Here is a 55,266-nt window from a genome sequence, read left to right as displayed (position 1 = left end):
AAAGGCAAACTGCTCGTCTATATACCGCTGTGAAATTTCGGGCCTGGTCATGAACTCGATAAATTTCAATGCCGCATCTTTGTTCTTGGTAGCAGCGGATACCGTAAAGGCCACATCAACGCCGGAGGTAATAGTATTTTTGCTTTTATCATTAGAAGAGGGAAAGGTCAGCATATCAACCTTCATGCCGGGGTTTGTTTTGAGAAATTCGGCGATTGACCAATTGCCGTTGATCATCATGGCAGCTTTGCCTTCCGCAAAGGCCTTGTTGCCGTCGTCATAGCTGGTACCCATAAAATCATTTCCACAGAGATCAAGAATCTGGATGTATTGTTCCAAAACTTTTTCATGGGTACCGGCAAAGCTTGTTGTACCCTTTGCACGGTCAAGACCAAAGTCCGCCGGGGCAAGTACCGGGGCCATGCTGTTCCAGGGTGGAAGGGTTGTCCAGTTATTCGCAAAGGTAAGCAGGAAGGGATTGACCCCCGCTGCTTTAAAGGCTTTCGCTGTTATAAGCAGGGCATCCCAGGTTTCGGGCAGCGCCACATTATATTGAGAAAAAATATCCTTGTTGTAGAGTATCCCTGAACCATTGGCCGCATAGGGGACACCGTAGGGAGTTTTGGACTTATCGGCGTGGAGGTCGTAGAGCATTTGTTGATAACTGCCGTTAATCCTGTCCAGGAAGCTCTGCCCGGAAAGATCCAGCAGGACCCCGGCAGAGCTAAGTTCCCGGTAGGTTGCATCGCCGCCCAGGGCGATCAAGTCCGGTATGTCATTTTTGGTTAAACGGCTTCGCAGTACGGTGCCCGCTTCAGGAGGGGACGAGAGGTTAATAGTAATATCAGGGTTTTCCGCATGGAAGGCGCTTATCAGCCCCTGATAGGTTGTCTGGTTTTCGGGCTTGGTCGAGAAGAGTTCCAGGGTGACTTTGCCGGAAGCGGCGCCTGATTGCTTAGTACAAGCGCTTGACAGCAGGGCCAGGATAACAAGTACGGGGAATAGTGCTTTTTTCATAAAAAATCATCTCCTTTGGCATAATAGTATGGGGCGCTTTCATAGGCGCCTTTATCTGAGGTAAGTATAGGTGATGTTCAAAATAATGGCAAGTGTTACGTAACACTTTTAGCTAAATATTGAAACAATAGACCAAAAAAGGGAAGAATGTTCACTTTTTTGCTACGCTGTCCCGGATGGTCAAGCTTACCGGCAGGAGAATCTGATTTTGTTCCGGCTTTTCTTTACGGATCAGGGTGAGAACCTGGTTTATGGCATGAAAGGCTTTTTGGGACACATCCTGCTTTACCGTGGTCAGTCGAGGCCGGGCTTGAAGGGCAAAAACATTGTCATCGAAGCCGGAAACCGATATATCCTGGGGTATGCGTACCCCGTTATCCTGAAACAGATTCATGGAATCAGCGGCCAGGTAGTCGGAAGCAAAAAACAGAGCGGAATAATGGCGGCCTCTTTTTTCAATAAACCGCTTCAGATCCCGATGGCGCTCTTCACGTAAGTAGTTTACATAAATATAATCTTCCGGCAAAAAGGATAGTCCATGATCCTCCATAGCGGTTTTACACCCCTGGAGGCGTTCATGGTCAACTCCGATAGGCACTTTCTGATCGGCTAAAAAGGCGATCCGTTTATGACCCTGCCCTATCAGATACTCGGTCATCATATAAGCGCCCTGCCAATCCTGCAGCCCGATATTGTTATACCGGGCGCCGCCGTCCCGCAGATACTGATCGATAAAAACCAGGGGGATGGTTGTCCCCTGCATAAAGATATGGCAATCCTCTGCGTTACCGCCAATTACAATGATCCCTTCCGTATTCCATGACCTCGCCATACGCAGACTTTCTTCCGCATCCGCTGAAATATAGAGCATCATAAAATAGCCCCTGGTGCGAATTTCATGTTCCAATGATCCGATAATCTCGCTGAAAAAGGGGGCCTGCATGGCATTGAGTTCATCCCGGCGGTTATAGATCATAACGATGCCGATAATTTTTGACCCATACTTGCCTAAGGTTCTCCCGCTCATGTTGGAGACATAATTATTATCTCTAATAGCCCGCTGTACCCGTTCCAAGGTCTCCTTCGTCATCTTCGTTACCCGGCCATGCAGCACATTGGATACCGTGCTGGGACTGACCTGGGCGATTTCCGCAATGTGTTTCATGGTGATCATCCTGTTACCGTACCTTCCTTCTCAGCATATTCCGTATCCCCCGGATCTGTTTGTCCCGGCTTATCACCAGAAGAACTATTCCCACGGCGCCGAAGATAACGGCATTGATTGTCAGGGGAAGCCCGTAGGCGATGATGCGGCCATGACCGGCGAACAGGGGGAAGATCCGGGGGGACAGGGCGAGGACCGGGAGGGCGGCGATGCAGGAAAAGAGGATTAGCTTTACTGCGTAGATCAGTGCGGCGGGGAGAGCCTTGTCCAGGGCTACCCGGGGATTGCGGCGGAGGAAGGCCAGGAGGAGGGCGGTGTTGACCGCGCTGGCCAGGGTCAGGGCCAGGGCGACTCCGGCGCCTTTGAGGGGGCCTACCAGGAGGGCGGCCAGACCCATGTTCACCGCAAAGGAGATGATCCCCGCCAGGGTGGGAGATTTGGAATCGCTCTGAGCGTAGAAGGCCGGCGCCAGGATGCGGTTTAAGGCGATAAAGAAAAGGCCCGGCATGTGGAAGCGAAAAGCGGACAGGGTGAGGGCCACGGATCGCTCATTAAAACTGCGGCTTTGGAAGAGGAGCCGTATCAGGGTTTCACCCTGGGAGAGGGAAAAGAAGGTGATAGGGATGGTGATCAGGGCGATGATATTCATGGCCGATACCAGCCGGTCATTGTAGAGTTCCCATTGGGAAGATTTGGCGTACTCCGACAGGTCCGGCAGCAATACGGTGCCGATGGATACGGCGAAGACCCCCAGGATCAGTTCCTGGAGCCGCAGGGAATACTGGAGGCTTGAAACCACCCCTTCCCCGGCATTGCCCGCCAATGCGGTGGATACCAGATCGTTGAGCTGGTAGGCCGCCATACCGATGATGGTGGGTCCGATAAGCTTCAGCACCTTCCGGGTACCGGGGTGGCGTATCGCCCGTTTCAGGCCGGTAAAAAAGAACGGGAAGCCCCGCTTGAGGACGAAGGGGAGCTGGATAGCGGCTTCCAAAAAGCCCCCGATGATGACGCCTATAGCCATGGCCCGGGCGGGGTTTGCGGTAAACTTGCTGAGGCCGTAGGCGCAGAGTATGGTAACCAGGTTGAGCAGTATCGGTGCGAACCCCGAGGGAGCGAAAACCCGGACGCTGTTCAGGATGCCCTGAAAAAGGGCGGCTATGGCGATAAAGCCCAGGAAGGGGAACATCAGCCGGGTTAGAAAGACTGTTTCGTCAAATTCTTCCATGCCGAAGATGGACACCACATACGGGGTTACCAGGATGCCGGCGATCACCGCCAGGGTTACGAAGAATGTTAAAAAGGTAAAAATACAGGAAAGGAAGTCCCGGGTTTCTTCACGCGTATCCTCCAGGAGATATTCCTTGAAGGTAGGGATGAAGGCCACCGCGATGGAACCTTCCGCAAAGAGCCGTCTGAAAAGGTTGGGGATCATGAAGGCCACCGAGAAGGCGTCGGACAGGGCGCTGGTCCCCAGGAGACTTGCCTTGGTCATTTCCCGGAGCAGCCCCAGAATACGGGAACCCAGGGTGAGGATAGACAGGGCCGAACCGTGGCGTAAGAGCGCCCGGGACGCCCCCTCTTTCGCATTTTGCAGCGAAGCTTCCCGCGCACCAAGCGGTTTCATGGCAAAAGATCCTTCATGTCCTGGGGCCGGTTGGTGATAATCCCCTGGCAGCCAAGGTTCAGCAAATGCCCGGCGAGGGTGGGATCGTCTATGGTCCAGGGTACAATAGGCAGGCCTTCCAGTTTAGCCATTTGGAAATAACTCAGGGGCTTAATCTGGGTGTGAACCGGCTTAACATAGTCGCAGGGGGCAAAGAAACGTCCCAAGCCGTAGCGCAGAACGAAGGGTACCTCGAAATTGGCGCTCCAGATGAGGGCGGCGGGGAATTGAGGACAGAGCCGTTTGAAGGCGGCAAGACAGAAGGGATTAAAGGACGACAGGGTTACCGCGCCCTTGACCCGGTCTCCCAGGGATTTGAGTTTTGCCGCTACCAGGCCGGGAAGCAGATCGTTCCGGGTTCTCCGGCTTTTTAGTTCTATATCGATATACATATCGGGGCAAAATTCTTCCAGAACTTCCTCTAAAAGGGGAGGGTGTTCCCCGGAAAAAGCGGGATCAAAAAAGGACCCCACATCGATACGGCGAATCTCTGCCAGGGTAAGCTCTTCGATATCCCTGCCATCGCCGTTATGCTCCGGGGGGGCGGTTCGTTCAAAGGTATCATCGTGGGCTACCACCAATTCACCAAAGGCGCTTGCCCCACCGCAGACATGAACATCCAGCTCCAAACCCGGTGCGCCCAGCTCACGGGCCTTTCGGAAGGAGACCATGGTATTTTCCGGCGCCAGGGAAGAACAGCCGCGGTGGGCAAAGACCAGGGGACGCGGCCTTTCGGGAAGCAGGGGGACGCGGCGCCTGGCACTCATGACTGTCCTTCGCCTTTCATCTTCGCCTTCAAAGCCTCCAGGGCGGCGTCGGCTTCCACCGCCTGAAATTGGCGTTCCGTATCCGCCTTCATTTCCTCCCCCGGCGTCTCACCCAGGGCAATCAGCATCTCCTGTTCAAGCAGATCCGGGTCGATACTCCGTTCCCTGGCCGCCAATCCGGGAAGCTGATCCCGCATACGCCTTATTTGAGTCTTTAGGTCCGTAATTTCCGTTTCTATGGCGGATAGTTCTTCCTGCGCCTTGTCCGCTTCAATCTGAGCCGCCAGGATTAGATCCTCTACACCCCTGGATTGAGCCAAACTAAGGCGGGATAGCCATTTTTCATGCTCCCGGCTCAATTCCTCATGTTTTTTTTCGGTAAGTTTCAGTGTGGTTATATAGTGGAAGATATATTCTTTGGCATCCGCAGCCCCCATGCCGCTTAGATCTTCGCTTAATTTTTCCATAAAAATCATTGTATCCCTGCCCGGCTCCGGTTTCAATGTTTCGGAGACGGTTTTTCTGCTAAAATCGTTATTTTTACCGGTAAAATTGCCGTGACTATACGTATGAGGAAAATAGAACCCAGGGATTTTATATTGTTGATGATCCTCCTTCTCATTCCCCTCCTGCTTGCCTCCCCGCAGGAGGCCGGCACTGCGGTGCGGCTGTCCCAGGGAACCCAGGGCCCCTATTCGATTGTTGAACGTTCCGATTGGTCCCGTTACGATAATGGAAAATATATCGGTCATGTATACCGGGAAGTCCGGGCCTCTATTATTCCCCAGAACAGGGGTGGGGCGGAATATCAATACCGGGGCAATTTTTTTGTTATGGAGGAAACGCTCCGGGATATGCGTCAGAGCGCCCGGGCGGTGGATGATGTGATTCCCGTTAGCTTTCGTGTGGAAGGAGCAAATGGGCTTATTATTGATAATGACCGGGGCTTCCCGGCGTTTCGGAATTTCCCGGCCTTTCCCCCGGACGCAATACGTCCCGGTGCAAAATGGGTTGCCCGGGGCAAACGGGCGGTGGACCCCCTGAACGAGGGAAATCCTGTGGTGGTGCCCCTTATTGCGGAATATGAGTACCGGGGGATCGAAGACTACCGGAATATCCCGGTACATCGGATTTTTGCAAAATATGCCTCCCGTTATGAAGGATCAAATTCCTTCGAGGGATCGGCCCAGGATTTTCAGCTCCAGGGTACCCATAATGTGGATATTCTGCTCCGGGTTTCCGACGGTATCCCCCTGATGATGCGGGACAACCTGGACGAGACCTACTCCTGGCCTAAGGGCTCTGCCCGGGGCGGAGACGCCGGTTCCACCATCCGTTTCCGGGGCTTCACCCTGACCTTTGGGGACGGGCTTGTTCCCCTGGACCGGGAAGCCCTGATTACCGCCGTGACTGCCAAGGAACGAACCCGGGCTGCGGATTCCGGTACTAATCGGCCCGTCGCTCCGGGTAGTGATAGGACCCCCGTTCCGGGTACTAATAGAACTGCAGATTCCGGTACTAATCGGCCCGCCGCTCCGAATGGTGATAGGATCGCCGATTCGGGTATTGATATGGCCGCCGTCCCCGAAGGGGTTAAACTAACGGTTAAGGACATTCGCTTTCAGCCGGACTCAGACGAAATGCTTCCCGCCGAACGTCCCCGGCTGGACATGATAGCCCGGGTGTTAAAGGAAACTCCGGACCGGATGTTCCTGGTGGAAGGACATACCGCCGCAATAGGAAGACCCACGGGCGAAATGGAACTTTCGGTACAGCGGGCCAGGCGGATGGTGGACGAACTAACCAGCCGGGGAATCCCGGCGGAACGGTTTATCTATAAAGGCTGGGGCGGTACAAAGCCTATCGGGGATAACTCAAACGACGAAGGCCGCAGACTGAACCGGCGGGTCGAAATCACTATCCTCGAGTAGGCCCTTCTAAAAATTATTCTTTAAATTCGCCAATCACCCTGAACTTCTGGTACCGCTTTTCTAACAGGGTAGGGATATCCAGGGCGGAATACTTCTTCACCGCTTCCAACAGATAATCGGCAATATTTTTCGCCGTAAGCTTAATATCGCTCCGGGCGCCGTCGGCGGGTTCGGCGATCACCCTATCGCAAATGCCGAAGGAGTGCAGATCCTCAGCGCAGATCTTCATCAGTTCCGCCGCTTCTTTTTCCCGTTCACCGTCTTTCCACAGTATTGATGCGAAACCCCGAGGGGAGATGACCGAGTAGAGGGAGTTTTCCAGCATGGCCAGATCATCGCAGACCCCCAAAGCCAGGGCGCCGCCGGAACCGCCTTCTCCCAGGACCACCGCGATGATTGGGGTTTTGGTTCCCATAAATTCCTGGAGGTTACGGGCTATGGCTTCACCCTGGCCCCGTTCCTCCGCACCGATGCCGCAGAAAGCGCCGGGGGTATCAATAAAGGTGATTACCGGACGGTGGAATTTTTCCGCCTGCTTTACCAGGCGCAGGGCCTTGCGGTAACCCTCGGGATGGGGCATGGAAAAGTTTACCCGTTTGAATTCTTCGATATCCCGGGCTCGGACCTGACCGATAACCGTTACCGGTTTGCCGTCAAGGTAGGCAAGGCCCCCCACTATGGCAGGGTCATCCGCATAGTAGCGGTCCCCGTGGAGTTCGGTAAACTCCCGGAAGATCAGGGGAATATAGTCGTTTACCGTGGGCCGTCCGAGACCCCGGAGTAATTCTAAGCGTCGTACAACCGTAAGGGCCATTATACAGCCTCCTTTTGTTGATGCATTGATGCATCCGGGAGATGCATCTTTAAAAACCGCGCCAATACTTCCCGCATCTCGTTCCGGGGAACGATGATATCCGTAAACCCGTGTTCCTGCACAAACTCTGCGGTTTGGAACCGTTCGGGGAGCTTCTGGCCTATGGTATCCTGGATAACCCGCTTCCCCGCAAAGCCGATCAGGGCGCCCGGCTCGGCGATGATGATATCCCCCAGGGTGGCGAAGGACGCCGTAACCCCGCCGGTGGTGGGGTCCGTGATCACCGATATGTAGAGCTGCCCCGCTTCGTTATGCCGGGCAACCGCGCCGGAGGTCTTGGCCATCTGCATCAGGGAGTAGATCCCCTCCTGCATACGGGCGCCCCCGGAGGTGGTAAAGATGATTACCGGTAATTTTTTCGCAGTTCCGTATTCCAGAGCCCGGGTGATCTTTTCTCCCACCACGCTGCCCATGCTGCCCATCATAAAATAGCTGTCCATGATGCCGATCACCGCAGGGTAGCCCTGAATGGTACACTCCCCGGTAACCACCGCTTCCTTAGTATTACAACTTTTCTGCAGGGCGCTGATTTTACTCTCATAGTCGGGAAACCCAATGGGGTTTTTTGACTCCATTCCCGCATCAAGCTCCTTAAAGCTGCCCTCGTCCGCGGTGCACCCTAACCGTTCCTGCCAGTTCAGGCGGGTGTGGTAATTGCATTTTCCGCAAACCCTGTGGGCTTTCTGAAAAGTTTCGATATCCACCACTGTCCCGCAATGGGGGCAGCTTACGTGACCGGAAGGAGCTTCCGTATTACTTGCCATTATGATCCTCCATACATTTCTACTATAGCAGATTCGGTATAAAAAATTAAGACCCCCCGGGTTGCGTTCTAGGGAACAAATAAGAACGAAGCGGTATCGAAACCGGTAAGGGTATATCCCTTCTCTTTAAGGATAATAATCATCTCTTCCACCGCGTCGGGTATCCAGGTACGGTTAAAAACACCGTCAGGTTTTTTTTCAAGATTGGCTTCCATCAATACATGGGAATCCCGGGCGTCGTGGAGTATGATAATACCGCCCCTTTGGCGTTCGATAAGGGCGATCATTTTTTTTACTGCCCGGTCCTTATCTGTTGCCTTTAAGACCGCATCGTATATCCGTGCGGTGCCCGGCGCCAGCGTATAACCTTTTTCCTGCCAGATTTTTTGTTGGCTCTTTTTATAATACCCTCCCTGGGGCCGGTATAGCCTGGGGTTTAAGTCCGCCCCCAGGGCGGTGACAATGGCCGCTTCCCCCCTGTCAAGGTTGGCGCGAAATTCCTCATCGTCCATAAAGGCCGCCCAGGTATCGCTGTATCCGTGATTGATAAGGTAATGCCCTTCGTCATGGATACGTTTAGCCAGTTCCGGGTTGTGTTCGACATTCTCTCCCAGCAGGGCAAACATTCCCTGGATATGGTACTTTCCCAGTACATCGAGAAGCCGCTCCGTTGTATCCCCATTGGGGCCGTCGTCAAAGGTAAAAATGACCAGCTTGTCGGGAATAGGAATCTGTTCGTTGGTCCGGTTCAAGGTTTGGCAGCCGGAGAAGATGCAGAGGATACACCAGGCTAAAAACCAGGGTGTTCTGTATATTTTTGTATTTAATACGATATACCGCATACGCTCATTGTTCATTTTATCGTATTTTTGAATAGCTCCAATTTCGTCCCCGGCGCTAAAGTAAAATTTTCTCCCTGCTTGACAAATGTTATCATTTATGATACAGTCAAATTAAGGGTGTGATGATATGTATGCTTATCGTAAGCTAATGTCGTGATGACATAAGGAGCGTACTATGACCGAACCAGGATATACGGTAACGGTGAGGAAGAAGGTACTTAAAAAACTAGCAAAGGCGCCGGAAGCCGTTAAGATCCTCTTTCGCCAGCTGGCTCAGGATTTAAAGGGGAAAGGACCCATTCAAAAGGAGTGGCCGAATTATTCAAAATTATCTGAGAAATCGTATCATTGTCATTTAAATTATCGTTATGTTGCTTGTTGGCAGCATGAAGGCGATTCGATAGAAATTGAGGTGTATTATGCAGGTACAAGAGAAAACGCGCCATATTGATGTAACCATTCCCGGAACGGGCATTGATAAATTAAAACATATTTTGGCTCAAAACATGCCGGAAGCGATCATTGTTGAAGATGATGACGATGTTGCGATCGAGTGGGAAAGTACTGAGTTGTATAAAACCATTAAGGCCAATGAAACTCCCGGCAAAGTGCTTCAGGCGTACCGGGAGCGTGCGGGTCTATCTATTGTGGAGTTGGCCAAGAAGACCGGTATTAAATATACGAATATTTCTGCAATGGAGCATGATAGCCGGGTTATCGGTTTGTCGAGCGCCCGGCGGTTTGGACTGGCTCTGAATTGCGATTACACCAAGTTTATTATTACTTAGACCCTCGGTATCTGTAACGATAATCATTTTTTAACCGGACTATTTCGCGGGATCAAACAGAACAGCGCAAATCTCATGGTGAAAATTCCGTACCCCAACGGGGATGGGCAGATCCCGGTATTTTTCCGGGGATAACTCCTCCAGCATTCTGATCCGGTATACATATCGGTCCCGGTGATTATAGGCAGTCCAGGGGTCCTTTTTCCCCAGGCCGTATTTATCGGTTCCTCCGATATGTACCGGAACAACTCCGCATCCCGATAGGAGGGATATCCGGGCGGCGCCCTTCTTGAGCGCCGGCTTGCCGGACCGGGGAGTCCGGGTCCCTTCGGGGAAGATGATCAGACAATTCCCCCGGTTCAGGGAATCAACACATTCCTTGAGCAGATCCTGGAAGTCAAGGCTGTTGAGGATATACAACTGCCGGACTATACCCCGCACAAGGGTTCGGGTCAGGGTTCCCCGGACTATGCAGTCCGCATTGGGGATCAGGGAGATAAGCATCACCACATCCAGCAGGGAAGGGTGGTTGGCTACCACAATTTTGGAAGAAAGGTGCCGGAAAGGCGCGGGATCTCCCGGGTCCACATCAACTACCTGTATGAAATGCATGATCCGGGTAAAAACCCGGAAGCTTGCGGAAATAAAGCGGCGGGCGTATTTCCGGAATTTTTCCCGGGGATGCAGGGTAAGCCGTAAAACCGGGAGAACAAGAATCATCAGCAATACGGAACTGAATCCAAAGATAAAAAAGGAGAGCCACTTCATGAGGACCCGGTATACGTAGAGGGGCCGGTTTTCAATCGGAGGCATTTCATCCATTACTGGTTAACTCCGAATTGAGATACAGGTACTTGAGGAAGCTCTCGGGGGAGGCGAAGGGCCCTTCCTTGGCAGCGGTTTCGTTGGTGTCCCCCAGGGCCGGCAGGGGAGTACCGCGGCTATCGCAGGAGAACAGAGCCGCAAAGGCAAGGGGACGCGCTTCAGGCGGGCGGAGTGTACCGTATTCCGCCGGTACCAGTTCGTCGGCGTAGGCCAGGACCGTTTTCCCGACCGTACCGGTTAAAACCGGGGCGGCGGCAGCCAGGAGGCCGGGATAAAATTGATCCCCCGAGGGGTAGATTGCGGAATAGCCCCCGCCAAGGTTTAAAGCCATAGAGGCCAGAGCCGGGGGAGTATTGAAGACCGAAAGGGAAAAAGCAGCGGGCATTACCGATCCATCCTCAATGATCATCTTATTGATTCGAAACTGTTGGCTTATTTCCCCGCGGAAGGAGAGGAAGAAGACCTTCACCCCTTCGCCCAGGGGCAGGAGCTCGTGCAAAACATGGATACACATCCGTGAGATCTGGCTTAAGCGGCGGCGGAACAGGGGCTCCGTATAGTCCAGGGAAGGGGCGTCCTTTGAAAGCGTAATTTCCCGCCTACCCCGGGCCCATTCCACCCAGGCAGCTTGGCTCTCCATTCCGGGAGCCCAGGCGGAAAACCTGGAAACCCGGATTTTGTCTATGGTATAGTTTTTTTGTTCCACCGTATTCCTCTCATGATAGGGAGTACGGTGGTCTTTGTCAATTTGACATTCATCCTGCTTAGCGGTAGTATGGAGAAATGGATAATACGGGAATGACGGAAACGCATATACCCCAAGCTTTTCCCCTGTCCCGGTTTACCCCATCCTCCAGGTCCGGAGATACGGTCCTGTGTTACGAAGGGAGCTGGCAGGGCGGTCCGTGTAAAACCTGGTCCGACTTCCTTGGAGAAACTGCGGCCATGCGCAGGATCATTGAAGCGGATGGCTCTCGGACCAGTAGATCCGCCACCCAATGGATACTCCACTGTGAAGATCTCTGGTACTTCCTCATTACCTTTACCGCCCTGCTTCAGTGCAGGAAAACTATTCTGCTTACCGCCAATATTTCGCCGGGGTATATCGCCGAGATCCGCGCCGGGGGAGCCGGTGCTCCACCCATCCCCTTCCTGACGGATCAGGATATTCCCGGCGATCCGGCCGGGCAAATCGTCTATGTCCCTTCGCTTTTGTCGGGCCCCATTGCGGCGGATCTTGCCGCAGAGGCGCCGCCTGCGATTATCGCCGATGAAACAGTAATTATGATGTATACCTCCGGGACCACCGGCCAGCCCAAGGTGGTGCAGCAGCGGCTCACGGAATTTGAAATCGATAACGCCTTCATCCTTTCCAAGTGGGAGGAGGAATTCCGCAAACGGAAACTTGTTTCCACCGTAAGCCAACACCATATCTACGGCCTCCTTTTTTCAATATTGCTGCCCTTTACCATCGCGGTCCCCTTTAGACGGAAGCGTATCGAATACCCCGAAGAATTTGAAACCCTTGCAGGCGGGTCCGGGGGGGCCGAAGATTCCTATATGATTATCACCGTACCGGCCTTTCTGAAGCGTTCGGTGGAAAGGGAAAACGCACCGTCCTTCAATCTCAGGTCCCCCTGGATATTCACCTCCGGGGGGGTGCTCCTGCCGGAGCTTGCCAAGCGGACCGATGAAGTCTTTGGGTTCTGGCCCCTGGAAGTGTACGGCAGTACCGAAACCAGCGGCATTGCCTACCGGCAGTCCCGGGACGGGCTTCAGTGGACCCCCTTTGATAACTGCCATGTCAGGCTGAATGAAGATGGCTGCCTGGTGATCCAATCTCCCTACATTAAGGATGCTGCGGGGTTCACCACCGGAGATCTGGCGGATATCCTTGAGGACGGCCGGTTCATCCTCAAGGGCCGGGCGGATTCCATCGTAAAAATTGAAGGGAAGCGTATCTCCCTTCCGGAGTTGGAAAGCCGGCTTCTCCGGTCCGGCCTGGTGTCGGATGTATGCGTCGTTCCCCTGGAGGATCACCGGCAGTACCTGGGAGCAGCGTTGGTGTTTAACCGGGAAGGGCAGGAAAAATTCCGTACCGCCGAAAAATATCTTGTAAACCGGTATTTTCACGAATACCTCCGGGGTTTCTTTGAAAACACGGTGATACCAAGAAAATGGCGCTACCCGGACAGCCTTCCCCTGGATGCCCAGGGAAAAAAGAAGCGGAATGAAATTCAGGCTTTGTTCACCGGGAAACCTGAACCGATAAAACAGGGCTTTCTCATCCCCGTATATAACCACGGTAAGACCCTGGCGCCCATCGTAGAAGAACTATCCGCCTTTGGGCTTCCCATAATTCTGATAGATGACGGCAGTGATGGTGAAACAAAAAAGCACCTTGCCAAGCTTACCGGCGGTTTCTCCGAAACGGTTCTTCTTACCCTGGAGAAAAACCGGGGCAAAGGGGCGGCTGTTTCCGCGGGTATTGAAAAGGCCCATGAACTGGCGCTGACCCATGTGCTCCAGATCGACGCCGATGGTCAGCATGATATAAGCCGGGCCGGGTTTTTTCTGGAACAGTCCCGGCTCCACCCGGAGGCGTTGATCTGCGGCTATCCGGAATTTGACGAATCCGCCCCGGCGAGCCGGCGTGAGGGCCGGAGGGTCGCCAATACCTGGACAGGGATCCTCACCCTTTCGGGGGATATCACCGATTCCATGTGCGGGTTCCGGGTGTACCCCATGAAGCCCTTCCTGGAAATATGCCGGCGCCGTCACCTTGATCAGCGTATGGGCTTTGATATAGAGATACTTATCCGTTTTTATTGGAAGGGAATTTCTCTGCTCTTTCACCCCGTTACGGTAAGTTACCCCAAGGACGGGGTTTCCAATTTTCGCATGGTGCGGGATAATATCCGCATAAGCTGGGTGTTTACCCGGCTCTTCTTCGGCATGATCCCCCGGCTCCCCCGCTTAATCCGCCGCCGGAAGGAAGGCCTTGAGTATTATGTTCGGGCCAAGCCCAATGGTAAGGATGAAGGTATAAAAGTATGAGACCCCAGGATTTAAGCGCGGAAGTCGAGTTCTCCGTGGAGTTTTATGATGTGGATCCCATGGAAGTTGTGTGGCATGGTAACTATGTAAAATATTTTGAAAAGGCCCGGTGCGCCCTGCTGAACAAAATAGGGTACGGGTACATCGAAATGAAGGCGTCCGGTTATGCCTTCCCCGTCACCGATATAGCCCTAAAATTTGTCCGTCCCCTTCGTTTTGGCGATCGGGTACGGGCCAGGGCCTATTTGGAGGAGTACGAAAACCGCCTGCGGATTAAGTATGAGCTTTCCAATGCCCTGACCGGGATAATTACCACCAAGGGGATGAGTACCCAGATGGCCTACAATATCGCTGCGGCGGATTCCTGTTTCCTTTGTCCTGGGATTTTAATAGAAAAAGTCGAAGCCCTGTTGAAAGCCGACGAAGGGGAAGGGCAGGGGTGAAAAATAGTTCCCGGCATTTTGTCGTTCTTCCGCTATGCCTTGCCCTGCTCCTGTTTTTTCCCCGGTCACACAGTCTGGGCGCTCAAACTACAGCGGAGGATGTGTTTCGTTTCCCCCTGAATGCGGAAACCCGTCCCCGGTTTGACCGGGCATGTGCGGCCCTGGCGGAACATCCGGTGATTAAGGGTACCTTTGTTCAGCAAAAAACTATCAACCGGCTTAACCGTTCCCTGGTGTCCTCGGGTAATTTTATTATTACTGCGGATCTGGGCATGGTTTGGGAAACCCTTTCCCCCTTCCCCTCAACCCTGGCGGTGGGCCCTGACTATCTTGTCCAGTCCACCCCTTCGGGGGTGAAGACCAGACTGGACGCTGCGGGGAATGAAATCTTCCTCCGTTTTTCCGACACCATTAGTGCGGTCTTCTCCGGTAACTCCCGGAAGCTCCTTGATAATTTTGAAAATTATTTTACCGAATATAATGGTTCGTGGACCCTGGGGATCATCCCCTCGGAAACTTCCATTAAGACCTTTGCGGCCCGGATAATTATGGAAGGGGATACGGTGATCCGCCGGATCACCCTCCGGGAACAGAACGGTGACAGTATCAGGTATGAACTTTCCAACCACAGTTTTCCCCAGGGGATAGATTCCGGTGAAAAAGCCCTCTTTTCCCTCTGACCGTTTCTTCAAACCCTGGCTCTGGCTTATAGTCCACGGGGGGATTGCCCTGGCCCTGGCGCTTTCGGTGCTTTTACAAAAACCGTTGGGGATAAACCGGGACCTCCTGGGTATACTCCCCGACACCGCTTCCCTTAAACCGGTTTCCGCCGCGGACAGACTCCTGGGAGACCGCAGTTCACGGGGCTTTTACATCCTTGCGGGGGCTCAGGATTTCGAGCGGGCAAAACAGGCCGCAGTATTGCTGTACCAGGGGCTTCGGGGCCCCGCCTTTGAGTCCCTGTCCCTGTATGTGGACCAGGGTGTGATGGACCAGGTCTTTCAATATCTCTACGATTACCGCTACACCCTGCTGGACGGGGAAAGCCGGGAACTGCTGGAATCCGGCCAGGCCCATATAATTGCCGAAGACGCCCTGGCTTCCGCCTTTGGGGCTTTCAATTTTACCGCCCTGGATACTCTGGACACGGACCCCTTCCTCCTTACAGACCGGGGACTGCGGCGCTTTATTTCAACAGCCCTGTCCGCCGGGGGAACCATGTCCCTTAGGGATGATGTCCTTGCGGCCCAACAGGGGGAAACCTGGTATGTCATGCTTCGGGGCGTGTTAAGCCCCCGGGGTGCGGCGATCACCAATGCCGATAGCGGGGTACAGAAAATCTACGCCCTCGCTTCCGGTATTGAAGCGGAAAATCCTGATCTGCACTTTGTGTATTCCGGTATTCCCTTCCACAGTTACGAAAGTTCCTCCTCCGCCCAGCGGGAAATATCCCTCATCTCCACGGTTACCCTGGTTTTGGTAGCCCTGCTTTTCCTCTTTGTGTTCCGTTCCCCCCTGCCGGTACTGGCATCCCTGGCCGCCATAGGGTTCTCGATACTTCTGGCGCTTATGACAGCCCTGCTGTTTTTCCGGGAGATCCATGTTCTCACCTTTGTATTTGGTACCACCCTGATTGGGATCTGTGTGGACTATTCGATCCACTACCTTGTCCAGCGTAACGGCATACTCCGGGGAATCGCCATGAGTCTGGTTTCCTCGGAGATCTGTTTTATCGCCCTGCTCTTTGCTCCCTTTAGTATCCTGAGGCAGTTTGCGGTTTTTTCCGCAGCCGGCCTTCTGAGCTCCTTTTTAACCGTAAGTTGTTTGTACCCCCGTTTTGGTAGTATTACTGCGAAAGAAAACCGGATCATGAAACTGCCGGTTCTCCCCAAGCCGGGACGCTTTTCCGGCGTCATCAGAAAAACCATTCTCATGGTCATCCTCTGTGTTTCTCTGGCCGTTCTTTTCTTTAACCGTGGTATGATCCGGGTGGAAAATAATATCACCGGGCTTTATACCATATCCCCATCCCTTTTGGAATCCGAGCGTATCGCCTCATCGGTGCTGAACATCGGTTCTCCGGGCTGGTACTTCATTGTATCCGGGGATACCCCCGGGGAGCTTTTGGAGCATGAAGAGCTGCTGCGGAACAGGCTGGACCGTGAAATTACCCGGGGCAGCCTGAAATCCTATATGGCTTCTTCCCTCTTTGTACCTTCCGTAAAAACCCAGGAGCAAAACTACGAAGCCGCCAAGTCCCTGCTTCCCCTGGCGGAGGATCAGTTTGAGTACCTGGGTTTTCCCCGGTCCGGCGCCATCCTGTTCCGTGAAGACTTCATTCAGAAGACAGGCCGCTACAGTGAAGTAGACGGGCTTCCCCCGTATCTTGCGGGAATACTGGAAAATCTCTGGATCGGTGAACTTGGGGGCCGGTACTATTCCTGTGTGCTGCCCCTCCATGTTTCGGTTGAAGAACCCTTCCGTGCCCTTGGGGATGAGCTTGATTTTGTATTTTTTGTAAACAAGGTGAAGGATATCGGAACCGGCCTTGATACCCTTACGGGGATCATGCTGGTCCTCCTTATCATCGCCTATGGTGTTATCGCCGTAACGGTACTCATCCTCTATCCCCGCCGGGACGCCCTGCGGATCATCGCAGCCCCCCTGTTGCCGATTCTGGTAACCGGGAGCGTCCTTGCTGCGGCGGGCATACCGCTGGGCTTTTTTTCGGTGGTGGGAATCGTACTGGTATTCGGTCTGGGGTTGGATTATATGTTCTACCGAACCGAAAGCCGGAATAGTAATACCGGGACCCTTACGGTTTGGGCTATCGTCCTTTCGTACCTTACCACTGCCCTGTCCTTCGGCGCCCTGGTATTAAGCTCCTTTCCCCCGGTTCATATCTTTGGGCTTACGGTGTTTTCCGGGCTTACCACCGCGTTTATCTCCGCCATGCTGATGCAGGGCAGGGCTTCTTCCGAAAACCATCGCACCTGAACCTTTTCGGTTTGCTTATCCCCAAGGGCCTTCTCCCTTGCCAGGGCAAGCATATACTGTTCATCTTCAATTTTCCCGAAATGCCAGAGCTGGAATTCAAGGGGCGCTTTTCCGGGGGGATTCGGATCATCAATAACAAACTCCGGGGTTTTCAGCATATCGAGAACCGAAAGCCCCCGGAGTTTTAGAAAGGATTCTTTCAATACCCAGAGGATGCAGAAACGCCGGGCCCTTTCCGCAGTATCCGCAGCAGCGGCGATGTACTCCAGTTCCCGGGGGAAGAAGAATTTTTTTGCTACCCCGAGGTGATCCTGCCGGGGATTGATGTATTGAATGTCACAACCAATGCGGCGTTGGGACACCAGGGACACCGCCACGGCCCGGTTGGAATGGGATATGCTGAAGTCCCCCGGGCGGTCGGTAAAATAAGGCCGGCCTCCGGTTTCCTGCCCTATCGATTCCGGGTCAAGCTCCCGTCCGGAGAGGAGCCCCAGGATACGCCGGGCTTCCCGGCTTTGCAGTTCCCGCTTCACATTTGACAGAAGGGATAATCCCAAGTAAAATGCCATAGTACGATTATTATATACTATTTGGGGCTAAAAATTCAGAAAAAATATCGGGGCGCCTTTTTTCCAGCTATCATCTTCTGGCTGGTTTCCTGCGCGACAACACAAAAGCCTAATCAGAATGTTTCTCCGGTGTATGTAACCAATAGGGTAACCTATACCCTGCTATCCCCGGATCATATTGAAGCGCCCCTGGATATGGCCCAGCAAATTTCCGGCGTCTACGGCGGGCAGGAGATGCTGTTGGACGCCTGGGTTCAGGCAGACCGGGGGGGAATATCCATAGCCCTGATCAACAGTTTCGGTGTCAGCATGGGGGATCTGTCCTTTACCGGGGACGCCATTTCCTTTTCGTCCTCCATGTTCCCCCCTTCCTTTAAGGCGGAATACGTCGCCGCAGATTTTCAGTTTTGCTTTTACCGCATCGACGCCCTGGTTCCGGCTTTGCGGGGGCTCAGCCTGGTGGTTGAGATACGGGATACTCCGGACGGTTCCGTAGAGGTCCGCCGAATTTTTGACAAAAAGAAACTGATCATCGAAATTGAAAAGAAACCAGACGAAGTGCGGTATACCAATGTATTGCGGGGCTATGCCTATACCCTGCGGGGGGACTTTAGGTGATCCCCGTTCAGAACCGCCGCCGCGACTTGCAACGAAGTCTCCCGCGCAACTTGCAACGAAGTCTCCCGCGCATATACCTTTCCCCGCCGGGGGTTCTTTGCTGTGCCGGCGCAGACCGGCAGGCCCTGTTTGACGCGGCGCTTCGGGGGGATAGCTCCGGCATCGGTGTGGTGACCATTGGCGCGGCGCCTCCCGCATTGGAACAGCGTTTCCTCGTGGGCAGGGTTCCCGAAGACCGCCTGAGTTCCGCCGCCGCAGTAGCTGCCTGTCTCGGGCTGGAACCGGATACGGCATTCCCGGCCCCCCGGATTTTCCGGCTCGCCGATGCAGCCCTGGAACAGATCCGCCCCCATGTGGAGCAGGCCCTGGCCGCCTATGGTCCGGGGCGCATCGGGGTCTGTGTAGGGTCCTGCGACAATGGTACCGAATGGTCACTCAAGGCCCACCGGTCGTTTTTTGCCGGGGGCTTCGCTGAAGGGTATGATCTGCGCTTTCAAGGAGCCGCGGGACCTGCGGAATATGTCTCCCGGAAATTCGGCCTTTCCGGACCGTCCCTGGCCTTTGCCACCGCCTGCGCTTCTTCCGCTACAGCGATCATCCGGGGGGCGGAGCTTATCCGCATGAAGGTCTGCGATGCCGTTATAGCCGGCGGGGTCGATATCGCCTCGGAAACCGTCCTCCTGGGCTTCAATTCCCTGGAGGCGGTTTCCGGCAGCCTCTGTAACCCCTTCAGCAGAAACCGGAAGGGTATCACCCTGGGGGAGGGCGCCGGGTTTTTTGTACTCTCCCGGGAAGCCCTTGAGGGGGGCATTGAACTCCTGGGGGCCGGAGAAAGCGCCGACGCCTATCACATGACCGCCCCTCGTCCGGACGGCCAGGGGGCAATCCGGGCTATGGAGGCAGCCCTCTCTGATGCGGGGATAGAAAGGGGGGACGTGGGGTACCTCAATCTCCACGGAACCGGTACTATTCAGAATGATCAAATGGAAGCCCGGGCGATTGCTTCGGTATTTTCCGGCGATAGTCCCCCGGCAAGCTCCACCAAGCCCCTTACCGGGCATACCTTGGGCGCTGCGGGAGCCCTGGAACTGGCCCTCTGCTGGATGACCTTGGCTTCACCCCTGGAACCGGCGCCTTTGCCGGTTCATGTCTGGGATGGGGAATACGATCCGGCGCTGCCTCCCCTGCATCTGACTGCCCTGGGCGATGGTGTTTCGAATTTAGGCGTATGTATGAGTAATTCCTTTGCCTTCGGGGGCTGTAATGTCAGCCTGATTTTGGCAAAATCGGAGGGAAATGGTGAGTGAAAAACAGGTCTTGGTTACCGGTGCAAGCAGGGGTATAGGACGGGCTATTGCCCTGGCCGCTGCGGAAGCGGGATATAGGGTGATAGCCCATTATAATAGGGGGGAGGATGAAGCCCGGTCCCTGCGGGAGGAGATCCTTTCCCGGGGCGGGGACGCGGAGATCCTTGGGTTTGATATTGCAAACCGGGAGGATTGCCGGGAAAAGCTCGAGGCCCTCACTGAATCCAGGGGCGCCCTTTGGGGCATCGTTTGTAACGCCGGGATCCACGCGGATAACGCCTTCCCGGCCCTCTCGGATGAAAACTGGGATTCGGTGATCCATACCAACTTGGATGGGTTTTACAATGTGCTGCATCCCCTGGTAATGCCCCTCTGCCGGAAAAAGCGGGGCCGGATCATCACCATCGCCTCGGTTTCGGGCATCATAGGAAACCGGGGACAGGTAAACTACAGTGCCTCCAAGGCGGGGATCATCGGGGCCACCAAAGCCCTGGCTGCAGAACTGGCCAGCCGGTCTATCACCGTAAACTGTATAGCCCCGGGAATTATTGATACTGCGATGATACAGGACGCGCCGCTGGATATGATTCTCCCCACCATTCCCATGGGCCGTGTCGGACAGCCCGGAGAGGTGGCGGCCCTGGCAGTGTTTCTCCTTTCCGAGGCAGCATCGTATATTACCCGGCAAGTTATTTCAGTAAACGGGGGCTTGATATGATGCCGAAACGAGTTGTAGTTACCGGCGGCGGGATAGTGAGCGTCCTTGGATCCGAATGGAAGGAAATACTGGAAGGCTTGCGGGCCGGAAAAAACTTTGTCCGTGTAATGGATGATTGGGAAAAATATAAGCCCATGAATACCCGTCTCGCGGCGCCCGTGGATTTTACCGCCCCGGATCTTCCGAGGAAGAAAATCCGGGGTATGGGCCGGGTCTGTCTCCTCGCTTTGGTCGCCACGGATCGGGCTTTAAAAATAGCGGGTCTTGCGGAAAAGAGTGAAACGGTGGCGGAGAAAGCTAATCTGCCTCCGGGACGCTGCGGGGTAGCCTATGGTTCTTCCATGGGCAGCATAGATTCTCTGTTGGATTTTTACAGCATGCTCATCTTGAATACCACCGCTAAGATGGGCGCCACCACTTATGTCCGGGCCATGCCTCAGACCTGCGCCGCCAATATCGAGGTATACTACGGGTTAACCGGAAGACTGATTACCACCAATACTGCTTGTACCTCGGGCTCCATGGCTATCGGCCAGGCCTATGAGCTGATTCAGCAGGGCAAGCAGGATATTATGATCGCCGGCGGAGCGGAGGAACTTTCCGCGGCGGATGCTGCGGTCTTTGATACCCTCTTTGCGGCGAGTACCAAAAACGATACCCCGGACTGCACCCCTTCGGCCTATGATAAAAACCGGGACGGTCTGGTTGTGGGGGAAGGCGCCGGGACCCTCATCCTGGAGGAGTACGAACACGCCATGAACCGGGGCGCCGCCATCTATGCGGAACTTGTTGGTTTTGGTTCCAACAGCGACGGGACACATATCACCCAGCCCAACCGGGTTACCATGGGCGCTGCTATGTCCCTGGCTTTGGCCGACGCCGGTATAAAAAGCGATAGTATCGGTTATGTGAACACCCATGGTACCGCCACCAGCGCCGGGGATATAGCCGAAACTTGGGCAACCTATGATGTGTTTGAACGGCCAATCCCCGTGAGTACCCTGAAAAATTATACCGGCCATACCTTAGGAGCCTGCGGCGCCATTGAAGCCTGGGTTTCGATTAACATGATGAACCATGGCTGGTTTTGTCCTAACATCAACCTCCGGGACCCGGACCCCCAATGCGCTCCCCTGGATTACCTTATGGAGGGTGGCCGGGAAATCAATACCGGATATATCATGTCCAATAATTTTGCCTTTGGGGGAATCAACACTTCTTTGATTTTTAAAAAAGTTTAATAGCCTGTTGTTCCGGGAGTTCCTCCTCCTCAAGCGCCAGTATATACCGGGCATAGCCGGACAAGAAACTGATCCTGTCGGAAACACCGATCTTATTAAAAAGGATACGCAGCCTGTTCTTTAGGGTACTCTCTGCAAGTCCATATTCTGCTGCAATGGCAGTGTATTTTTCTCCCTCCAAAACTTTGTTAAGCATATCCACATCCCGCCGGGTAAATTTTTTCGGGGAAAGGCGGATTACCGGAGTATGTTCTGCACCTAAATTTTTTTGCAGTTCCGGTAAAAAAAGGAGAAATCCGACGACGCAGAGGATTACAGTTGCTATGATGCTGATAAAACTCTTACATAAAAAGCTGATACCAAACCGGTATTGGGAGGCCAGGGCTGCAAGAAAAAGAAGAACCATGGCGAACCGTTTTGCCCTTCCCCGGGTTTTGAAGAATCCGCTCCTCTGGGCAAATGCATAAAAGATGGGGACGGTCAAAAAGCCGATGACACTATCCCCCGCAATTAAATTACAGAGTTCATAAATGAAACTTAGCCCTGCAAGAATTCCCCACACATGTTCATTGTTGAGCATTTCAAGAAACTGAATTTGCGTAGATATTTTTTTAAATAGTTTCATAAACGACCTAACATTACTATATAACAGTACACAAAGCAAGAATGAAATAAAAAAAACGCTGATTTTGGAATAGTACCAAGGTCTATGGAAATAGTACCAATGTTTTATCTTGCTCAAGCGATATTTGGGGGATAATAAAAAGGACAACCAGGGAATGGTCCCCTGCCAAGCCACACCAAATGCCGCCGTTGGCGGTTTGCAGGAAATCTTCCCTCCCGGTCATTTCCTCCGGTTCCGGTAATTTGCCGCCGGAACCGGAGGGTTTTTTTCAGAGCTCATGAGGTTGAAACGTACTTGTCTACTAAATCCCCTGACTAATTAGATTCGTAACAGGCGCCTCCTGTCAGAGAATGAGTATTTCACGTCTGATAGTACGAAAGAATTTTATTTCATATAAATAAATTATAACGTTATAAAAATAACTTAAAATCAATATAAATGGCTTTATTTGTCTAAAAATACCAATTATTAAGATATTTTTATATCTATTTCAATAAAATAAAAATAAAAATAATTTTTATTGACATATAAATAACCTTATGTTAGGATTAATTTATCTTAATTCTATAGGAATGGAAGTTGGAGCTATGGAAATCAATAAAGCAGAACTTGATCAGTTGGTAAAAAGCGCAATAGGGAATGGTCACGATAGTTTTAAGGTTGAAAAGCCTGTCTTCGTTGATGATTCTTCTATTGGAACAGCTCAATCGCTTATCGGCAAAGTAACGCCGCCGCCGCTCAAGAAGTTCAAAATTACGGTTGAGCGTGTTGAAGGAACCTGTGTTGCCCGCCATAAGGTTGGTGAAACATTCTATTTGGAGGCGGATAAAACACCCGGGGGAGTATGCATTCCGGCTTTCGCTGGGCTGCTGCCCTACATTAATGCAATGATTTGCAATGCGAATTTCTGGTGGGAGCCTACGAAGGGGAAAATTCGTCTTGGGTGTCCGGATCCCGATAACCATGTAACTTTCAGCATTGAGGTTATTGGATAGTCCTTCCGGGATATATCAATGAGGTTGGGATAGCAATGGCTGGTTCAATTGGGCTGCTTGAGGTAAGAGGGTTGTCCGCAAGTATATTGGTGCTGGATACCATGATGAAGACGGCGCAGGTAACTCTCATTGATATAAAAAAAGATATGGGCGGCGGACTGGTGACAATTGTGGTCAGAGGCGCCGTGGATGCTGTAAATGCCTCTGTGGAAGCAGGGTGTGCCGTATCAAAGCAGATCAGCGAATTGATAGCGTATAGGGTATTTGCCAATCCGCATCCTGAAACGGTGATGTATCTTGATGGATCCTACCGAAAGAAGCATGTTGCAATGGGGAAAGAGTCATATGGGATCATTGAAGTTTATGGTTTTGTATGTGCTGTTACCGCCGTGGATGCGGCCTTGAAAGCAGCTGATGTCCGTCTTGTGGGTATGGAGCGTACAAAGGGGAATACGGGCATTGAACTAATCGTTGCACTGAAGATTGCCGGATTGCCGGATGCAGTTTTGTGTGCGGTTCAGGCCGGGCTCGCAGCAGCAGGTTTGGTTGGTGATATTATCTCCAGCAAAATGAATGCCCGGCCGGATGAAGGGATTTATCGTATGATTACATATACAAATTTAAAGAGTGATTGATATGGGAAGCAGCAGTATGGCTTTAGGGATACTTGAGGTGCGCGGTATTACCGCATCGGTTGAATCGGCGGATGCCATGGTAAAAGCTGCGGCCGTTGAAGTGATTGGAACACAAAAGATTGGCAATGCTTTAATTTTTATTGCCATAAGAGGGAGTGTGGATGCAGTTTATGCGGCAATAGAAAGTGGTAAAGCGACAGCGAAGGAACTGGGAGAAGTCTATGCGTATACCGTTTTAGCAAATCCCTGTGAAGAGACAATCGCTATAATTGACAAGATATCCTGATAGATAGAGGAGGAAAGAAATGGCAAAAGAAGCATTGGGAATGATTGAGACAAGAGGGCTTACCGCGCTTATTGAGGTGGCTGATGCCATGGTAAAGGCCGCTAATGTAAAGCTTGCGGGGGTTGAAAAAATCGGATCGGGCTATGTGACCGTTATGGTTAAAGGTGACGTTGGGGCTGTAAAGGCTGCGGTGGAAACCGGCGCTGCCGCAGTAAGCGGATTGGGAGAACTCGTCGCTGCACATATTATCCCGAGCCCGCATAGTGATATTGAATCAATATTGCCGAAACTTATATCGGCTGAGATAAATGTAAAAGAAATCGGATAATTGAATGGAGGAAAAAGAAATGGCAAAAGAAGCATTGGGAATTATTGAGACAAGAGGGCTTACCGCACTTATTGAAGCGGCGGATGCGATGTTAAAGGCAGCGAATGTAGAACTCGTCGGTGTTGATAAAATCGGATCCGGGTATGTGTCGGTTATGGTTCGCGGTGATGTAGGCGCCGTTAAGGCTGCAACGGAAGCAGGTTCAAATGCTGTTGGAAAGCTTGGGGAATTAATCGCAGTTCATGTCATTCCCAGGCCTCACGGCGATGTTGAAAAGATCCTTCCGATAATTAAATAACGGAACAGGAAAGGAAGTATTCAGATGCAGCTCGGAAAGATTGTTCAACATGTTGTTTCCACAAAGAAAAATGAAAAGCTGACGGGATGTAAACTTCTGATCGTGCAAATGATTAAAGATGGTAAATTGACTGATCAATATACAGTTGCAATTGATAGCGTCGGTGCAGGTGTAGGCGAAGTGGTCATTGTTGCAACAGGAAGCGCTGCCCGTATCGGTACGGATCGTGAAGCAGCGCCGATTGATGCCGCCATCGTTGGGATTATTGACGAACCGGATAGCGTCCTTGTAAACAAAGCATGAAAGAAACAGCAGTTGCAATCGGTATTGCGGAATTCAGAACAATTGCCAGCGGTGTTGCAGGTATGGATTGCGCAGTAAAAAATAACGATATCATCCTTCTGCGTGCAGAAATGATATGTCCTGGCGGTTATCTAATCCTTTTTGTCGGTCGGTATGCGGCTGTTTACAGTGCGGTAGACTTGCTCAGGAGAAATTATTTGCTTAGTATGACCGGTTCGGTTGTAATAGGAAATCTGAGTGAGGGTGTCTTGGAAATTTTGTCACCAGGTAAAAGTGCGGAAGCTGTGGGGATCATTGAGACTGCAGATACGGTGAGCGCTATTTATGCGGCTGACGAAGCAGTCAAGACATCTGATGTATGGATTGAAGATCTACGGCTTGCTAACGGAATAGGTGGTAAGGGAATTGTGTTTATTGCCGGGGGTATTGCAGAGGTAGATGCCGCTTTGCAAAAAGCGACAGCATTGTGTAAAGAGAGGCAAAGTCTGATCGACAGCGCGGTTATAACGAACCCGCATGATTTGACTTGTGAGAAGCTGTTCAACAAAAATACACGGAGGATTAAAAATGTGTAATTTCGGAAATGACTACATTCGGTGCAAGGTAATTAATACAGGCAGGCTGATGTTTGACCGTCAGCTTACGGACGCCGGTGGGGGTAATATAAGCGTTAAGCACAATGGGCTTATTTATGTGACTCCCATGATGGCGGGGGAAAAATTGCGATGGCAGCTTCAGCCGGATGATTTGATTGCGTTGAATGCCGAAACCCTCGAAGTAGTTGAGAATGATCCGACTATGTTAACCCGGGAAAGCATGATGCACCTGGGAGTGTATAAGGCAGTCCCCGGAGTGGGAGCCGTCCTGCATGCGCATCCGCGGTATTGTCTCGTTTATGCTTCAGCAAATAAGACACTGGACGTGTATACTGAAAATTTTGAATACTTTGCCGGTGGGCCTATGGTCTGTATAAAGGAAGTTGCCGGAACCTCTCCGGAACTTGCAAAGGAAGTAATTTCCTACTTCTACAGCCGCCGTTCGGAAATCGCCGATCGCGCAATTGGAGCGTTGATCCCAAATCACGGTATTGTAATTGCTGCAAAAGATCTTGATGAAGCATTTACCCTGCTGGATAATGCAGAAGTAAATGCCATGGTAGGTTTATTCTCGAAACTGCTGTAGCATAGCAATGCGCCAAAAGAAAATCATGGCCCTTGATTATGGAGCAGGGAGCATGAGAAATATCATAGGAAGTTTTAACGGAAGTCGTCTTGACTTCAGCGAGATAATGCGTCAACAAAATTTACCTGTGAAGATTGGAGAAAATCTGTATTGGGATATATGGATGATGTACCGTTTTGCGCTTGAGTCAATATGTAAAGAGAGTGATGTATATTCTCTGGGTATAGATACTTGGGGCGCAGATTTGGGCTTGATAGATGGCCGGGGAAAGCTGCTTTTTTTCCCCCTCAGCTACCGGGACCCAAAGGTACAGTCGTCTGCTTCGGAAGTTTTTTCCGCCATATCTGATTATGAGCTGTATCAAAGCAATGGCACAATAATTGAAGATATTTGTCCGTTTGTTCATCTGAATTACTGGAAAAAACACGCTCCGGAATATTTTGCAAAAGCAGAAAAAATACAGTTAATGGCAAATTTAGTGGGGTTTCTTTTAAGCGGAGAAATTTCCTTCGATAACACAGCAGCAAGTCCATCCGGCATGTATGATTTACGGCAGGACGGATGGAATTATACCTTGATGGATAAATTAGGCATGCCTGATATCTTGCCTGAAACAGATCCCCGGCCTGATATTATTGGAAAAGTTAAAGCGCCGTTATCATCCGGAGAAATCCCGATCATGCGGATATGCGGGCATGATACTGCATCCGCATTGATGGCCGTACCTGCGAAGAACCGCGATCGCACAATATATATTAGCAGCGGAAGTTGGGTCATGACGGGTTGTTTCCTTCGCGAACCTGTTATTACCCGAGAGGCGTTTGAAGCTGGTTTAAGCAACGAAAACGGGTTTAACGGGGAAATAAATTTTCTGCGTTATTCTAATGGGCTTTATATTATCCAGGAATGTGCCAGAGACTGGCTTAATAAAACAAATTGGAATATTGATTACGATTATCTCGAAGAACAGGCTTTTGCGATGCATTTTGAAGGGATGATAGATCCGGACAGCGCGGAGTTTACATATCCGGGCAATATGTGTGAAAAGGTAAGAACCTATTTAGGTAAAGTTGGGTATTCGGGGTCGACAGAAAAAGAAAAAATTTATGCTGCGGTTTTAAACGGCATTGCCCATGTTTCAGCAAATACCATTCGTGATCTGAAACGAATCCTTGGAAAAGAATTTGATAGTGTTTATGTATTGGGCGGAGGATCGAAAAGCCCCTATCTTTGTCATCGGATAAAAATGGAAACTCATCTGAATATTTACGCCGGCCCTGTAGAGGCTAGTGCGACAGGCAATATTTGTACCCAGCTAATACGGCAAGGGGAGATCAAGAACACTTTGGAAGCAGCGGAATTATTGAATAATTCAATAATAATACAGGAATATTGAACTGTCATAATCCTTAATATAAAAGGAGGGGTAAGTATAGTAAGAATTTACGAGGTGCTCATATATATGGGCAAAAGTTGGGTAGAGAAAATGAGAGGAGAATTTTATGAGCGGGAAAAGAACATTATTGGTTATCGTTTCTGTTATAATGGCTGCCATGACGCTTATTGGCTGTTCAAAGGATAAGAGTAACAACAAACAAAAGAATGAGGGTAAAATAAAAATAGGAATTCCCCTTTACAACATGGGCCACAGATATTGGGTGGACTGGATTGATGAGATAAAAAAATTGGGAATAGAGAAGGGGTTTGAAATAATATCAACAGATTCTAAGGGTGATGCGGCAAAGCAGATCAGTCTGATGGAGGATATGATTTCCCAGGGCTGTGATGTCATTATCATTTGTCCGCTCGATCCGGGTGGGGTTAATGTTGCAATCAAAGAAGCGGAAGATGCCGGTGTACGTGTTATTTTAAGTGATCTTGAAGTTGTTGATAGGGATGGAAATCGTGTTGCTTCCGGGCTTGTAGGCCTTGAGACGTTTGAAACGGGTAAAGTCCAGGGCAGATGGGCTGCGAATTATGCGAAGAATAATTTTAATGGGAAAGCAAATGTCGCAGTGCTTTCCTATCCGGCTGAGCAGCCTTGTCTTGAAGCAGAATATGGATTTATTGAGGGATTGAAAGAAGGGCTTGGTGAAGCGAATGTAAAGACTATAGTACAGAACGGGCAGGCCGCAACCGAACAGGGAATGACGGTTACTGAAAATATTCTTTCATCAAATAACGACATAAATATGCTCTGGGGAGCCAATGATGAATGCGCAATTGGCGGTCTTGCGGCGATGGAGTCCAGGGGAATGACCGAAAAGGATGCGCTGGTTTGTGGGTTTTATACGATATCGGACGTTATGGAACTGATCAAGTCGGATAACTCCATGTTCAAGGTATCCATGTTCCTTCCTCCCCGTGCAATGGCCGATAAGGCTGTTGAAATGGCTCTTAAGGCAGCAAAGGGTGAGAAATTTGATTATGAGGTCAAGGTATCATTCGATCTGTGCGATAAAACAACCGTTGATAGCATGATGGAATAATGATTCTGCATTTACAGAAGGCCAAGCTTATTGGCCTTCTGTATTCTTGAGGGGGATATGGATATGGGAGTGGTGCTGCACGTAAAGAATTTAAGTAAATCTTTTCCCGGTGTAAAAGCTCTTGATAATGTATCGATTGATGTAAACGGCGGCGAGATTCTTGCATTGCTGGGAGAAAACGGAGCTGGGAAATCCACCTTCATAAAAATCGTTTCGGGAGCGTTTTATGCAGATTCCGGAGATATATACATTGAGAATAAGAAAGTTGATATCAGGAGTCCTGTAGATGCAGTAAGAAATGGTATAAATGTTGTGCATCAGGAACTGAATATTGTACCCTGGCTGGATGTAACGACGAATTTCATGCTTGGACGGGAACGAGCAAAACAATTTATTAATATTATAGATAAAGAGTACTCTTTAAAAAAAACGCAAGAGAGTTTAGATCGTCTCGGATTTAAAATAGATATTACAAAAAAAATGCAGGTACTGTCATTTGCAGAACAGCAAATGGTTGAAGTGGCGAAGGTGATCAGTACAAATCCTAAGGTCATAATACTGGATGAGCCTACCGCCTCGCTTGCACAAAAGGAAAGAGAAAATCTTTATCGTGTCGTTGAATCTATCAAGGAACAGGGAGTCGGAATCATTTACATTACGCACATCTTTGACGAGGTGTTCAGGCTGGCTGATCGGGTTACTGTGTTAAGGGACGGCAAATATATAGGAACTAAGGATCGTGCTGAAATTGACGAGAAAAGTCTTATAAAGATGGTTGTCGGACGTGAGGTCCATAGTATTCCACGGAAATCAACGACTCAAAATGACATTGTTCTGGAAGTGAAGAACCTGAATGCCAAGAAAGTACACAATGTCAGCTTTAATCTGAAACGGGGCGAGATTCTCGGTATTGCAGGACTGGCCGGTGCGGGACGGAGTGAAATTGTCCGCGCATTGTTCGGGGCGGATAAGAAAGATTCCGGTGAAATTCTGGTTGAAGGAAAAAAAGTAGAGATCAATTCGCCTTATGATGCTTATAAATCCGGCATTGCACTGGTCCCTGAAGAACGAAAATCGGAAGGTCTTATGATGGAAATGACAATGGAATATAACAATGCATGTGCAAGCTTGGGTAAAACGTTAAATTTTTTGCATATGATTTCCTATAAAAAAGTAAAAAAGATGGCACATGATGCGATTAAAAAATTTGGGATAAATCCTCCGGATACAAAACGTAAAGCGAAATTGTACAGTGGGGGGAATCAACAGAAGATAGTCGTGAGTAAATGTATAGAAGCGGATCCTAAAATACTGCTGATTGATGAACCAACGCGGGGAGTGGATGTTGGGGCGAAAGAAGAAATTCACACAATACTAGACAAGATGGTCGGGGAAGGGAAAAGCATCATCATAGTTTCGTCCGAGTTGATTGAAATTTTAAAACTTAGTGACAGGGTATTAGTTATTCGCGAGGGGCGTATAGTATCAGAGTTGAACAGAGAAGAGGCAAGTCAGGAATCGATTATGCAATTTGCAATGGGGGGTAATATTCATGGGTAACAGAAATAGTTTGAGGGCAATGAATTCAATAAAAAACTGGTATTCGACATCAAAGCAGGAAGCGGGTATGTATATTGCCCTTCTGGTTCTTATCCTGTTCCTGTCATTTGCATCGCCGACATTTTTGATTTGGAATAATCTCATCAATGTAATACGGCAAGTATCGATTGTCGGCATTATAGCAATCGGGGGATTTATGGTAATCCTTACCGGGGGAATGGATATTTCTGTCGGAACGGTTGCTTCTCTTACCGGCATTGTTGTGGCAAAGCTTTCAATTCAATTGAATGTTCCAATGCCCTTGGCTGTACTCGCCGGTATGTGCGTGGGCCTCTTAGCCGGGTTGATAAACGGGACGCTTTCAACTTATTTGAAACTTCCATCGTTCATCGTAACCCTTGGTACAATGCAGGTATGTCAGGGTGTGGGTTATGTAATAACACAGGCTACGCCAATTTCAAATTTCCCGTCCGGTTTTGTGCAGCTCGGCCGCGGTTATTTGGGGGCAATTCCATGGCCCGTGATTATTCTTGTGATTCTCTACGCACTTGTCTCGTTGTTTATGAAGTACTCAAGGTTTGGTACTTACTGCTATGCACTTGGCGGAAACAGGGAATCCGCGCGCTTATCAGGAATCCGTGTTAATAGGATGCAGATTATCGTTTACATATTAGGCGGCTTGTTTTCTTCGCTGGGCGGCCTGATTGTTGCGGCTCGTATAAACGCAGGATCCGCACAGGTAGGCTCAACATACCTTTTTGATGTGTTTACCGCATGTGTATTGGGGGGTACGGCTCTTTCGGGAGGAATTGGACGGCCCGCCGGTATTCTAATCGGTTGCATATTTGTGGGTATCCTGAATAATGGCCTTGTGCAGCTGAATGTCGATTCATTCTATCAGATGGTTGTTCAGGGGGTTGTACTTATTATTGCCGTTGTGTTACAGTCTCTGATGTCAAGGGAAAGGCGTATAAAAAAGACTGGTTTTAAAACGGAGACCGTATTCCCATAAAGGGCTAGGCAGTTTGTAATGTATGTAAAGGGCGAAAAACATTTTAAGCTTTTGATTAAAAAGCTTCCCAGGTATTACCGATATCTGAACGAGCAGAAGCAGTTTGGGAAAGAGTACATTTCTTCAAATGAGCTTGCTTCTCTGATGGGAATATCCGCTTCTCAGGTGCGCCAGGATTTCAATAGGCTTCTCTATAATGGTTATCATGGGGTGGGATATAATATCTCAATGATCCTAAATCAGATTACAGAATTATTGGATCTTAAAACAAAGAAAAATACGATTATCATTGGTGCAGGAAATCTTGGGCAATCGCTGAGTAATTACGAAGAATTAAAAAACTGTGGGTTTGAGATAAAAGCCTTTTTTGACATTAACCCAAAGCTTACCGGAGCAGTTATAAACGGTATCAAGATATATGATATGGATTTAATAGAAGAATATATCCGGGACGAGCAAATTGTTGCGGTAATTCTTGCGTTGCCTACGGATGGAACAGGCGAAATTGCAAAAAAAGTCAGTGAATTCGGCGTAAAAATGTTTTTGAATTTTAATCCGGTATTCTTTAGTTTTGGCAGGAATGTTTCAATTGAAAATGTTCATATCGATGATAATCTGATGATGTTGTCTTATAAAGGGAAGCGGGAGAAATCGATGGAAACGAAAGATGAAAAATAAGGTAGGAATATTTTACGGGTTTTGGTCCCCGAATTTTGACGCGGATTATATGGAATACACCCGGAAAATCGCCGTACTGGGTTTTAATGTTCTTGAACTTGTTGCAGAATCATTGAAGAATTTGTCCGAATCAAAACGCCGGGATCTGAAAATACTCGGTGATGATCTTGGGATTGAATATGTGCTGGCTGTTGATCCGCCTGCAAAATATGATATAACTTCTCCTGATAAAGCTGTACGTGCTGATGCCGTGAAATATTTGAAAGGATACTTTGATCTCGTATCAGCGATGGGTGCTGATACGGCATGTGGTATCGTAAATGGTATATGGAATTCAAAAATAATCGATACAAAAGAAGCTCATACGGTCAGGAGTATCACCTGTATGAAAGAACTTGCGGTATATGCTGAAGATAAGGGTATTAATATCTGCCTGGAACTTGTAAACCGTTATGAGCATTATATGCTCAATACGGAAAAGGAAGCGGAAGTATATCTGGATGCAGTAGGTCGGCCGAATGTGAAGATTCAATTTGATACCTTCCATATGAATGTCGAGGAAAATAATTTTTCCAGTGCTATTCTAAGTGCAGGAAAACAGATCGGGTATGTTCATCTGGGTGAGAACAATCGAAGACCTCCGGGCTGTGGGTTTTTGCCCTGGCAAGAAATATTTCATGCCTTAAAAGAGACCGGTTACGGGGGGAAAATAACCTTAGAGCCATTGGTGCAAAGAGGGGGAGAGATCGGCGATGCCTGTTCCATCTGGCGTGACGTTATGCCCGGAATTGATTATGATGGAGAGGCAAAGCGGTCACTTCTATTTGTAAAAGAAACCTGGGATAAGGCATAATAGATACGGAAGGTATTTCTTTTATAGTAAAGAACCGCTAAAAATGATATCCGCATTGACAGCCCCTTTGATTTTGGCCATAGTAAAAAAATGAGAAGAGACATCGTTCACCCCGGCGCGGGGAAGCTGAAATATGAAATCCGTGAAATTGTCGCCTTTGCCCGTAGCTTAAGCCGATGGAGTATCCCTATTCAGTGGGAGAACATCGGGGACCCGGTAAAGAAGGGTGAACACATTGTTCAATGGATCAAGGATATTGTGCGGGAAAAGGCCGGGGAGGATCTGTCCTACGCCTATTCGGAAACCGAGGGCGCCCGGGAAGCCCGGGAATTTTTGTCCGCCCAGGCAAGCCGGCGGCCAAAGCTTTCAGGCGCCGATGGTTACCCCGAACCGGTAAAAATCGAAGCCGACGATATTCTCTTTTTTAATGGCCTGGGGGATGCGGTGGGCAAGGTATTTGGTTTCCTCCGCCGGGAAGCCCGGGTCCTGGGGCCTTCTCCGGCCTATTCCACCCTATCCTCCGCCGAGGCTGCCCATTCGGGGTATGAACACCTGACCTACCGGCTGGATCCCAACCGGGACTGGATGCCCGACATGGAGGATGTGGAGCTAAAGGTTAAGTACAACGATTCCGTGGCGGGGCTCCTGTTAATCAACCCCGATAATCCCACCGGGGCGGTGTATCCCGTGGAAATTTTGCAGGAATTTGTCCGTATTGCCCGGACTTACGGCCTCTTCATCGTCTGTGACGAAACCTATGCCAATATCGTTTATGGGGGCGCTAAAACTGCCGCCCTCTCCCAGATCATCGACGGCGTTCCCGGGCTGGCCCTACGCTCGTTGTCCAAGGAAGTCCCCTGGCCCGGGGCCCGCTGCGGCTGGATTGAGGTGTACAACCGCCATTCGGATAAACGTTTTGACGCCTATGTAAGAAGTTTGGTGGACGCCAAGCGTCTTGAAGTCTGTTCCACCAGCCTGCCCCAGCTTTGTATCCCCGCCATCATGGGGGACAGCCGCTACCCGGACCATCTGATCAGCCGGGCCGCCATGTTTGAACAGCGCGCCGAAGAAGCCTACCAGGCCTTTCAGGGCATCAAGGGGGTAAGCTTAAAAAAGCCCCGGGGCGCCCTCTATGCCACTGCGGTCTTTGACCCCGGTATCCTGGAGGAGCCCACCCTCCGGACCCTCCCGGTTTCCGACTCCTCCCTGGGGGAATACATCCAGGAACAAACCGCCGGTGTAGCGCCGGACAAACGTTTTGTGTACTGGCTTTTAGCCTCCACCGGTATCTGCGTGGTCCCCCTCTCCGGGTTCGCCAGCGATCTCCCTGGTTTCCGTTTTACCCTGCTGGAATACGACGACGAAAAGCGCCGCCGGATCTACAAGACCATGGGAAAAGCGGTACGGCAGTATTTGGGAGAAAATTAGGAAGGGCAGTTTTTAGCCGGAGCCCTTCTTGCTTAGCCGCCAATTCCTTTTGTTCCATGTCATTATAATTCAATAATTCCCGTATATTTTCTCTAAAACTCATTATTTAGAGACTACGCAAAAATGGTGGTTACTTCCTTGACAACACCCGAATTAAGGGTATTATTATATGGCGTCCACCACATTAGGTGGTTAAATCCCAGGCAAGCCGCATTTTTTGATGTGGCAGGACCCGGTCTTTGAAAATAGCAGACTGGCTAATCGAGGAGGGGAAAATGCAAAAAATAAGTTTTTTGGGAATTTTTTTGTTTTGTAGCTTTTTGGCTTATACACAGGAAGCCATTACACTGGATAATGCAATTCTGGATTCAGTAGATTTTTTCTCATCAAAGTTACCCTCAGGATCGACTGTCGCGGTTACGAACTTTGAGGCGGAAACAAAGGGGCTTTCCGATTTTATCATTCAGGAACTTTTAGTTGCCTTTGCCAATACAGGAACAGTACGGGTTGTGGAAAGAAGCCGTTTGGAAATGTTAGAAACCGAATTGAATTTTAACATGAGCGGTTCCGTGAGCGATGAAACAGCCCAGGGTATTGGCCGGATGATAGGCGCCCAAATTCTATTTTCCGGTTCTATTGGTCAGTACCGCGATATGTACCGTATGCGAGTTCAGGCGATTGTTATAGAAACCGCTGAAGTAATCGGTACCAGAACAATAAATATAAAGTACGATCCCACCTTAACGGGATTATTGGGAAGAATAAACCCTGCGGATGCCTGGAAATATCAATGGCTTTATTTTGGAATAGGTGCGGGTTACAGCATGATTATTAGTGAACCAGAAGAGTATCTGGAAGCATACGATTGGCATTTTGGTGAATTGCCTCTTGGGTTTTCTGTTTATGCGATGGTTCAACCTTTTGATTTATTTGGAATAGCTCTTGATGTGAGTGGAAACGGGTATAGCGGTATCAATATTTTAGTAGAGCCGACACTAATAATGCGTCCTTCTCCATTTGAAGTAAATGTGTTTTTCGGACCTGGGATGCATATAGCGTTTGCAACCCCCCCCGAGCAAACGGCCCCTGGATTTGCGTTTAGCGGAGGTTTGAGAGGGGGTGTTCATATCGGTCCCGGCGTATTGTTTACCGAAGCACGCGTTACTGGTGTGTTGTGGGCTTATGATGACTACGATATTGGATACGGAGCTGCTTTGGACTTAAGTACGAATTTTTGTTTGGGATATAAAATTGGGTTTATTCAAAGAAAAAAATAAAACCATTTTTGGCGGGTACCAGGCGCCAGTTTTGCGTAGTGTCCGGGTGTAGAGTCATCTCCACCGCCTCACTCCACAACCCGTATCCCCAGACAGGTTGCAACCGCCCGTTCCTTGCCGGGGATCATGCCGTGGATGGGGGTGTTTACCGCCCGGACCGTTCCGTCGGGGTAGCGCAGGGCAAGGGCCGTGGAGCCGCCGCCGTCAAAGTTCAGGCCATCATCAGCCCCCAGCTGTTTCAGGATTATGCCGATTTCTTCTTCCGTTGCGCCCGCGCTTCCCGGACGTCTTCCATCAATAGCCAGCAGGTAGAGGGTTTTTCCGTCGGCAGATATTCCTGCGGCGCTCCGGGGGTGCCGTGGACCGTTACGGGCCAGGGTTTGTTCCGTTACGGCGCCCTCTCGCAGAACTTCGCTGAAACCTCCCACGGCGTTACGGATGTCCATTAGTTCATCCGGGGTTGTCAGGGCTGCTTGGCTGACTATGGCTGCTTTCCCATTGGTATACAAAACCAGGGCGTCATAGCCGGGAACCGCAGGGGCGTTCAGGACCCCTGCGGCTATACTTATCCCCACGATGGTCCGTTCCTCCCCCACATTCGCCGAAACCGGGTCAAAGGGATTGGTATTGATCCCCGCGATACAGTCATAGTCCCTGACAAAGCCGGTGATGGTGGTCCCGGGGATAACTCCCACCATCTCCCCGGAATTCACGACGAATTCCAGATCCGGATTGCCCAGATCCACCCGAAGCGCCCATAGTTCCAACCGGGGTTTTCCGATACGTCCCTCGAAATAATCTATCCCCGGGGCAAAGGGTTTCCAGGCGGGAAGTAAAACATCCGGGGTTACGGTTCTGGCAGGGGGTGTCCGGGGCTGATCCGCCAGGGGAGAGAGGGAAGCGCAGGAAAGTAAAACTGAAAGGAGAAGGAATAATAAAAAAAAAGAATTAAGGGTTTTGCCGTGACCGGTTTTTCTCACCCCTAATTCCTCCTTACCTAATTGCGCTTTTATGTACGCGCTCTAATATTCTGACTTGCCCTTCCGGGATTTTTTAAGCAGCTTCCGTTGAATAGCCTTTTTCTTCCGGTTGAGGATGGTGGAAGGTTTTTCATAATATTCCCGCTTTTTATATTCCCGAATGATGCCTTCCTTTTCCACCATGCGTTTGAACCGCTTGATGGCCTTTTCCAGCATCTCGTTATCATCTACGATGATATGCGCCAATTAAAATCACCTCCCTTCCTGCTTCGGTAAGAATGATCCTGTCCTAAGGACAGATAAAGCGAACCTTCGGTATACCGGGGTTCGGAAATTCACGAAAAGAAAATACGTTTTACGGATTTTCTAATTCTTCCAGTTTACTTAAAATCGTCTGTTTGTCAAGGACAGGCCGGAGGGTAAAGGCGTCCGGGTCGGCGTTTTCTCCGGAAACCCGGATTTCCCAGTGAAGATGAGGGCCGGTGGCAAGGCCGGTAGACCCCGATTCTCCCAAAAGCTCCCCGGAACCGGCCATATCCCCTTCGGTAACCTGAATACTATCCATATGATAATAGATGGAATAAACCCCCGGCAGGTGCTCGAGTATGACCGAATTACCCGTGGAGATTCGGAACCGGGCCAGAACCACCCGGCCATCGGCACAGGCGAAGACCGGAGTGCCTGTGGGAACCCCATAGTCAACTCCGGCGTGGATAGCGGTGTCGGTTTTCCCGGTTACATAGCGGTAAACCCGACGGTCCCCGTAGAAGCTGGTCCTGCGGGTGGAAGTAACCGGCGGGGCAAAGGGGCCGGCGGTAAAGATCTCCGTCCCCGTAGAATTAATAATGCCCCAGAGCTGCTCGGATTCCGCCGTTTTTTTGGGGTCCGGTACGGTACGGATATCGGTATTCTGCTGGTTCAGCTCAATTTCCTCGGCGGCAAATTCCCGATCCGCGATATGAAAGGGAATTTCCCCCAGGGTCACCCCATCCCTTTCTATCCGTATAAGGGCTTCCCCCGGCAGCGCAGTGGAGGGAACCGCTATCGTTGCTGCCAGCACTCCGACCGCTTCTTCACCCAGGCTGAAAGCCGCCGCCTTGGCGAGCCGTTCTCCCCGGCTGTTAAGCAACAACGCCCGGAATTCCCGGGCTGCCCCATTCCCGCCCGCCATAAAGGCCACGGTAAACGGTTCCCCGGGCCGGATCTCATCGGGAATAAGGACTATGGGTATTGCCGGAGCGGCTTCTGGGGGCGCCTCGACCGGCGTTACCACAGGCTCTGTCTCCGCAGATTCTGCCACCACGGGCATTTCTTCCGTCTGCTCCGTTGTGGAAACCTCTTCCTGGGTGGCTTCTTTTTTAGCCGTGGAACAGTCGGCAAGGAGGAACAATAAAATGAAAATGGACAGTTTGCGTTTAAGCCCGGCTATGGCTTTCATTATGTACATTTAATCATGGGAAAGGCAAATAGGGAAGTGAATCACTAAAGCAAAATTCAGCGCTGATACATCTAGTAGGTAATAACCCCCCACTAAGGAAGGCAGTGATGAAAAAGAACGATTTCCCTATTGACAATGTAGATAAAATAATCTACATTGTATTATGTAGCATATATTCTGGGAGAAGTTTATGACTTTCACCTGGGATACATGGAAAAACCGGAAGAATATCAGAAAACATGGGGTAAGCTTTCAAGAAGCGGCTCTTGTTTTTGAGGATAGGTGTTTATGGGATCGGTACGATCCTTCCCATAGCGTCAATGAAGAGTGGTACATCGTTGTTGGTAGTGCCCGGGGCCGTATCCTGTATGTGGTTTTCACCGAACCGGATCAGGTATTCTCGGATACAATTAGAATCATATCGGCTAGAAGGGCCAATAAGCGGGAAAAGGAGGACTATTATGGCAATGGTGCGGTATACCCAGGAAACCCTTCCTGAACCTACCGAGAAAGACTGGGCGCGGGTAGATAGTATTAAGGATGAGGATATTGATTTTTCGGATATTCCTGAAACAAAGGATCTTTCCACTTTCCACCCCTGGTCGGAATGGAAGGACAGGCATCTATATAAGCCGGTCAAGGCAAAGGTAAACTGTACCCTGGACGCGGATGTGGTTGCATGGCTTAAAAAGGACGGCAAGGGTTACCAGACCCGGATGAACGCCATCCTCCGTAATGCTATGCTCAGCAGCTTGGCCGCTTGCAATAAAGTTTCCCGCGCAGACTCTAGCTCCGTTTCAAATCCGTAACAATAAGCTGGGGCGTCTCGGTTCCGTTGAACCAATTCCGGTTCAGGGTAAACACTAAATCTACCGTATCGTTTTTGTCAAAGTCCCGTTTGATCTTATCCACTGCCTGCCAGTATACAGCCGGCCATTTTACCTTCCCCGTATCCAGGGTGAGTTTGACATGCTTGGCCTCCGGTTTCCCCATGAGGCTGATATCCGTAACCTTGAGACCCCGGGCCAGGAAGCTAAGGGGGCTATTCTCCTCACCGTAGGGTTCAAAGCGATCCACCAGCTCAAAAAGGTCGGTGGTAAGAAACTGGGGGGTTCTGGGGGCGGTGAATTCCGCGTCCACCGTTACCGTTTCTTCATCGGTCTCTTCCCCCAGCTCGATGTTTTCGGTGATGTATTTAAGCCGCTCCAGGAAAGGCTCCCAGTTGGCCCGGACCATACTGAACCCCGCAGCAAAGTTGTGGCCCCCCCAGTCGAGGAACAAATCGGCGCAGCCCTCCAGGAGGGGGCGAAGTTCGTAGCCCCGGGCGGAACGGAGGGAACCCGTGGCGGTTTCTTCTGCAAATGAAACCACCAGGGCCGGTACCTTGAACCGGTTCACCAGACGGTTCGCCATGATCCCCGTGACCCCCCGGTATATACCTTCGGCGGCGGCGAGGACGAATTTTCCCCCGTAGGCTTCCACGCTTTCCTGGGCTAAGGGCTCCACCACGGTCCAGTTATCGCTGCCCAGCTTTTTCCGGTCCTCGTTCAGGGCGATTATTTCGGCGGCCAGGGTTTCCCGTTCCTTAGGGTCCACCGCCAACAGTAATGCTGCGGCTTTGTCGGGGCAGCCCATGCGGCCCGCGGCGTTGATGGCGGGGCAGAGCTGCCAGGACAGCTCGGTGGTTCCGAAACGCCGGCCCGCCAGACCCAATTTAAAGAGCAGGTCCGAAAGTCCGCTCCGGGGCTTTTCTATAAGAGATGCCAGACCCCGCCGGACAATGATGCGGTTTTCGTCCCGCAGGGGCATGAGATCCGCCACGGTTCCCAGGGCGGCAAGCTGGAGGTCTGTGCTGTCCTCGGGGGTAAAGTGCCCCTCTTTTTTTTGGATAAAGGAGGTGAAAAGATTGATAAATATATCCAGTTCCCCCGGGGATTTATCCGCATATTTGGCGATCCGGGAAATTTCCTTGAGCCGGAGCAGGCTCTTTCCCGCGGCCTGGGGAATCTGCTTCCCTATTTCCGGAGCTATATCCAGCATATAAATCTCAAAGCCCGCGCCGAATATCTTAACCAGGGTTTTCTTTTGCAGGGGCGCATCCCAGACCAGGATCTGCTGGCCCTCCAGGAAGGCGGGGATCCGGGTTTCGCCTATGCCCACCATGCCGGGAACCACGGTTTCCGTAAGCCGGTCCATCACCGCAAGGTTCCCAATCTTAACGATTTCAATGATATAGGAATCGTTGGAAGGCTGGGTGTTGAGCAGACAGATAGGCTGGTTGTAAAGCTCGCTCTTCAGGGCAAAACGCAGGGCGCTCACCAGCTTATAGGCCACCCCGCAGCCCGCCAGATCCCGGAAGGGATAGGTCGAATTTTTCAGTTTGGGATTAACGATACTGTAGGCTCTAGGAAGTTCATCCTGGGGGTTGTGGTGGTCGGTGATGATCACATCGACCCCCAGTTCCGCCGCCCGGTCGACTTCGGCGAGGTTGGAGATACCGCAGTCCACGGTGATGATCAGGGTCCCGCTGTCGGCGGCAAATTCCTCAACCGCCTTCATGGAAAGGCCGTAGGGTTCGTCCCCCATGGGAAGCCGCCAGCGGACATCCATACCCTGGGCGCTCAGAAAGCCCGTAAGCATGGCGGTGCTGGTGATGCCGTCCACATCCCGGTCGCCGAAAACCAGGATACGTTCACCCTCTTCCTTGGCCCCTAGGATCCGCTCCACCGCAGCATCTATGCCGGGCAGCTCAAAGGGGTTCCGGAGATGCCGGGGATCGTCCTCGAGAAAATACCGTATGTCCTCGCCGCTGGTAAGCCCCCTCCGTACCAGGATGGATGCGGTGAGCAGATCACAGCTGTATTTGGCTGCCGTCTCGGTTACCAGTTCCGAGGGTATGTCTTTTTTATCCCAAATCATTATCGTTAACCCTTGTCTAAGATTGAATTTCCTTCAATATTAATTGCCCGGCCGGCGGCTTCTGGTTGGAGTATTCAACCGCTTCCCGCAGTTGGGGCAGGGCGGCGGCGAGTCCCGCTTCGTCCTTGGCCCACACGGTCATGATCAGATCCCCCGCTGCTACGGGGCTGCCCCCTTTCCGGTGGAACTGTATCCCCGCAGTGGGGCTTACCGCATCCTCGGTACGGTTTCTGCCGACCCCCAGGTCTACCCCGGCATGGCCCACTTTCCAGGCGTCTATCCGGGAAAGGAAACCGGATTTTTCCGCCCGTATTTCCGCGCTGACCGGAGAGCGGTACGTACCGCGCAGGTCCAGGAACTTTTTGACATCCCCCCCCTGGCTGGCGATATTGGCCAGGAACAAGTCCCGGGGTTTGCCGCTTGCCAGGGCATCTTCGCAGAGCCGCCGTCCTTCCGCCGCATCCTTCGCCTTGCCGCCGAGTACCACCATGCGGGCGGCCAGTTCCAGGGTTACTTCCATTAAGTCTACCGCCCCGTTCCCTTCCAGGCAGTCCAGGCTTTCCTCCACTTCCAGAAAGTTACCCATCATATTCCCCAGGGGCTCGTTCATATCCGTAAGGAGGGCAATAATCCGTTTCCCCATGGCGGTTCCGGTGTCCACCAGGGACCGGGCGAGCTTCTCTCCATCGGCGGCATCCTTCATAAAGGCGCCGGAACCGAATTTTACGTCAAAGACCAGGGCATCCGCCCCTTCCGCCACCTTTTTGGAGAGTATGCTGGCAGTGATCAGGGGGATAGACTCCACGGTACCCGTTACATCCCGGAGCGCGTAGAGGAGCCTGTCCGCAGGAACAATATCCTTGGTCTGGCCGGTCATGGCGAAGCCATCCTTAGCCAGGATACGCCGGAATTCGGCAATATCCAGGCTGGTACGGTAGCCCGGAATGGCGTCCAGCTTATCCAGGGTGCCTCCGGTATGCCCCAGAGCCCGTCCGGACATCATGGGGTCCTTGATACCCAGGGCCGCCACAATGGGCGCCAGGATCAGGCTGGTCTTGTCCCCCACACCGCCGGTGGAATGTTTATCCACAAAGGGCCCGCTTATACCGGAAAGGTCCATGGTGGTTCCTGACTTAAGCATAAGCTCCGTCAGGGCTGCGGTCTCCGCCGGGCTCATCCCCCGGAAAAAAACCGCCATGGCCCAGGCGGACACCTGGTAGTCGGGGATCTCCCCGGCCACATAACCGCCGATAAGAAAGCCGATCTCTTCCCGGGAAAGTTCCTTCCCGGCCCGCTTATTCATGATGATATCTACCGCACGCATTTTACTTTACCCCTTCACTAAAAATCCCAGGTTCTCAGCCTTTTCCCCAGAACATCCTCCAGGATATTGGTAACAAATGCCCTGGCCTGACGGGCCGAAGTCCCGTCCAGGGTGTAACGGGCCATTTGGGCAGGGTCCAGATCCTTGACCGCTGCAAGCCAGTGCCGGGCGCCCGGGCCCAGGAAGATCGGACCCTCTACTGTATCCCAGGGTATCTCATTTTCCTGGGGTTCACAAGCATTGGTCCCGGTTTCATCCAGATTGGGCTGTATACCCAGAATTTCCGCCCATTTCCAGAGAAAATGGATAAAAATTCGGGCGCAGCAGGGTTCATCAGCGGTTTCCAGGGCGCCGAAGGATGCATCCGCCAACTTGAAAGCCTCTTCCCAGGATCCGCCTCCCCCATAACCCGCTAGAACGGTTTCCGCAATGGCGGCTGCGGCGGCGGAACGTTCGTAGTTTTCCCGTATGCCCGGTTTCCAGGATAGGACATCAAAATCGGTAATTTTCCGGGAATCCCGCACCGGATCCAGATAAATCCAAAGCGTTCCCCGGTGGTAGGGTTCCACGTGGGCCCGGAGCTTGCTCTTTGGACCCCCGAAAACCGTAGCCCGGAGTATCCCCTCCTCGGCGGTGAGTATCCAGGCTTCCCGGTTGGACTCCCCGGAAGACCGTACCCGGAGGATAAGGGCTGAATAGGTAAAAAGCCGCATTATACAGCATCATACCACAGATATTTCATTTTTTTTCACTAGGAATTGTTTTAATTTTCAGATATATTACAATTGTTCTTAGGAGAATATTTATGAAAAAAACGTATTTATTAATGGCATCCCTGATTGTGGTTTCCCTTTTGGGCGCCTGTAAATCGGGACCGACTGCGGAAGAGGAACAGCAAGGGGAAGTTAATCTTTCCTTCGATACTGTTTACAGCAAATATGAGTCAAGGCTCATCCTTGACGGTACCACAGACTATGTGGTTAAAAACGGCGATATGCTGACCAGAATTGCCAGGCAGTTCTACGGTACCGAGAGGAAATTTGGCGTTTCAAACGCTTATTTTTTCCCTCTTATTATGCTGGCTTCCAATGATGTGGTCCAGGACCCCGATTTAATTGAACCCGGTATGCACCTGTCCATTCCGGATTTGCAGCGGAATCTGGATAATCCCGATGCCCGGCAGGCGATGAAGGAATTCTTCCGGGATATAGCCGGTGTTTATGCGCAAAAAACCAGGGATGAAACCCGGGTTGACCGCAGGACCCTGGCCGAAGAAACCCAGCATAGTCTTCTGGAACTTTCAGAAGCGTTATAGTGTAATTTTTTAAAGGGGCGATAGTAATGGAGAAGAGGCACTACTTTTTTACGTCAGAATCGGTTGGCGAAGGTCATCCCGACAAACTCTGCGATCAGATTTCTGATGCAATCCTTGACGCGTGTTACACAAAGGATCCCCAAAGCCGGGTTGCCTGCGAAACCTTCGCGTCAACTTCCCTGGTGCTGGTCGGCGGTGAGATAACTACCGAAGCCTTTGTGGATTTCCAAGAAGTAGTCCGTAAAGTCGCCGAGGATATCGGCTATACCGATCCCGCGTATGGGCTGGATTGCCATTCCATGGCGGTGTTGGACATGATCCATAGCCAGTCTCCGGACATCAGCCAGGGGGTTTCCGGCGTTGGCCTTGAAGAATACAAGGGCCAGCAGGGAGCGGGTGACCAGGGGATGATGTTCGGTTTCGCCTGTAACGAGACCGAGGAACTGATGCCCCTGCCCATCACCCTGGCCCACAAGATTCTGCTCCGCGCAACGGAACTGCGAAAAAACAAGACCATTAAATGGCTGCGGCCGGATGCGAAAAGCCAGGTGACCGTGGAATACGAAGGACATAAACCGATCCGCATTGACGCGGTGGTGGTTTCCCATCAGCATGACGATGGAATTTCCTACAAGGATATCAAGGGTGCGGTAATTGGCGACATTATCAAGCCGATACTGGAACCCACGGGGCTCCTGGACGGGAATACCAAATACTATATCAACCCAACCGGCCGCTTTGTAGTGGGCGGTCCCTTCGGTGATACGGGCCTGACCGGCCGGAAGATCATCGTGGATACCTACGGCGGCATGGGCCGTCACGGGGGCGGCGCCTTCTCCGGCAAGGATCCCACCAAGGTGGACCGTTCCGCAGCCTACGTGGCCCGTTATGTGGCCAAGAACATTGTGGCCGCCAAGCTTGCCGAGCGCTGCGAAGTGGAGCTTGCCTACGCTATTGGCGTACCTTTCCCGGTCTCAGTCATGGTGGACACCTTCGGTACCGCCACGGTTCCGGAAGCCAAAATTGAGGAAGCGGTAAAAACAGTCTTCGATCTTACCCCTGCGGGCATCATCAAGACCCTGGACCTCCGCCGCCCCATCTACCGGAAAACCGCCAGCTACGGCCACTTTGGTCGCTCGGAATTCCCCTGGGAAAAAACCAACAAAGCCGAGGAATTGAAAAAAGCTATTAAATAGGGAATAACCACGGACCACACAAGAACCTGCTTGCGCAGGGGAGCCAACGGACTGATTAAGGAACGATATTACATTATCGTCTTTGTCCGTGAGGTTCGTGGTTGTTCCTGATTTGGAATTCCTGCCCTCTTCGCGGTTCCTCTTCCTTCTTCATGGTATTTGGTGATAGTATAAGTTATATGCCTAAAATCCCTGTCCTGCCTTTTGCCCTAGCGGTACTCCTCGTTTTTTGCAGCGCGCCTCTTTTCGGCCGGGATGTGGTGGTTACCGTCAGTGATGCGGATTTGGGAATCCCCCTTGAGGGCGCCGTGATTCGTTCCTGGGATGGCAGGGAATATGTCTGTGATGAGGATGGCAGGGCAGAGGTGACCGTCCCCGATGATCAGCAGGTGGTGATTCGCATTGCCTATCCGGGTTATGAAAACGGCAGGCTGCTGATTCCGGTGGGTGGGAATGAATTTTTCAGCGCCCTACGTTTGGGCGGGATAATGGAAAACCACGAACTGGTGATTGAAGCATCAAGTCCCGAGGTGAGCGAAGCCAGGAGCGGGCGCAGTATTGCTATTTCCGGGGAAACCCTGAGCCGTACAGCGGAAATTGGGTTTATAGAAGATGTGATGACTTCGATAAAACTCCTGCCTGGGGTGGGGTATTCGGGCATGTTTGATGCCCAGCCCTCAATCAGAGGGGGATCCCCCGGGGACCTCATGGCAGCCCTGGACGGGTTCTACATCGACGATCCCTATCACTGGGGAGGCGCGTACTCCATCTTTGTTCCCCAAATGGTGGAAAGCGCCACGCTTTCCCACGGCGTTTTTTCGAGCCGCTATGGGCATACCATCTCCGGTCTCCTGGAAGTAGTTACCCGCAAACCTTCCCCAACGGAAACCCAGTTTGACCTGGGGGTCTCCACCAGTGAGACCAACCTGGGACTGTCATTTCCCCTTGTGGGAAAAGGCGGTGTGGCAGCCATGGGGAAGGTAACCTACTGGGATCCCTTTGTCTGGGGGGCGCAGCAGCTCTCCAAGGGGGTTCCGGAACTTGAAATGATCAACAGCGTTACCACCGCGCCCTATATCCGGGATTTTTCTATTACCGGGAATTACCGGTTTTCAACGGATCTGGAATTGACTGCCACGGGTTTTTTTGGCAGTGATGGTGTGGGGGCGGATTACCACAACGAATATGAACGGGATGGCGACAAGCGGAATGTGGATCTGATCTTCGACTGGATGAACTACCGGCTCTTTGGGATTACCGGTATTACCTGGAGTCCCCACCGCGATATGGTGTTCCGGGCAAGCGCCGGCGCCGGCCTGTATGAAACCGATATGATTGCGGACGTCACCATGGAACTGCCCCGCGAACCCGGTTACACGCCGCCTCTTCCTATTCCGTCCGAGGACGGGGTCATGGAAGAAAATGAGGAAGGGCCTGTTTTCTGGGATTATCTTGGGTCGATGAACCTTAACGGGGGAATGACCAACAAAACCATAACCTATCAGGGACGCGCCGATTTTGACTGGGGGCTCCGGGAGGGGTTTATCTTTGCTGCGGGAGCACAAGAATTGTATTCCCAGTGGATTGAAGTTGAAAACTTCCGGCGGGTATTTGATCCGATTGCTCCCCTGCCGCCCAAAAGTGGTTTAGATTTTGAACCGTATGACATGTCCCTGGATGTAAAAAACCATGGACTCTCTTCATCGGTCTATTCACTGCTGGAATACCTGGGCCCCGGGCAAAAGTTCGGCGCTGAGTTAGGATTGCGGGTGGATCACTTTTATTTTATCGGCAGGAATTTTACCATTCAGACCATTCCGGTTTTAAACCCCCGGCTTAATCTTGATTTTGGTATCCTTAAAAACAGGGGTAGTATTGATGCGCTCACCCTTACTGTCGGAACCGGACTTTTTTCTTCCATGAATGACGTCATCAGCTCCATAGATGTAAGTAATAACATTGATGATTTTGAGTTGAAACCAAATCGTTCATGGACATCCATCGTTGGGACTAAAATTGATTTTACTGAAAAGTTCAGTTTTAATATTGAAGCCTATTATAAATACATTTTTGACCGGGCATATACGGTAAGCACCACCCACGAAGACGATCCCGATAATCCTACTAAGGTGGATACCAAAATCGACTACTGGTTTAACGGCTTAGGGAGGGTGATCGGTTTTGATTTTATCCTGCAAAGGCTGGAATCCCGCTACTGGGACGGCTGGCTGTCCTATTCCTTTACCTGGGCCCAGTACCAGAATCCGGACACCATCCCGGACGCAGATGATATACCGGATGATGTGAACCCCGAGCGGTATCCCAAGACGGGTAACGACTGGTTCTATCCTTCTTTTCACCGGTACCATAACATCAACCTTGTGTTGAGCTTCAAACCCTCGCGATCCTTTAACGTAGGAACGCGTTTCGGCTTTGCCAGCGGTACGCCTAAGGGTGAAAAAAACGACAAGCGTACCGGCTTCTCCTGGCCGGTGGACGTGAAGTTTTCCTTCTTCCGGTTTAATCCCAAAGGGAAGGTAAACACCGAAATGTACCTTGGTATCGAAAACCTGCAGGCCCTGGTGTACGATGCGATTTGGATAGCCCGGGTCAACGGTTACACCGGCGAAGAAGATCCGAGTGAGTACACTCCGGTCTACGATTTGCCCATACCGATGATATCCTTCGGCTTTAAGTGGAGATATTAGGGGGAGGAGCCTGATGCGTCCTGTGGATCACTTTTTTTCAAAACTAGCTTCCCTGGAAGATTCCCTTCGCGGACCATCCGCCGTCCTGGAAAGCCGGGACCGAAGCAGGCTGGAGCAGGATTTTTCCCAGCTTGTCGGCCCGGTGCTTGGCAAAATCGCAGCCGTAGATCTGTGTAACCGAACGGTGGACCGTGTTGTCCTGCCATTGGCTTTGCGGAAACTTGGGGATATGGCAGCCTTTTTCCTGGGGGAATATGACGGGGAAACCATGCATTTGGATAGGGATGATTGGCAGGAAATACGGGCAACCCTGGAGGATGTTTCGGGGGAAATGGATATTAATACCCTGACAAGCCTGATGGGGGAATTATTGTCCCGGGGCATACTGGGATAGCAAATTTGGAAAAAAAGACATCAAGGAAGAAAATCCTCCCCTGACGTCTTTATTCTAGGTTTTAATAGCGGAGAACCGATCTATATGAAATCTAAGGATGTCGATAACTCAGAAGTTAGTATAAACCTGTTTACCAGTTGTTGTTGCCGTATCCGCCGCCGCTGCCACCGCGATCTCTGCGGGGCTTGTCCATGGCTTCGTTGACCCGGAGTTGGCGGCCGTCAAATTCACGGCCATTGGTACCGGCGATGGCGGCGCTCGCCTCTTCGTCAGTACCCATTTCAATAAATCCAAATCCTTTAGAATTGCCAGTTTCACGATCAAAGATGATCTTAGAAGACGCAACACTTCCAAATTCAGAGAACAGATTCCGAAGACCATCCTCGGTGGTGTTGTAAGAGAGATTTCCGACATACAGTTTCTTAGCCATTGAGAAAATTCCTTCACCCGGATTTAATGTGTCCAGGCAAACACATATTCACGCCCTATTATACAAGGGCGACTCCGATTCTCCTTTCGGAAGAACATGGGATGCAAAAATTTTTTACAGGGATTTGAAAAAGTACAGATGGGAGAAGAAAACTTGATAACCGATTCATAACCGGTAGGCTGTTACAAAAACAACCACAATGCAAAACACTCAAAAAATAATTCCTGTCTTTCTAAAATTATCCTAGTTTTTGGCAATCGTCAAGATAAAATTGGATTTTTTGTATTTTTTTACGAAAATTGTACCCTTTTTTGGAGTATTCAGGAAAAAAGAACCTTTATAGCAGACTTTAAGTCCCCAATGGCACGTAATCCCGTTATTTCTGTTTCAGTCTCCGAGGGGAACTGGGCGGGAAGGGCCGGTACCGGACCCAGGAAGTTTTCAAATCCCAGATTTCCGGCGGCCTTAATCCGCGCTGCCAACCGCCGTATGGGACGCAGTTCTCCCGCCAAGGATAGTTCCCCCGCAATGGCGGTGAGGGCCGGCAGGGTCAGACCGGTTCTGGCGGAATAGATGGCCATGGCTAAGGCGAGTTCCACCCCTACTTCGGCTATCCGTATGCCCCCGGCCACGTTTATGTACAGGTCGTGGTCTGAAAGCCGCAGATTCAGGTGCTTTTCAAGGGTAGCGGCTACCCGGGAAACCCGGGCCGAATCGATGCGGTCTGAGAAAACCCGGCTCATGGAACCTTTGGCGGGTACCGCTAAGGCCTGGATTTCTACCAAAAGGGGCCGGGACCCTTCCAGAACTGCTGCGATGGCCGTCCCCGGAGGAAGCCCCCCTTCCCGTTGTACCAGGAAGAGTAACGAGGGATCGGCCACCGCCTCCAGTCCCCGTTCCCCCATGGTAAATATCCCGATCTCGTCCACCGAACCAAAGCGGTTTTTCGCAGCCCTGAGGAAACGGCTGTCCCCGTCATTGGCCGCCGATACGGCCCCCTCAAAGTACAGCACCGTATCTACCATATGTTCCAGGGTCTTTGGCCCGGAAATGACGCCCTCCTTGGTTACATGGGCGGTGAGAAACAGGGCAGCATCGTGCTCCTTAACCCAGGAGATGAGCTCCCAGGAACAATACTTCATCTGATTAACGGTGCCTGGCACCAATCCGGCCTGGTCGGTATGCAGGGTCTGGGCAGAGTCCGCCATGATGATCACCGGTTTTACCGCTTCCAGGATGGTCTCGATTTCCTCAAGCCGCCCAGTACAGCAGATCTCGATGCCCTCGCAGCGCAAACCCAGGCGATCCGCCCGCATCCGTACCTGCCCGGCGGATTCTTCCCCGGAAACATAGAGGATGCGGCCCTTTGTTTCCACCGCCGCTGCGGCCTGGAGCAGCAGGGTGGACTTCCCGATACCCGGTTCGCCACCCACCAGTATGGCGGATCGCTTCATAATACCGCCCCCCAGGACTCGATCCAGTTCGCCGATGCCACTACTGATGCGGGTCCCCTCCTGGGGGTCCACCGATGACAAAGGAAAGGACTGAGGGGGAGGGTTGTTACGCCCGCTGGACCGGCCGGTACTTCCGGAGCGGCCTGCGCTTATCGGCGTTTCAATAAGGGTATTCCATTCACCGCACTCGGGACAGCGGCCCAGCCATTTAGGCTCTTCGTGACCGCAGCCGGTACACTTAAAAATAAAATCCCGCTGTCGTTTCATTTTGGAACGCTTAAACCATTTGTAACGCTTAAAACATAGGCGCTGATAACTATAGGGTCCGAACTGAGGGTGCTTACCTTAATGTAGTAGGTTCCGGGGTTGAGCTCCAGCCAGAGCCGGGCATTCAATGCGATATCCCCCTCCCGGACATCTCCGGTCCAGTCATCATTCGCATCAATAAGTTCATCGTTGGCGTTGTATAATTCCAGGTAGGTGTCCAGTGTATTGTCCGCTGCCTTAGCATAAATATCGTAGATTCCCCGCTGGGTAATCCGCAGCCGTACCCAATCTTCGTCTGAGGCATCGGTAAAATTTCGTTCCTGGGAGGCGCCCACGCTTATGTCCTTGGCAAGCTCCTTGGTGTCGTCATTTTCAAAGCGGTCCGGTTTGGCCGGCTCATAGAGGAGCGCTTGTAGGGTGTATTTTCCCAGCTGCCCATCATAGGCGCTTACCCTGATAAACACCGTCCCCGGACTTACCCTGGCGGAAGCGCGGGCATTGGAATTTTCACCGGAGTCATCATCCTCGGCTAGGAGATTGTCGGCGGCGTCATAAATAGTGATGAGGGTATCAATAATACCTTCAGTGTAGACCACCAGGGTTCCGGAACTGGGAACCGTATAGCGGTACCAGTCCACATCATCCGGATCAAGAAAGTATGCCGTACGGGGGCTTCCGGGACTAAAGGGCGTTGCCTGGGAAGGGACATCGTTCGGTTCCCCACTATCCCTGATAGGCTCCATGGATACCCGGAAGCGGTAGGGGCCAATTTCCGACTCATCGTACCCTTCCACACAAATTGTATAACCCACACCGGATTGGACGGGATATGCAAGAAGGGCGTTAATATCGTCCCCATTGTCATCGTTCTGGGCTATAATCTCGTTCCTCCTATACAGGGTGATAATGGTATCCGTGTCCCCGCTGGTTTCTGCAATAAGGAGGCCGTCTGAGGCAGGCCGTATACTAAACCAATCCCCGTCACCCGCGTGGAGGGCCCGGGACACCCAGGTTCCCAGTTGAATCGGAACCGGCTTTGCCTCGCTGTCCGGTTCGTAGGAATCGCCGGCATAATTCTGTGCATAAAGGTTAAAGCTTAGGCTTAGGCAACAAAATACCAGGAAATAGTGCAGAAAACAACGCATGATAGCCCCTTTTTTGTCATAGTATTTAGTTACCGGAGGAGACGCTTAGGGTGTAAGCATTGGTTTCCAGGGGATCCTTATCAACGGTACTTACTTTGATATAGTAGGTTCCGGGGCTCAGATCAACCTTGAGGAGCGCATTCCAAAAGCCGCCGCTATCATCATCCTTGGCTATTAAATTGCTATCCGTGTCAAATAGTTCAATATAGGTATCCAGGTAATCATCCCCCGCCTTGGCAAAAATCTCGTAGCTCCCCCCTTGGGTAATCCGCAGCCGCACCCAGTCTACATCCCCGGCATCGGAAAAATTCCGCGACTGGGATGCACCGGGCTGGATTTCTTTGGCTCCGGCGAGGCTGTTATCGTTTTCATAGGGGTCGGGTTTGATCGGAGCCCTGAATTGGGTTTTTAGGTAATACCTGCCGGTGGCCCCCTGGTATGCGCTCACCCTAAAATATACCGGTCCGGCGCTGAGTACGTCCGCTGCAATTTTTGCGTTGCCCTGATAGCCTGAGTCATCGTCCCGGCCAATCAGCTCTTCCCACTTATCGTATACCTCAAGGAGGGTATCCAGGGTTCCTTCGGTGTTGACCATAATACGGCCTGCACTTGGAGCGGATGCGGTATACCAGTGAATGTCGTCGTCATTGAAAAAATACGCCGTGATGGTTTCCCCCAGGTTAATAAACTCAGCCTCTTCCAGGGTATTGTTCACCTTGGCCTTTGCTTTAGGCATAGGTTCCAGGGTAACCCGGAACCGGTAGAACCCTATGGCGTTTTCCGTTGCTTCGGCCAGGCGCACCCCCGAGGCCTTTATAAGGTAGCTAAGTCCGGAATCGACAAAATACTCAATTTTGGCGTTGTGGTTATTGCCCACATCGTCATTTTCCCGGAGCAGGCTGCGGTCCAGGTAGAGTTCCAGAACCGTATCGGTATCGCCGTCGGTTTCCGCAACCAGGAGCCCCGCCGTTCCGGGGGTAAAGGCGAACCAGTCACTATCATTTACATGGAGAGTCCGGGAAATCCATTCACCCTGTTTGGCCTTTACCGGGGAATGCCTGGTGTCCAGTTCATAGGAATCGGGACGGATCTCCTGCTTACCATCCCGGTCATACATACTATCATCATCAGGGGTCGAGACACAGGCGGTAAGGACACAAAATATAAGAGTCGTTACCAGCAGGGCCGCCTTTTTCAACATGGTCTTCTCCTATGACTACTAGAATAACGATACCAAGTTCCGGGGTATAGTCTGTACTATAATATCGGCCAGTCCAGCCCCGGTATTGACGGCTAAGGAGATAAAAGTAAGGTGCTTTAGCGCCCGGCGCATTACTTGACCAGCAGGCGGTTTAGGCGTTTTACAAAGTCCGCCGGGTCCTTGATTTTGATACCCTCCACCAACAAGGCCTGATCCAGGAGGACCCCGGCAACATCGGCGATTCGGTTTTCATCCTCCACATCCCGGAGGCCCACCACGATGGGATGATCGCCGTTTACTTCCAGAATGGGCTTTATGTCGGGCATTTCGGTCTGGCCCATGGCCTTGAGCATCTGGGCCATCTGCATGGTGGGATCGTTCTCGTCCGCCACAATGCAGGAGGGAGAGTCGTGGAGCCGCCGGGAAAGTTTTACGTCCTTTACCCGGTCTCCCAGGGCCTTCTTGAGCTTCTCGAGGATAGGCTTGCTTTCTTTTTCCGCGGCCTTATCCTTCTTTTCCCCAAGCTCCTCGTCCGCTCCGGCCCGGTTCACCGCCTTAAGTTCAAACTCCTGTGATTCCCCTTCCACCGCACCCGGCCTCTTGTAGCGCCCCACCGAAGGGATGATGATATCGTCGATCTCATCGTCCATGATGAGGACCTCAATTCCCTTGGCGGTGTACGCTTCCAGCAGGGGAGAGGCCTTGAGGGTTTTCTCATCACCCCCGGTTATGTAGTAAATGTGTTTTTGATCCGATTTCATCCGGGAAACATAGTCCGCCAGGCTGACCCAGCCGTCTGTGGTAGTGCTCTTAAACCGGACCAGTTCAAGGATCGCTTCCCGGTTGGCAAAGTCCTGGTAGAGTCCTTCCTTGAGGGGCCGGTTGTACTGGGCAATAAAGGTTTCCCATTTTTCCTTGGCCGCTTCCGAGGAAGCGGAGTTATCCGAAAGGGTTTTGAATTCCCCCAGCAGTTTTTTTACCGATCCGTTTTTGATATTGAGGAGCACCTTATTCTGCTGAAGTATTTCCCGGCTCACGTTCAGGGGCAGGTCCTCCGAATCAATGACCCCCCGGACAAAACGCAGCCAAGTGGGCATGAGCTCCTTGTCATCGTCGGTGATGAAAACCCGTTTTACGTAGAGTTTGACCCCGGGTTTGTAGTCCGCGTTGTACATATCGAAGGGGGCCTTCTTGGAAACATAGAACAGGGTTGAGTATTCCAGGGTCCCCTCAGCTTTGGTGTGGACATAGAAGAGGGGCTCCTCCGTATCGTGTCCCAACTGCTTGTAGAACTCGTTGTAGTCCTCGTCCTTCAACTCCGATTTAGACCGCCGCCAAATAGCGGTACCGGAATTGATCCGGTCGGTCTTTGTCTTGGAGCCCTTCTCCTTGCCCTTGTCGTCATACTCCTTCTCGTCGTAGGTGAGGAAGATGGGGAAGGCCACATGGTTGGAGTAACGCTTGATAATATCCTCGATGGACCAGCGGTTGGCGTACTCGGTCCCTTCCTCGGTAAGGTAGAGGATCACCGTTGAGCCCTGGGTATCCCGCTGGGCGCTTTCGATGTCATACCCGTCTTTCCCGTCGCTGGTCCACTTCCAGGCCGCCTCTTCCCCGGCCTTGCGGCTAATCACCTCGATCTTGTCCGCCACCATGAAAGCGGAGTAGAAGCCCACCCCGAACTGGCCGATGAGGTTGGAGTCCTTTTTGGCATCCGCCGCCAGCTTATCCAGGAAGCTCCGGGTTCCCGACCGGGCTATGGTTCCCAGGGAATCCGTCAGATCCGCTTCGTTCATGCCGATACCGTTATCCGCAATAGTGATGGTCGATGCCCCCGCCTTTTCATCTTTATGGAAGCTAATGTCGATCCGAGGGTCAAAACTGATAGATTTATAGGCGTCGTCCGCCACGGTGAGGTACTTGAGCTTGTCCAGGGCGTCGGAAGCGTTGGACACAAGCTCCCGGAGGAATATTTCCCGGTTAGAGTAAAGGGAATGGATGATAAGGTGCAGAAGCCTGCTTACTTCGGTCTGAAATTGGTGCTGGGCCATGGGAGAGACTCCTTTATGTGATATTTAGTTGTAAATGATACTATAAAATACTAAGATAGGACCGGTTAAGGCAAGTGGAATATGGAATCTTGACAAAATAAGAAGTGTACTATACATTTGTTAAGAAGGAGGGATTTTTGTGGTTGAACTTGCAGAAATGAAAGAGACGGAGCCGTGCTATACCTATGCGGATATGCTCCAATGGGACGAGAGTTACCGGGCGGAAATCATTGACGGAGCCCTCTATGTGGCGGACCCTCCGGCGACATATCATCAGGGGATCTCCATCGAATTAGCGTATCAGCTAAAGGGTTTTCTGAAAGGGACTCAAAGCGTCTCAGGGATGACTCCTAAAGTTTTTGCCGGCCCCTTTGGGGTCAGGCTTTTCCCCAAAGATGATCTGAGCGATGACACGGTGGTAGAGCCGGATATTACCGTAATTTGCGACCTTTCCAAACTGGATAAACGGGGCTGTAACGGCGCACCGGATCTGATAATCGAAATCCTGTCCCCCACCAACACCCAGCATGATCTGGTGTATAAGTTTAACAAATACCTCAAAGCGGGGGTGAGGGAATACTGGACCGTGGATCCCGAGTCCCGGAGCATACAGGTCCATATTCTGGATCAGACCAATAAGCAGGGGCCCCGGTACATCACCAGCCTCTACGATTTGGAAGGGCCAGGAACCGTGCCGGTATCGGTATTGCCGGGCTGCATTATCGATATTAAGGCTGTGTTTGCAGAATAGGGCCCTACTTCTCGCTTAAATTAAACACCCCGTCCCAGTCCGCTGCAGGCGGTTTTTGCCGGAAGGCCCGCGCCCGTTCCAGAAACAATTGGGCCGGTCCGTCACTGGGGTCCAGGTTTAATACCCCCTCAAAGGCCGCTTCTGCGGCAGTCCAT

The 55,266-nt window shown here is 51.4% G+C and carries 57 protein-coding genes (1 of these 57 only partly in view); 34 read left to right on the top strand and 23 right to left on the bottom strand.

The annotated features are described in order from the left end of the window. The 5 genes from TPRIMZ1_RS0100635 to TPRIMZ1_RS0100615 form a co-directional block, all read right to left on the bottom strand. On the bottom strand, nt 1–1,017 hold the 5' portion of the coding sequence (locus TPRIMZ1_RS0100635; protein WP_010253184.1) for an ABC transporter substrate-binding protein. It extends 228 nt beyond the left edge of the window; 1,017 of the gene's 1,245 nt are visible here — the first part of the coding sequence; its start codon is at nt 1,015–1,017; its stop codon lies off the left edge, out of view. Between the two features lie 151 nt (nt 1,018–1,168). Then, a complete protein-coding gene (locus tag TPRIMZ1_RS0100630) occupies nt 1,169–2,182 on the bottom strand; it encodes a LacI family DNA-binding transcriptional regulator (RefSeq protein ID WP_198429879.1) in 1,014 nt (337 codons plus the stop codon). 13 nt (nt 2,183–2,195) lie between these two features. Then, on the bottom strand, nt 2,196–3,809 hold the full coding sequence (murJ, locus tag TPRIMZ1_RS0100625) for a murein biosynthesis integral membrane protein MurJ (protein ID WP_010253179.1): 1,614 nt from the start codon (nt 3,807–3,809) through the stop codon (nt 2,196–2,198). Continuing rightward, nucleotides 3,806–4,615 carry a glycerophosphodiester phosphodiesterase gene (locus tag TPRIMZ1_RS0100620; RefSeq protein WP_010253176.1) on the bottom strand — a complete coding sequence of 270 codons (810 nt, stop codon included), beginning with the start codon at nt 4,613–4,615 and terminating at the stop codon, nt 3,806–3,808. Before TPRIMZ1_RS0100620 ends, murJ begins: the two co-directional genes overlap by 4 nt. After that, on the bottom strand, nt 4,612–5,082 hold the full coding sequence (locus TPRIMZ1_RS0100615; protein WP_232616713.1) for a chromosome partitioning protein: 471 nt from the start codon (nt 5,080–5,082) through the stop codon (nt 4,612–4,614). Before TPRIMZ1_RS0100615 ends, TPRIMZ1_RS0100620 begins: the two co-directional genes overlap by 4 nt. A gap of 102 nt (nt 5,083–5,184) precedes the next feature. Here TPRIMZ1_RS0100615 and TPRIMZ1_RS0100610 point away from each other — a divergent pair, with 102 nt between their 5' ends. Then, nucleotides 5,185–6,546: an OmpA family protein gene (locus TPRIMZ1_RS0100610; protein WP_232616712.1), complete on the top strand. Its 1,362-nt coding sequence runs from the start codon at nt 5,185–5,187 to the stop codon at nt 6,544–6,546. Between the two features lie 13 nt (nt 6,547–6,559). Here the strand turns inward: TPRIMZ1_RS0100610 and TPRIMZ1_RS0100605 are convergent, their stop codons facing one another. From TPRIMZ1_RS0100605 to TPRIMZ1_RS0100595, 3 genes are all read right to left on the bottom strand, one after another. Next, nucleotides 6,560–7,360: an acetyl-CoA carboxylase carboxyltransferase subunit alpha gene (locus TPRIMZ1_RS0100605; protein WP_010253170.1), complete on the bottom strand. Its 801-nt coding sequence runs from the start codon at nt 7,358–7,360 to the stop codon at nt 6,560–6,562. Further along, complete coding sequence (accD, locus tag TPRIMZ1_RS0100600; RefSeq protein WP_010253167.1) at nt 7,360–8,184, bottom strand: acetyl-CoA carboxylase, carboxyltransferase subunit beta; 825 nt, start codon at nt 8,182–8,184, stop codon at nt 7,360–7,362. The genes TPRIMZ1_RS0100605 and accD overlap by 1 nt, the downstream gene beginning before the upstream one ends. Before the next feature lie 68 nt (nt 8,185–8,252). Further along, nucleotides 8,253–9,041, bottom strand: a complete 789-nt coding sequence (locus TPRIMZ1_RS0100595; protein WP_010253164.1) for a polysaccharide deacetylase family protein — start codon at nt 9,039–9,041, stop codon at nt 8,253–8,255. 160 nt (nt 9,042–9,201) lie between these two features. On the opposite strand from TPRIMZ1_RS0100595, the gene TPRIMZ1_RS0100590 reads away from it, so the two are divergent. After that, entirely contained in the window at nt 9,202–9,477 is a 276-nt protein-coding gene (locus TPRIMZ1_RS0100590) for a hypothetical protein (RefSeq protein WP_010253161.1), read from the top strand. Next, complete coding sequence (locus tag TPRIMZ1_RS19575; RefSeq protein WP_010253158.1) at nt 9,446–9,814, top strand: helix-turn-helix domain-containing protein; 369 nt, start codon at nt 9,446–9,448, stop codon at nt 9,812–9,814. The genes TPRIMZ1_RS0100590 and TPRIMZ1_RS19575 overlap by 32 nt, the downstream gene beginning before the upstream one ends. 39 nt (nt 9,815–9,853) lie before the next feature. Here the strand turns inward: TPRIMZ1_RS19575 and TPRIMZ1_RS18110 are convergent, their stop codons facing one another. Both TPRIMZ1_RS18110 and TPRIMZ1_RS19570 read right to left on the bottom strand, forming a co-directional pair. Continuing rightward, nucleotides 9,854–10,636, bottom strand: a complete 783-nt coding sequence (locus TPRIMZ1_RS18110; protein ID WP_010253155.1) for a lysophospholipid acyltransferase family protein — start codon at nt 10,634–10,636, stop codon at nt 9,854–9,856. Next, the gene (locus tag TPRIMZ1_RS19570) at nt 10,629–11,345 is read right to left on the bottom strand and encodes a beta-ketoacyl synthase chain length factor (protein WP_010253152.1); all 717 of its coding nucleotides are present in this window, start codon (nt 11,343–11,345) and stop codon (nt 10,629–10,631) included. The genes TPRIMZ1_RS18110 and TPRIMZ1_RS19570 overlap by 8 nt, the downstream gene beginning before the upstream one ends. 77 nt (nt 11,346–11,422) lie before the next feature. Here TPRIMZ1_RS19570 and TPRIMZ1_RS19950 point away from each other — a divergent pair, with 77 nt between their 5' ends. The 4 genes from TPRIMZ1_RS19950 to TPRIMZ1_RS0100550 are packed head-to-tail and all read left to right on the top strand — an operon-like array spanning nt 11,423 to nt 17,136. Then, nucleotides 11,423–13,696, top strand: coding sequence for an AMP-binding protein (locus tag TPRIMZ1_RS19950; RefSeq protein WP_010253149.1), 2,274 nt, complete (start codon nt 11,423–11,425; stop codon nt 13,694–13,696). Further along, entirely contained in the window at nt 13,693–14,139 is a 447-nt protein-coding gene (locus TPRIMZ1_RS0100560; protein WP_010253146.1) for an acyl-CoA thioesterase, read from the top strand. The genes TPRIMZ1_RS19950 and TPRIMZ1_RS0100560 overlap by 4 nt, the downstream gene beginning before the upstream one ends. Further along, complete coding sequence (locus TPRIMZ1_RS0100555; protein WP_010253144.1) at nt 14,136–14,819, top strand: outer membrane lipoprotein carrier protein LolA; 684 nt, start codon at nt 14,136–14,138, stop codon at nt 14,817–14,819. Before TPRIMZ1_RS0100560 ends, TPRIMZ1_RS0100555 begins: the two co-directional genes overlap by 4 nt. Then, a complete protein-coding gene (locus TPRIMZ1_RS0100550; RefSeq protein ID WP_010253141.1) occupies nt 14,794–17,136 on the top strand; it encodes an MMPL family transporter in 2,343 nt (780 codons plus the stop codon). The genes TPRIMZ1_RS0100555 and TPRIMZ1_RS0100550 overlap by 26 nt, the downstream gene beginning before the upstream one ends. Here TPRIMZ1_RS0100550 and TPRIMZ1_RS19945 read toward each other — a convergent pair. Further along, nucleotides 17,037–17,705 (bottom strand): 4'-phosphopantetheinyl transferase family protein, encoded by a 669-nt coding sequence (locus TPRIMZ1_RS19945; RefSeq protein ID WP_081503591.1) that lies wholly within the window; start codon nt 17,703–17,705, stop codon nt 17,037–17,039. The two genes, TPRIMZ1_RS0100550 and TPRIMZ1_RS19945, sit on opposite strands and share 100 nt — an antisense overlap. Before the next feature lie 21 nt (nt 17,706–17,726). Between TPRIMZ1_RS19945 and TPRIMZ1_RS0100530 the strand changes: the two genes are divergently transcribed. Genes TPRIMZ1_RS0100530 through TPRIMZ1_RS0100515 form a run of 4 tightly spaced genes read left to right on the top strand, consistent with a single transcriptional unit; the run spans nt 17,727 to nt 21,589 of the window. Continuing rightward, the gene (locus TPRIMZ1_RS0100530) at nt 17,727–18,323 is read left to right on the top strand and encodes a DUF3261 domain-containing protein (protein ID WP_010253136.1); all 597 of its coding nucleotides are present in this window, start codon (nt 17,727–17,729) and stop codon (nt 18,321–18,323) included. After that, entirely contained in the window at nt 18,320–19,630 is a 1,311-nt protein-coding gene (locus TPRIMZ1_RS0100525; RefSeq protein ID WP_232616711.1) for a beta-ketoacyl synthase N-terminal-like domain-containing protein, read from the top strand. Before TPRIMZ1_RS0100530 ends, TPRIMZ1_RS0100525 begins: the two co-directional genes overlap by 4 nt. Then, nucleotides 19,620–20,348 (top strand): 3-oxoacyl-ACP reductase FabG, encoded by a 729-nt coding sequence (fabG, locus tag TPRIMZ1_RS0100520; protein WP_010253130.1) that lies wholly within the window; start codon nt 19,620–19,622, stop codon nt 20,346–20,348. The genes TPRIMZ1_RS0100525 and fabG overlap by 11 nt, the downstream gene beginning before the upstream one ends. Next, nucleotides 20,345–21,589 (top strand): beta-ketoacyl-ACP synthase, encoded by a 1,245-nt coding sequence (locus tag TPRIMZ1_RS0100515; RefSeq protein ID WP_010253127.1) that lies wholly within the window; start codon nt 20,345–20,347, stop codon nt 21,587–21,589. Before fabG ends, TPRIMZ1_RS0100515 begins: the two co-directional genes overlap by 4 nt. Here TPRIMZ1_RS0100515 and TPRIMZ1_RS0100510 read toward each other — a convergent pair. Then, nucleotides 21,576–22,214, bottom strand: a complete 639-nt coding sequence (locus TPRIMZ1_RS0100510) for a helix-turn-helix transcriptional regulator (RefSeq protein WP_010253125.1) — start codon at nt 22,212–22,214, stop codon at nt 21,576–21,578. The two genes, TPRIMZ1_RS0100515 and TPRIMZ1_RS0100510, sit on opposite strands and share 14 nt — an antisense overlap. Before the next feature lie 587 nt (nt 22,215–22,801). On the opposite strand from TPRIMZ1_RS0100510, the gene TPRIMZ1_RS0100500 reads away from it, so the two are divergent. The 16 genes from TPRIMZ1_RS0100500 (at nt 22,802) to TPRIMZ1_RS0100425 (ending at nt 35,538) form a co-directional block, all read left to right on the top strand. Continuing rightward, entirely contained in the window at nt 22,802–23,209 is a 408-nt protein-coding gene (locus tag TPRIMZ1_RS0100500; protein WP_010253122.1) for a TIGR04076 family protein, read from the top strand. Nucleotides 23,210–23,244: 35 nt separating this feature from the next. Further along, a complete protein-coding gene (locus tag TPRIMZ1_RS19565; RefSeq protein WP_010253121.1) occupies nt 23,245–23,844 on the top strand; it encodes a BMC domain-containing protein in 600 nt (199 codons plus the stop codon). A 1-nt stretch (nt 23,845) separates the two neighbouring features. Continuing rightward, complete coding sequence (locus tag TPRIMZ1_RS0100490; protein ID WP_010253119.1) at nt 23,846–24,130, top strand: BMC domain-containing protein; 285 nt, start codon at nt 23,846–23,848, stop codon at nt 24,128–24,130. Nucleotides 24,131–24,149: 19 nt separating this feature from the next. After that, complete coding sequence (locus TPRIMZ1_RS0100485) at nt 24,150–24,458, top strand: BMC domain-containing protein (RefSeq protein ID WP_010253117.1); 309 nt, start codon at nt 24,150–24,152, stop codon at nt 24,456–24,458. Between the two features lie 19 nt (nt 24,459–24,477). Continuing rightward, complete coding sequence (locus TPRIMZ1_RS0100480; RefSeq protein ID WP_010253115.1) at nt 24,478–24,756, top strand: BMC domain-containing protein; 279 nt, start codon at nt 24,478–24,480, stop codon at nt 24,754–24,756. 24 nt (nt 24,757–24,780) lie between these two features. After that, nucleotides 24,781–25,059 (top strand): EutN/CcmL family microcompartment protein, encoded by a 279-nt coding sequence (locus TPRIMZ1_RS0100475; protein ID WP_010253113.1) that lies wholly within the window; start codon nt 24,781–24,783, stop codon nt 25,057–25,059. Beyond that, nucleotides 25,056–25,634, top strand: coding sequence for a BMC domain-containing protein (locus TPRIMZ1_RS0100470; protein WP_010253112.1), 579 nt, complete (start codon nt 25,056–25,058; stop codon nt 25,632–25,634). The genes TPRIMZ1_RS0100475 and TPRIMZ1_RS0100470 overlap by 4 nt, the downstream gene beginning before the upstream one ends. Further along, nucleotides 25,627–26,241 carry a class II aldolase/adducin family protein gene (locus tag TPRIMZ1_RS0100465; RefSeq protein ID WP_010253109.1) on the top strand — a complete coding sequence of 205 codons (615 nt, stop codon included), beginning with the start codon at nt 25,627–25,629 and terminating at the stop codon, nt 26,239–26,241. The genes TPRIMZ1_RS0100470 and TPRIMZ1_RS0100465 overlap by 8 nt, the downstream gene beginning before the upstream one ends. 7 nt (nt 26,242–26,248) lie before the next feature. Continuing rightward, complete coding sequence (locus TPRIMZ1_RS0100460; RefSeq protein WP_081503588.1) at nt 26,249–27,637, top strand: rhamnulokinase; 1,389 nt, start codon at nt 26,249–26,251, stop codon at nt 27,635–27,637. A gap of 106 nt (nt 27,638–27,743) precedes the next feature. Continuing rightward, nucleotides 27,744–28,730: a sugar ABC transporter substrate-binding protein gene (locus TPRIMZ1_RS0100455; protein WP_010253106.1), complete on the top strand. Its 987-nt coding sequence runs from the start codon at nt 27,744–27,746 to the stop codon at nt 28,728–28,730. 57 nt (nt 28,731–28,787) lie between these two features. Further along, entirely contained in the window at nt 28,788–30,290 is a 1,503-nt protein-coding gene (locus tag TPRIMZ1_RS0100450; protein ID WP_010253104.1) for a sugar ABC transporter ATP-binding protein, read from the top strand. Next, nucleotides 30,283–31,302 (top strand): ABC transporter permease, encoded by a 1,020-nt coding sequence (locus TPRIMZ1_RS18085; RefSeq protein ID WP_010253100.1) that lies wholly within the window; start codon nt 30,283–30,285, stop codon nt 31,300–31,302. The genes TPRIMZ1_RS0100450 and TPRIMZ1_RS18085 overlap by 8 nt, the downstream gene beginning before the upstream one ends. Nucleotides 31,303–31,320: 18 nt before the next feature. Further along, on the top strand, nt 31,321–31,980 hold the full coding sequence (locus TPRIMZ1_RS0100440) for a redox-sensing transcriptional repressor Rex (RefSeq protein ID WP_010253097.1): 660 nt from the start codon (nt 31,321–31,323) through the stop codon (nt 31,978–31,980). Next, on the top strand, nt 31,970–32,833 hold the full coding sequence (locus TPRIMZ1_RS0100435) for a sugar phosphate isomerase/epimerase family protein (RefSeq protein ID WP_010253094.1): 864 nt from the start codon (nt 31,970–31,972) through the stop codon (nt 32,831–32,833). Before TPRIMZ1_RS0100440 ends, TPRIMZ1_RS0100435 begins: the two co-directional genes overlap by 11 nt. A 90-nt stretch (nt 32,834–32,923) precedes the next feature. After that, nucleotides 32,924–34,261: a pyridoxal phosphate-dependent aminotransferase gene (locus tag TPRIMZ1_RS0100430; protein ID WP_010253091.1), complete on the top strand. Its 1,338-nt coding sequence runs from the start codon at nt 32,924–32,926 to the stop codon at nt 34,259–34,261. A gap of 275 nt (nt 34,262–34,536) precedes the next feature. Beyond that, nucleotides 34,537–35,538, top strand: coding sequence for a CsgG/HfaB family protein (locus TPRIMZ1_RS0100425; RefSeq protein ID WP_010253088.1), 1,002 nt, complete (start codon nt 34,537–34,539; stop codon nt 35,536–35,538). 68 nt (nt 35,539–35,606) lie between these two features. Here the strand turns inward: TPRIMZ1_RS0100425 and TPRIMZ1_RS0100420 are convergent, their stop codons facing one another. From TPRIMZ1_RS0100420 to TPRIMZ1_RS0100410, 3 genes are all read right to left on the bottom strand, one after another. Then, complete coding sequence (locus tag TPRIMZ1_RS0100420) at nt 35,607–36,518, bottom strand: phosphodiester glycosidase family protein (protein WP_010253085.1); 912 nt, start codon at nt 36,516–36,518, stop codon at nt 35,607–35,609. 42 nt (nt 36,519–36,560) lie between these two features. Further along, nucleotides 36,561–36,764 (bottom strand): 30S ribosomal protein S21, encoded by a 204-nt coding sequence (gene rpsU, locus TPRIMZ1_RS0100415; RefSeq protein WP_010253082.1) that lies wholly within the window; start codon nt 36,762–36,764, stop codon nt 36,561–36,563. 109 nt (nt 36,765–36,873) lie between these two features. Then, nucleotides 36,874–37,956: a M23 family metallopeptidase gene (locus tag TPRIMZ1_RS0100410; RefSeq protein WP_010253080.1), complete on the bottom strand. Its 1,083-nt coding sequence runs from the start codon at nt 37,954–37,956 to the stop codon at nt 36,874–36,876. 190 nt (nt 37,957–38,146) lie between these two features. Here TPRIMZ1_RS0100410 and TPRIMZ1_RS18080 point away from each other — a divergent pair, with 190 nt between their 5' ends. Together TPRIMZ1_RS18080 and TPRIMZ1_RS18075 are read left to right on the top strand one after the other, a co-directional pair. Further along, nucleotides 38,147–38,455, top strand: coding sequence for a BrnT family toxin (locus tag TPRIMZ1_RS18080; RefSeq protein ID WP_010253079.1), 309 nt, complete (start codon nt 38,147–38,149; stop codon nt 38,453–38,455). Next, complete coding sequence (locus tag TPRIMZ1_RS18075; RefSeq protein ID WP_010253077.1) at nt 38,418–38,765, top strand: BrnA antitoxin family protein; 348 nt, start codon at nt 38,418–38,420, stop codon at nt 38,763–38,765. The genes TPRIMZ1_RS18080 and TPRIMZ1_RS18075 overlap by 38 nt, the downstream gene beginning before the upstream one ends. Here TPRIMZ1_RS18075 and recJ read toward each other — a convergent pair. The 3 genes from recJ to recO are packed head-to-tail and all read right to left on the bottom strand — an operon-like array spanning nt 38,743 to nt 42,912. Next, nucleotides 38,743–40,875: a single-stranded-DNA-specific exonuclease RecJ gene (gene recJ, locus TPRIMZ1_RS0100395; RefSeq protein WP_010253075.1), complete on the bottom strand. Its 2,133-nt coding sequence runs from the start codon at nt 40,873–40,875 to the stop codon at nt 38,743–38,745. The two genes, TPRIMZ1_RS18075 and recJ, sit on opposite strands and share 23 nt — an antisense overlap. Before the next feature lie 16 nt (nt 40,876–40,891). Beyond that, the gene (locus TPRIMZ1_RS0100390; protein ID WP_010253073.1) at nt 40,892–42,199 is read right to left on the bottom strand and encodes a thymidine phosphorylase; all 1,308 of its coding nucleotides are present in this window, start codon (nt 42,197–42,199) and stop codon (nt 40,892–40,894) included. 17 nt (nt 42,200–42,216) lie between these two features. Then, nucleotides 42,217–42,912 carry a DNA repair protein RecO gene (recO, locus tag TPRIMZ1_RS0100385; RefSeq protein ID WP_010253070.1) on the bottom strand — a complete coding sequence of 232 codons (696 nt, stop codon included), beginning with the start codon at nt 42,910–42,912 and terminating at the stop codon, nt 42,217–42,219. Nucleotides 42,913–43,004: 92 nt separating this feature from the next. On the opposite strand from recO, the gene TPRIMZ1_RS0100380 reads away from it, so the two are divergent. The 4 genes from TPRIMZ1_RS0100380 to TPRIMZ1_RS0100365 all read left to right on the top strand — a co-directional run bounded on the left by TPRIMZ1_RS0100380 (nt 43,005) and on the right by TPRIMZ1_RS0100365 (nt 47,812). Further along, complete coding sequence (locus tag TPRIMZ1_RS0100380; protein ID WP_010253067.1) at nt 43,005–43,514, top strand: LysM peptidoglycan-binding domain-containing protein; 510 nt, start codon at nt 43,005–43,007, stop codon at nt 43,512–43,514. A 26-nt stretch (nt 43,515–43,540) separates the two neighbouring features. Next, nucleotides 43,541–44,710, top strand: a complete 1,170-nt coding sequence (metK, locus tag TPRIMZ1_RS0100375) for a methionine adenosyltransferase (protein ID WP_010253064.1) — start codon at nt 43,541–43,543, stop codon at nt 44,708–44,710. 179 nt (nt 44,711–44,889) lie between these two features. Next, nucleotides 44,890–47,418, top strand: a complete 2,529-nt coding sequence (locus TPRIMZ1_RS0100370) for a TonB-dependent receptor plug domain-containing protein (RefSeq protein WP_100216982.1) — start codon at nt 44,890–44,892, stop codon at nt 47,416–47,418. A 13-nt stretch (nt 47,419–47,431) separates the two neighbouring features. Next, nucleotides 47,432–47,812 carry a hypothetical protein gene (locus tag TPRIMZ1_RS0100365; RefSeq protein WP_010253058.1) on the top strand — a complete coding sequence of 127 codons (381 nt, stop codon included), beginning with the start codon at nt 47,432–47,434 and terminating at the stop codon, nt 47,810–47,812. A gap of 130 nt (nt 47,813–47,942) precedes the next feature. On the opposite strand, the gene TPRIMZ1_RS0100360 is transcribed toward TPRIMZ1_RS0100365, so the two are convergent. From TPRIMZ1_RS0100360 to htpG, 5 genes are all read right to left on the bottom strand, one after another. Then, nucleotides 47,943–48,242: an RNA recognition motif domain-containing protein gene (locus tag TPRIMZ1_RS0100360; protein ID WP_010253056.1), complete on the bottom strand. Its 300-nt coding sequence runs from the start codon at nt 48,240–48,242 to the stop codon at nt 47,943–47,945. A 320-nt stretch (nt 48,243–48,562) separates the two neighbouring features. Next, nucleotides 48,563–49,963, bottom strand: coding sequence for a DNA repair protein RadA (gene radA / locus TPRIMZ1_RS0100355; RefSeq protein ID WP_010253054.1), 1,401 nt, complete (start codon nt 49,961–49,963; stop codon nt 48,563–48,565). Beyond that, a complete protein-coding gene (locus TPRIMZ1_RS0100350; RefSeq protein ID WP_010253051.1) occupies nt 49,960–51,108 on the bottom strand; it encodes a pre-peptidase C-terminal domain-containing protein in 1,149 nt (382 codons plus the stop codon). Before TPRIMZ1_RS0100350 ends, radA begins: the two co-directional genes overlap by 4 nt. Before the next feature lie 25 nt (nt 51,109–51,133). Further along, a complete protein-coding gene (locus TPRIMZ1_RS0100345; protein WP_010253047.1) occupies nt 51,134–52,309 on the bottom strand; it encodes a DVUA0089 family protein in 1,176 nt (391 codons plus the stop codon). Between the two features lie 131 nt (nt 52,310–52,440). After that, nucleotides 52,441–54,360, bottom strand: a complete 1,920-nt coding sequence (htpG, locus tag TPRIMZ1_RS0100340) for a molecular chaperone HtpG (RefSeq protein WP_010253044.1) — start codon at nt 54,358–54,360, stop codon at nt 52,441–52,443. A gap of 139 nt (nt 54,361–54,499) precedes the next feature. Between htpG and TPRIMZ1_RS0100335 the strand changes: the two genes are divergently transcribed. Continuing rightward, a complete protein-coding gene (locus TPRIMZ1_RS0100335) occupies nt 54,500–55,111 on the top strand; it encodes a Uma2 family endonuclease (protein WP_010253041.1) in 612 nt (203 codons plus the stop codon). Nucleotides 55,112–55,266 lie beyond the last annotated feature (155 nt).

The organism is Treponema primitia ZAS-1 (genome assembly GCF_000297095.1).
Taxonomy (GTDB): domain Bacteria; phylum Spirochaetota; class Spirochaetia; order Treponematales; family Breznakiellaceae; genus Termitinema; species Termitinema primitia_A.
The sequence above is the reverse complement of the archived record's forward strand: the minus strand, read 5'-3'. Positions and strand labels throughout refer to the sequence as shown.

Excerpts from the sequence above, each read along its gene's own strand:
- TPRIMZ1_RS0100490 (WP_010253119.1), top strand. The coding sequence starts at position 23,846 with ATGGGAAGCAGCAGTATGGCTTTAGGGATACTTGAGGTGCGCGGTATT.
- TPRIMZ1_RS0100510 (WP_010253125.1), bottom strand. The coding sequence starts at position 22,214 with ATGAAACTATTTAAAAAAATATCTACGCAAATTCAGTTTCTTGAAATG.
- murJ (WP_010253179.1), bottom strand. The coding sequence starts at position 3,809 with ATGAAACCGCTTGGTGCGCGGGAAGCTTCGCTGCAAAATGCGAAAGAG.
- TPRIMZ1_RS0100345 (WP_010253047.1), bottom strand. The coding sequence starts at position 52,309 with ATGTTGAAAAAGGCGGCCCTGCTGGTAACGACTCTTATATTTTGTGTC.
- TPRIMZ1_RS18080 (WP_010253079.1), top strand. The coding sequence starts at position 38,147 with ATGACTTTCACCTGGGATACATGGAAAAACCGGAAGAATATCAGAAAA.
- TPRIMZ1_RS19565 (WP_010253121.1), top strand. The coding sequence starts at position 23,245 with ATGGCTGGTTCAATTGGGCTGCTTGAGGTAAGAGGGTTGTCCGCAAGT.
- accD (WP_010253167.1), bottom strand. The coding sequence starts at position 8,184 with ATGGCAAGTAATACGGAAGCTCCTTCCGGTCACGTAAGCTGCCCCCAT.
- TPRIMZ1_RS0100435 (WP_010253094.1), top strand. The coding sequence starts at position 31,970 with ATGAAAAATAAGGTAGGAATATTTTACGGGTTTTGGTCCCCGAATTTT.
- TPRIMZ1_RS0100480 (WP_010253115.1), top strand. The coding sequence starts at position 24,478 with ATGGCAAAAGAAGCATTGGGAATTATTGAGACAAGAGGGCTTACCGCA.
- TPRIMZ1_RS0100450 (WP_010253104.1), top strand. The coding sequence starts at position 28,788 with ATGGATATGGGAGTGGTGCTGCACGTAAAGAATTTAAGTAAATCTTTT.
- htpG (WP_010253044.1), bottom strand. The coding sequence starts at position 54,360 with ATGGCCCAGCACCAATTTCAGACCGAAGTAAGCAGGCTTCTGCACCTT.
- TPRIMZ1_RS0100390 (WP_010253073.1), bottom strand. The coding sequence starts at position 42,199 with ATGCGTGCGGTAGATATCATCATGAATAAGCGGGCCGGGAAGGAACTT.
- TPRIMZ1_RS0100460 (WP_081503588.1), top strand. The coding sequence starts at position 26,249 with ATGCGCCAAAAGAAAATCATGGCCCTTGATTATGGAGCAGGGAGCATG.
- metK (WP_010253064.1), top strand. The coding sequence starts at position 43,541 with ATGGAGAAGAGGCACTACTTTTTTACGTCAGAATCGGTTGGCGAAGGT.
- TPRIMZ1_RS0100350 (WP_010253051.1), bottom strand. The coding sequence starts at position 51,108 with ATGCGTTGTTTTCTGCACTATTTCCTGGTATTTTGTTGCCTAAGCCTA.
- TPRIMZ1_RS0100455 (WP_010253106.1), top strand. The coding sequence starts at position 27,744 with ATGAGCGGGAAAAGAACATTATTGGTTATCGTTTCTGTTATAATGGCT.
- TPRIMZ1_RS18075 (WP_010253077.1), top strand. The coding sequence starts at position 38,418 with ATGGCAATGGTGCGGTATACCCAGGAAACCCTTCCTGAACCTACCGAG.
- recO (WP_010253070.1), bottom strand. The coding sequence starts at position 42,912 with ATGCGGCTTTTTACCTATTCAGCCCTTATCCTCCGGGTACGGTCTTCC.
- fabG (WP_010253130.1), top strand. The coding sequence starts at position 19,620 with ATGGTGAGTGAAAAACAGGTCTTGGTTACCGGTGCAAGCAGGGGTATA.
- TPRIMZ1_RS0100430 (WP_010253091.1), top strand. The coding sequence starts at position 32,924 with ATGAGAAGAGACATCGTTCACCCCGGCGCGGGGAAGCTGAAATATGAA.
- recJ (WP_010253075.1), bottom strand. The coding sequence starts at position 40,875 with ATGATTTGGGATAAAAAAGACATACCCTCGGAACTGGTAACCGAGACG.
- TPRIMZ1_RS0100365 (WP_010253058.1), top strand. The coding sequence starts at position 47,432 with ATGCGTCCTGTGGATCACTTTTTTTCAAAACTAGCTTCCCTGGAAGAT.
- TPRIMZ1_RS0100440 (WP_010253097.1), top strand. The coding sequence starts at position 31,321 with ATGTATGTAAAGGGCGAAAAACATTTTAAGCTTTTGATTAAAAAGCTT.
- TPRIMZ1_RS19950 (WP_010253149.1), top strand. The coding sequence starts at position 11,423 with ATGGATAATACGGGAATGACGGAAACGCATATACCCCAAGCTTTTCCC.
- TPRIMZ1_RS18110 (WP_010253155.1), bottom strand. The coding sequence starts at position 10,636 with ATGGATGAAATGCCTCCGATTGAAAACCGGCCCCTCTACGTATACCGG.
- TPRIMZ1_RS0100425 (WP_010253088.1), top strand. The coding sequence starts at position 34,537 with ATGCAAAAAATAAGTTTTTTGGGAATTTTTTTGTTTTGTAGCTTTTTG.
- TPRIMZ1_RS0100470 (WP_010253112.1), top strand. The coding sequence starts at position 25,056 with ATGAAAGAAACAGCAGTTGCAATCGGTATTGCGGAATTCAGAACAATT.
- TPRIMZ1_RS0100595 (WP_010253164.1), bottom strand. The coding sequence starts at position 9,041 with ATGAACAATGAGCGTATGCGGTATATCGTATTAAATACAAAAATATAC.
- TPRIMZ1_RS0100360 (WP_010253056.1), bottom strand. The coding sequence starts at position 48,242 with ATGGCTAAGAAACTGTATGTCGGAAATCTCTCTTACAACACCACCGAG.
- TPRIMZ1_RS0100485 (WP_010253117.1), top strand. The coding sequence starts at position 24,150 with ATGGCAAAAGAAGCATTGGGAATGATTGAGACAAGAGGGCTTACCGCG.
- TPRIMZ1_RS0100610 (WP_232616712.1), top strand. The coding sequence starts at position 5,185 with ATGAGGAAAATAGAACCCAGGGATTTTATATTGTTGATGATCCTCCTT.
- radA (WP_010253054.1), bottom strand. The coding sequence starts at position 49,963 with ATGAAACGACAGCGGGATTTTATTTTTAAGTGTACCGGCTGCGGTCAC.
- TPRIMZ1_RS0100515 (WP_010253127.1), top strand. The coding sequence starts at position 20,345 with ATGATGCCGAAACGAGTTGTAGTTACCGGCGGCGGGATAGTGAGCGTC.
- TPRIMZ1_RS19945 (WP_081503591.1), bottom strand. The coding sequence starts at position 17,705 with ATGGCATTTTACTTGGGATTATCCCTTCTGTCAAATGTGAAGCGGGAA.
- TPRIMZ1_RS0100615 (WP_232616713.1), bottom strand. The coding sequence starts at position 5,082 with ATGGAAAAATTAAGCGAAGATCTAAGCGGCATGGGGGCTGCGGATGCC.
- TPRIMZ1_RS0100410 (WP_010253080.1), bottom strand. The coding sequence starts at position 37,956 with ATGAAAGCCATAGCCGGGCTTAAACGCAAACTGTCCATTTTCATTTTA.
- TPRIMZ1_RS0100370 (WP_100216982.1), top strand. The coding sequence starts at position 44,890 with ATGCCTAAAATCCCTGTCCTGCCTTTTGCCCTAGCGGTACTCCTCGTT.
- TPRIMZ1_RS0100620 (WP_010253176.1), bottom strand. The coding sequence starts at position 4,615 with ATGAGTGCCAGGCGCCGCGTCCCCCTGCTTCCCGAAAGGCCGCGTCCC.
- TPRIMZ1_RS0100475 (WP_010253113.1), top strand. The coding sequence starts at position 24,781 with ATGCAGCTCGGAAAGATTGTTCAACATGTTGTTTCCACAAAGAAAAAT.
- TPRIMZ1_RS19575 (WP_010253158.1), top strand. The coding sequence starts at position 9,446 with ATGCAGGTACAAGAGAAAACGCGCCATATTGATGTAACCATTCCCGGA.
- TPRIMZ1_RS0100630 (WP_198429879.1), bottom strand. The coding sequence starts at position 2,182 with ATGAAACACATTGCGGAAATCGCCCAGGTCAGTCCCAGCACGGTATCC.
- TPRIMZ1_RS0100500 (WP_010253122.1), top strand. The coding sequence starts at position 22,802 with ATGGAAATCAATAAAGCAGAACTTGATCAGTTGGTAAAAAGCGCAATA.
- TPRIMZ1_RS0100465 (WP_010253109.1), top strand. The coding sequence starts at position 25,627 with ATGTGTAATTTCGGAAATGACTACATTCGGTGCAAGGTAATTAATACA.
- TPRIMZ1_RS0100560 (WP_010253146.1), top strand. The coding sequence starts at position 13,693 with ATGAGACCCCAGGATTTAAGCGCGGAAGTCGAGTTCTCCGTGGAGTTT.
- TPRIMZ1_RS0100605 (WP_010253170.1), bottom strand. The coding sequence starts at position 7,360 with ATGGCCCTTACGGTTGTACGACGCTTAGAATTACTCCGGGGTCTCGGA.
- TPRIMZ1_RS0100380 (WP_010253067.1), top strand. The coding sequence starts at position 43,005 with ATGAAAAAAACGTATTTATTAATGGCATCCCTGATTGTGGTTTCCCTT.
- TPRIMZ1_RS0100590 (WP_010253161.1), top strand. The coding sequence starts at position 9,202 with ATGACCGAACCAGGATATACGGTAACGGTGAGGAAGAAGGTACTTAAA.
- TPRIMZ1_RS18085 (WP_010253100.1), top strand. The coding sequence starts at position 30,283 with ATGGGTAACAGAAATAGTTTGAGGGCAATGAATTCAATAAAAAACTGG.